At 68.0% G+C, this 56,575-nt stretch carries 55 protein-coding genes (2 of these 55 cut by a window edge); 15 read left to right on the forward strand and 40 right to left on the reverse strand.

Features of this window, described 5'->3' with window-relative positions:
* The 3 genes from EV375_RS17245 to EV375_RS17255 all read right to left on the reverse strand — a co-directional run.
* Positions 1-531, reverse strand: partial view of a GntR family transcriptional regulator gene (locus tag EV375_RS17245; protein WP_130300215.1) — the 5' portion only. It extends 198 nt beyond the left edge of the window; the window shows 531 of its 729 coding nt (coding positions 1-531); its start codon is at positions 529-531; the stop codon falls past the left edge of the window.
* A gap of 117 nt (positions 532-648) precedes the next feature.
* Entirely contained in the window at positions 649-1,101 is a 453-nt protein-coding gene (locus tag EV375_RS17250; protein ID WP_130300216.1) for an ATP-binding protein, read from the reverse strand.
* A gap of 293 nt (positions 1,102-1,394) precedes the next feature.
* On the reverse strand, positions 1,395-2,135 hold the full coding sequence (locus EV375_RS17255) for a GntR family transcriptional regulator (protein ID WP_130300217.1): 741 nt from the start codon (positions 2,133-2,135) through the stop codon (positions 1,395-1,397).
* A gap of 80 nt (positions 2,136-2,215) precedes the next feature.
* Between EV375_RS17255 and EV375_RS17260 the strand changes: the two genes are divergently transcribed.
* Positions 2,216-3,346, forward strand: a complete 1,131-nt coding sequence (locus tag EV375_RS17260) for a DUF1152 domain-containing protein (RefSeq protein WP_130300218.1) — start codon at positions 2,216-2,218, stop codon at positions 3,344-3,346.
* A gap of 15 nt (positions 3,347-3,361) precedes the next feature.
* Here EV375_RS17260 and EV375_RS17265 read toward each other — a convergent pair whose 3' ends face one another.
* Entirely contained in the window at positions 3,362-5,188 is a 1,827-nt protein-coding gene (locus tag EV375_RS17265) for an IS481 family transposase (protein ID WP_486588746.1), read from the reverse strand.
* Positions 5,189-5,663: 475 nt separating this feature from the next.
* Here EV375_RS17265 and EV375_RS17270 point away from each other — a divergent pair, with 475 nt between their 5' ends.
* A complete protein-coding gene (locus EV375_RS17270) occupies positions 5,664-7,043 on the forward strand; it encodes a hypothetical protein (protein WP_130300219.1) in 1,380 nt (459 codons plus the stop codon).
* A gap of 370 nt (positions 7,044-7,413) precedes the next feature.
* Here the strand turns inward: EV375_RS17270 and EV375_RS17275 are convergent, their stop codons facing one another.
* From EV375_RS17275 to EV375_RS17315, 9 genes are all read right to left on the reverse strand, one after another.
* Positions 7,414-8,556 carry a hypothetical protein gene (locus EV375_RS17275; RefSeq protein WP_130300220.1) on the reverse strand — a complete coding sequence of 381 codons (1,143 nt, stop codon included), beginning with the start codon at positions 8,554-8,556 and terminating at the stop codon, positions 7,414-7,416.
* Positions 8,553-9,059: a DUF4365 domain-containing protein gene (locus tag EV375_RS17280; protein WP_486588533.1), complete on the reverse strand. Its 507-nt coding sequence runs from the start codon at positions 9,057-9,059 to the stop codon at positions 8,553-8,555. The genes EV375_RS17275 and EV375_RS17280 overlap by 4 nt, the downstream gene beginning before the upstream one ends.
* Before the next feature lie 835 nt (positions 9,060-9,894).
* On the reverse strand, positions 9,895-11,097 hold the full coding sequence (locus EV375_RS17285; RefSeq protein ID WP_130300222.1) for a helix-turn-helix domain-containing protein: 1,203 nt from the start codon (positions 11,095-11,097) through the stop codon (positions 9,895-9,897).
* A 367-nt stretch (positions 11,098-11,464) separates the two neighbouring features.
* On the reverse strand, positions 11,465-11,590 hold the full coding sequence (locus tag EV375_RS29725) for a hypothetical protein (protein WP_486588534.1): 126 nt from the start codon (positions 11,588-11,590) through the stop codon (positions 11,465-11,467).
* 591 nt (positions 11,591-12,181) lie between these two features.
* On the reverse strand, positions 12,182-12,307 hold the full coding sequence (locus EV375_RS17290) for a hypothetical protein (protein ID WP_486588535.1): 126 nt from the start codon (positions 12,305-12,307) through the stop codon (positions 12,182-12,184).
* 240 nt (positions 12,308-12,547) lie between these two features.
* The gene (locus EV375_RS17295) at positions 12,548-12,949 is read right to left on the reverse strand and encodes a DNA-binding protein (RefSeq protein ID WP_130300223.1); all 402 of its coding nucleotides are present in this window, start codon (positions 12,947-12,949) and stop codon (positions 12,548-12,550) included.
* Complete coding sequence (locus EV375_RS17300) at positions 12,946-13,194, reverse strand: type II toxin-antitoxin system CcdA family antitoxin (protein ID WP_130300224.1); 249 nt, start codon at positions 13,192-13,194, stop codon at positions 12,946-12,948. The genes EV375_RS17295 and EV375_RS17300 overlap by 4 nt, the downstream gene beginning before the upstream one ends.
* Before the next feature lie 126 nt (positions 13,195-13,320).
* Positions 13,321-13,632, reverse strand: coding sequence for a hypothetical protein (locus EV375_RS17305; protein ID WP_130300225.1), 312 nt, complete (start codon positions 13,630-13,632; stop codon positions 13,321-13,323).
* Positions 13,633-13,970: 338 nt separating this feature from the next.
* Positions 13,971-16,553: a LuxR C-terminal-related transcriptional regulator gene (locus tag EV375_RS17315; RefSeq protein ID WP_165434758.1), complete on the reverse strand. Its 2,583-nt coding sequence runs from the start codon at positions 16,551-16,553 to the stop codon at positions 13,971-13,973.
* Positions 16,554-17,493: 940 nt separating this feature from the next.
* Between EV375_RS17315 and EV375_RS17320 the strand changes: the two genes are divergently transcribed.
* Positions 17,494-18,465 (forward strand): helix-turn-helix domain-containing protein, encoded by a 972-nt coding sequence (locus tag EV375_RS17320; RefSeq protein ID WP_130300228.1) that lies wholly within the window; start codon positions 17,494-17,496, stop codon positions 18,463-18,465.
* A 7-nt stretch (positions 18,466-18,472) separates the two neighbouring features.
* Here the strand turns inward: EV375_RS17320 and EV375_RS17325 are convergent, their stop codons facing one another.
* From EV375_RS17325 to EV375_RS17355, 8 genes are all read right to left on the reverse strand, one after another.
* Positions 18,473-19,951 carry a phytoene desaturase family protein gene (locus EV375_RS17325; RefSeq protein WP_130300229.1) on the reverse strand — a complete coding sequence of 493 codons (1,479 nt, stop codon included), beginning with the start codon at positions 19,949-19,951 and terminating at the stop codon, positions 18,473-18,475.
* Complete coding sequence (locus EV375_RS17330) at positions 19,948-21,954, reverse strand: ABC transporter ATP-binding protein (RefSeq protein WP_486588536.1); 2,007 nt, start codon at positions 21,952-21,954, stop codon at positions 19,948-19,950. The genes EV375_RS17325 and EV375_RS17330 overlap by 4 nt, the downstream gene beginning before the upstream one ends.
* Positions 21,955-22,039: 85 nt before the next feature.
* On the reverse strand, positions 22,040-22,810 hold the full coding sequence (locus EV375_RS29175) for a class I SAM-dependent methyltransferase (RefSeq protein ID WP_165434759.1): 771 nt from the start codon (positions 22,808-22,810) through the stop codon (positions 22,040-22,042).
* Complete coding sequence (locus EV375_RS29180; protein WP_165434760.1) at positions 22,807-23,427, reverse strand: hypothetical protein; 621 nt, start codon at positions 23,425-23,427, stop codon at positions 22,807-22,809. Before EV375_RS29180 ends, EV375_RS29175 begins: the two co-directional genes overlap by 4 nt.
* A complete protein-coding gene (locus EV375_RS17340) occupies positions 23,427-24,485 on the reverse strand; it encodes an alpha/beta fold hydrolase (protein ID WP_130300231.1) in 1,059 nt (352 codons plus the stop codon). Before EV375_RS17340 ends, EV375_RS29180 begins: the two co-directional genes overlap by 1 nt.
* Complete coding sequence (locus EV375_RS17345; protein ID WP_130300232.1) at positions 24,482-25,354, reverse strand: hypothetical protein; 873 nt, start codon at positions 25,352-25,354, stop codon at positions 24,482-24,484. Before EV375_RS17345 ends, EV375_RS17340 begins: the two co-directional genes overlap by 4 nt.
* Positions 25,355-25,457: 103 nt before the next feature.
* The gene (locus tag EV375_RS17350) at positions 25,458-25,670 is read right to left on the reverse strand and encodes a hypothetical protein (RefSeq protein WP_130300233.1); all 213 of its coding nucleotides are present in this window, start codon (positions 25,668-25,670) and stop codon (positions 25,458-25,460) included.
* A gap of 53 nt (positions 25,671-25,723) precedes the next feature.
* Complete coding sequence (locus tag EV375_RS17355; protein WP_130300234.1) at positions 25,724-25,915, reverse strand: hypothetical protein; 192 nt, start codon at positions 25,913-25,915, stop codon at positions 25,724-25,726.
* Positions 25,916-26,178: 263 nt separating this feature from the next.
* Here EV375_RS17355 and EV375_RS17360 point away from each other — a divergent pair, with 263 nt between their 5' ends.
* Both EV375_RS17360 and EV375_RS17365 read left to right on the forward strand, forming a co-directional pair.
* Complete coding sequence (locus EV375_RS17360; protein WP_165434761.1) at positions 26,179-26,835, forward strand: GOLPH3/VPS74 family protein; 657 nt, start codon at positions 26,179-26,181, stop codon at positions 26,833-26,835.
* A gap of 322 nt (positions 26,836-27,157) precedes the next feature.
* Entirely contained in the window at positions 27,158-28,057 is a 900-nt protein-coding gene (locus EV375_RS17365) for a phosphorothioated DNA-binding restriction endonuclease (RefSeq protein WP_130300236.1), read from the forward strand.
* Between the two features lie 160 nt (positions 28,058-28,217).
* Here EV375_RS17365 and EV375_RS17370 read toward each other — a convergent pair whose 3' ends face one another.
* From EV375_RS17370 to EV375_RS17385, 4 genes are read right to left on the reverse strand one after another with little or no spacing between them, the layout of a single operon-like run.
* Positions 28,218-29,978, reverse strand: a complete 1,761-nt coding sequence (locus tag EV375_RS17370; RefSeq protein WP_486588537.1) for a glycoside hydrolase family 13 protein — start codon at positions 29,976-29,978, stop codon at positions 28,218-28,220.
* A 58-nt stretch (positions 29,979-30,036) separates the two neighbouring features.
* A complete protein-coding gene (locus EV375_RS17375) occupies positions 30,037-30,930 on the reverse strand; it encodes a carbohydrate ABC transporter permease (protein WP_130300237.1) in 894 nt (297 codons plus the stop codon).
* Positions 30,927-31,922, reverse strand: coding sequence for a carbohydrate ABC transporter permease (locus tag EV375_RS17380; RefSeq protein WP_486588538.1), 996 nt, complete (start codon positions 31,920-31,922; stop codon positions 30,927-30,929). The genes EV375_RS17375 and EV375_RS17380 overlap by 4 nt, the downstream gene beginning before the upstream one ends.
* Before the next feature lie 4 nt (positions 31,923-31,926).
* The gene (locus EV375_RS17385) at positions 31,927-33,222 is read right to left on the reverse strand and encodes an extracellular solute-binding protein (protein WP_130300238.1); all 1,296 of its coding nucleotides are present in this window, start codon (positions 33,220-33,222) and stop codon (positions 31,927-31,929) included.
* A gap of 143 nt (positions 33,223-33,365) precedes the next feature.
* On the opposite strand from EV375_RS17385, the gene EV375_RS17390 reads away from it, so the two are divergent.
* Positions 33,366-34,592 (forward strand): ROK family transcriptional regulator, encoded by a 1,227-nt coding sequence (locus EV375_RS17390; protein ID WP_165434762.1) that lies wholly within the window; start codon positions 33,366-33,368, stop codon positions 34,590-34,592.
* A 304-nt stretch (positions 34,593-34,896) separates the two neighbouring features.
* Here EV375_RS17390 and EV375_RS17395 read toward each other — a convergent pair whose 3' ends face one another.
* The 3 genes from EV375_RS17395 to EV375_RS29730 form a co-directional block, all read right to left on the reverse strand.
* Positions 34,897-35,691 (reverse strand): methyltransferase, encoded by a 795-nt coding sequence (locus tag EV375_RS17395; protein WP_130300240.1) that lies wholly within the window; start codon positions 35,689-35,691, stop codon positions 34,897-34,899.
* A gap of 357 nt (positions 35,692-36,048) precedes the next feature.
* Positions 36,049-36,654, reverse strand: coding sequence for a GOLPH3/VPS74 family protein (locus EV375_RS17400; RefSeq protein ID WP_130300241.1), 606 nt, complete (start codon positions 36,652-36,654; stop codon positions 36,049-36,051).
* A 370-nt stretch (positions 36,655-37,024) separates the two neighbouring features.
* Positions 37,025-38,314: a protein kinase domain-containing protein gene (locus EV375_RS29730; protein ID WP_486588539.1), complete on the reverse strand. Its 1,290-nt coding sequence runs from the start codon at positions 38,312-38,314 to the stop codon at positions 37,025-37,027.
* Positions 38,315-38,629: 315 nt separating this feature from the next.
* Between EV375_RS29730 and EV375_RS17410 the strand changes: the two genes are divergently transcribed.
* Complete coding sequence (locus tag EV375_RS17410) at positions 38,630-38,959, forward strand: hypothetical protein (protein WP_207228147.1); 330 nt, start codon at positions 38,630-38,632, stop codon at positions 38,957-38,959.
* Between the two features lie 217 nt (positions 38,960-39,176).
* On the opposite strand, the gene EV375_RS17415 is transcribed toward EV375_RS17410, so the two are convergent.
* Together EV375_RS17415 and EV375_RS17420 are read right to left on the reverse strand one after the other, a co-directional pair.
* Positions 39,177-40,361: a 4-hydroxybenzoate 3-monooxygenase gene (locus tag EV375_RS17415; RefSeq protein WP_130300242.1), complete on the reverse strand. Its 1,185-nt coding sequence runs from the start codon at positions 40,359-40,361 to the stop codon at positions 39,177-39,179.
* Positions 40,358-41,668, reverse strand: a complete 1,311-nt coding sequence (locus EV375_RS17420; protein ID WP_130300243.1) for an MFS transporter — start codon at positions 41,666-41,668, stop codon at positions 40,358-40,360. Before EV375_RS17420 ends, EV375_RS17415 begins: the two co-directional genes overlap by 4 nt.
* Before the next feature lie 84 nt (positions 41,669-41,752).
* Here EV375_RS17420 and EV375_RS17425 point away from each other — a divergent pair, with 84 nt between their 5' ends.
* Complete coding sequence (locus tag EV375_RS17425) at positions 41,753-42,562, forward strand: IclR family transcriptional regulator (RefSeq protein WP_130300244.1); 810 nt, start codon at positions 41,753-41,755, stop codon at positions 42,560-42,562.
* Positions 42,563-42,607: 45 nt separating this feature from the next.
* Here EV375_RS17425 and EV375_RS17430 read toward each other — a convergent pair whose 3' ends face one another.
* Complete coding sequence (locus tag EV375_RS17430; protein ID WP_130300245.1) at positions 42,608-43,147, reverse strand: hypothetical protein; 540 nt, start codon at positions 43,145-43,147, stop codon at positions 42,608-42,610.
* Between the two features lie 391 nt (positions 43,148-43,538).
* Between EV375_RS17430 and EV375_RS17435 the strand changes: the two genes are divergently transcribed.
* From EV375_RS17435 to EV375_RS17450, 4 genes are all read left to right on the forward strand, one after another.
* Positions 43,539-43,838, forward strand: a complete 300-nt coding sequence (locus EV375_RS17435) for a hypothetical protein (protein ID WP_130300246.1) — start codon at positions 43,539-43,541, stop codon at positions 43,836-43,838.
* 432 nt (positions 43,839-44,270) lie between these two features.
* The gene (locus tag EV375_RS17440; protein ID WP_130300247.1) at positions 44,271-44,567 is read left to right on the forward strand and encodes a hypothetical protein; all 297 of its coding nucleotides are present in this window, start codon (positions 44,271-44,273) and stop codon (positions 44,565-44,567) included.
* Between the two features lie 230 nt (positions 44,568-44,797).
* Positions 44,798-45,106, forward strand: a complete 309-nt coding sequence (locus EV375_RS17445; RefSeq protein WP_130300248.1) for a hypothetical protein — start codon at positions 44,798-44,800, stop codon at positions 45,104-45,106.
* Between the two features lie 236 nt (positions 45,107-45,342).
* Positions 45,343-45,639, forward strand: coding sequence for a hypothetical protein (locus EV375_RS17450; RefSeq protein ID WP_207228149.1), 297 nt, complete (start codon positions 45,343-45,345; stop codon positions 45,637-45,639).
* A gap of 262 nt (positions 45,640-45,901) precedes the next feature.
* Here EV375_RS17450 and fdhA read toward each other — a convergent pair whose 3' ends face one another.
* The 6 genes from fdhA to EV375_RS17475 form a co-directional block, all read right to left on the reverse strand.
* On the reverse strand, positions 45,902-47,131 hold the full coding sequence (gene fdhA / locus EV375_RS17455; protein WP_130300249.1) for a formaldehyde dehydrogenase, glutathione-independent: 1,230 nt from the start codon (positions 47,129-47,131) through the stop codon (positions 45,902-45,904).
* Positions 47,132-47,292: 161 nt separating this feature from the next.
* On the reverse strand, positions 47,293-48,078 hold the full coding sequence (locus EV375_RS17460; RefSeq protein ID WP_130300250.1) for a DNA-formamidopyrimidine glycosylase family protein: 786 nt from the start codon (positions 48,076-48,078) through the stop codon (positions 47,293-47,295).
* A 242-nt stretch (positions 48,079-48,320) separates the two neighbouring features.
* Positions 48,321-48,734 (reverse strand): hypothetical protein, encoded by a 414-nt coding sequence (locus tag EV375_RS29735; protein WP_486588540.1) that lies wholly within the window; start codon positions 48,732-48,734, stop codon positions 48,321-48,323.
* A complete protein-coding gene (locus EV375_RS17465; RefSeq protein WP_486588541.1) occupies positions 48,674-49,708 on the reverse strand; it encodes an FAD-binding oxidoreductase in 1,035 nt (344 codons plus the stop codon). The genes EV375_RS29735 and EV375_RS17465 overlap by 61 nt, the downstream gene beginning before the upstream one ends.
* A 315-nt stretch (positions 49,709-50,023) precedes the next feature.
* The gene (locus EV375_RS17470; RefSeq protein ID WP_130300251.1) at positions 50,024-50,260 is read right to left on the reverse strand and encodes a hypothetical protein; all 237 of its coding nucleotides are present in this window, start codon (positions 50,258-50,260) and stop codon (positions 50,024-50,026) included.
* Positions 50,257-50,502, reverse strand: a complete 246-nt coding sequence (locus tag EV375_RS17475; protein ID WP_486588542.1) for a hypothetical protein — start codon at positions 50,500-50,502, stop codon at positions 50,257-50,259. Before EV375_RS17475 ends, EV375_RS17470 begins: the two co-directional genes overlap by 4 nt.
* Before the next feature lie 131 nt (positions 50,503-50,633).
* Here EV375_RS17475 and EV375_RS17480 point away from each other — a divergent pair, with 131 nt between their 5' ends.
* Together EV375_RS17480 and EV375_RS17485 are read left to right on the forward strand one after the other, a co-directional pair.
* Entirely contained in the window at positions 50,634-51,467 is an 834-nt protein-coding gene (locus tag EV375_RS17480) for a Scr1 family TA system antitoxin-like transcriptional regulator (RefSeq protein ID WP_130300252.1), read from the forward strand.
* Complete coding sequence (locus tag EV375_RS17485; RefSeq protein ID WP_130300253.1) at positions 51,464-51,679, forward strand: DUF397 domain-containing protein; 216 nt, start codon at positions 51,464-51,466, stop codon at positions 51,677-51,679. Before EV375_RS17480 ends, EV375_RS17485 begins: the two co-directional genes overlap by 4 nt.
* Here EV375_RS17485 and EV375_RS17490 read toward each other — a convergent pair.
* The 3 genes from EV375_RS17490 to glgC all read right to left on the reverse strand — a co-directional run bounded on the left by EV375_RS17490 (position 51,651) and on the right by glgC (position 55,404).
* A complete protein-coding gene (locus tag EV375_RS17490; RefSeq protein ID WP_130300254.1) occupies positions 51,651-53,294 on the reverse strand; it encodes a sodium:solute symporter family transporter in 1,644 nt (547 codons plus the stop codon). The two genes, EV375_RS17485 and EV375_RS17490, sit on opposite strands and share 29 nt — an antisense overlap.
* Positions 53,291-53,737 (reverse strand): DUF485 domain-containing protein, encoded by a 447-nt coding sequence (locus tag EV375_RS17495; protein WP_130300255.1) that lies wholly within the window; start codon positions 53,735-53,737, stop codon positions 53,291-53,293. Before EV375_RS17495 ends, EV375_RS17490 begins: the two co-directional genes overlap by 4 nt.
* Positions 53,738-54,183: 446 nt before the next feature.
* Positions 54,184-55,404, reverse strand: coding sequence for a glucose-1-phosphate adenylyltransferase (glgC, locus tag EV375_RS17500; RefSeq protein ID WP_130300256.1), 1,221 nt, complete (start codon positions 55,402-55,404; stop codon positions 54,184-54,186).
* A gap of 490 nt (positions 55,405-55,894) precedes the next feature.
* Here glgC and EV375_RS17505 point away from each other — a divergent pair, with 490 nt between their 5' ends.
* Positions 55,895-56,575, forward strand: the 5' portion of a protein-coding gene (locus EV375_RS17505; RefSeq protein ID WP_130300257.1) for a response regulator transcription factor. The gene runs 171 nt beyond the window's last position; only the first 681 of its 852 coding nucleotides appear in the window; its start codon is at positions 55,895-55,897; its stop codon lies off the right edge, out of view.

A 56,575-nucleotide genomic window follows, 5' to 3' on the forward strand; every position in this document is an offset into this window, starting at 1 on the left:
GTGAACCTTCTTCCGAGCTTCGAGATGCTGCCGCAATCCTTCCTGCAACGGCTCGGAACTGGTCAGCTCAGTGCCCTCGACGAGAGGAACAGGAAAGTACGAGGACGCCAACTCAACAGGCTCACCGGCTTCCTCCACGAGCATCCGACGAGCGAGAACCTTGGTCCGTTTCGGCACCCCAAGGGCCGACGCGACTCGCGGCGGGACGGGAACCCGGGTGACCTCCACAAGACGCCCGGACGTCTGCGACTCAGCACGCTCCAGCGTCTGCCGGCCCCGCTGATCCTTCTCCTGCACTACCTCCGGACGACCCCGGACGATGGTGCCGTAACCCTGCCGGGACTCCAGCCAGCCATCCCGCTTGAGAAGTTCCAGGGCGCGCACCACCGTGGGCCGTGACATGCCGAAGGCCTGAACGAGCTGATTCTCACTGGGCACGAGCGTCCCGGACGGGTACGTACCGTCTTCGATGCGGCTCTGAAGCGTCTGCGCCAGCCGCACGTACTTCGGTGCAGCCACTTCGTACGCCATAGCCGCCGCCCTGTCGGAGTTAAAGAAGCCAAGTCAACTGGTCAACCAGACTAGCTTGCTTTCTGCCGTGCAAGAAAGCTTTGCTTGCACGGCAGAAAGCAGACACCCACCCGGCCTTCACGACTTCCAGGCATGGTCAACCAAGAAGGACACGACCACTCCCCCATACCGACCGACGCCGACCGTCCACGAATCCGACAGTTCATCGACCAGCGCGAGCCCGCGCCCATGGGCTTCGTCGGCGGCAGCATGACGCATGCGCACACGCGAGGGGAGGCCAGGGTTATGCACGTCGACCTGAAGGGCGTCTCCCCTCCGCCACCACTCGACCCGCACTCGCCAAGGCTCTTCCGCCTCCCCGTACAGGACCGCGTTCGTCACGAGCTCAGAGATCATTAAGACGCAGTCGTCGAGTGAGCAATCAAGCTCGCATGGCTCCGTGAACTTGCGGAACCAGCGTCGCGCCCGCGGAACGGACTCGGGCACCGGATACAAGGTCATCGATCCGACGGGCGTCCGATCCTGGCCCGAGTCCTGGCAGGCATGCATTCCATTGCTGGCATCGCTCATTCCCGTCCCTACTCCCTACCGGTGCCGTCGCAGTCCAGACAGCGCCGCTTGGACGTAGCGCGAGCGCGGCCGGCAGCAGTTGAGAGCGCCAGAGACGAGCGGGAGCCCACGTGCTTCCACCCACGCCCGCGACACCTGCGGCATGGCACCGCAGTGTTGGGCTTCTCTAACGAGTCCCGCCGTCGGCTCACGCCCGTGCCCCCTTCAACTCCGAAGTGGCATTAGCCACTTCAGTGGATAGTGGCATTAGCCACTTCGAAGCGCAAGCGGCCAGGCGAGATCGACTCGTCTCTCTACCGGATCGGGTAGCCCTGCTCGAAGGCCCAACGACCGGGCGGATACGTGGCTTCGGCGAACTCCAGAGGTCGGTCCTGGAGGTCATAGACCACGTGATGGACGATCAGAACGGCGGAGCCCGCCTCCAAGTCGAGGTCAGCCAACTCGTCTTCCGTACCCAGACGAGCGCACATCCGGTCCTCGGCATAACTGCCCTGTCGTCCCGTCATGTTCTCGACGTACATGAGCGTGCCCTCACGGATACGGTCAGCGTCCCGGAGCTTCGGGGCCCGCTCACCGACGTCTGACGCGAACCACGACGTGGACAACGTGATCGGCCCGGACTCGTTGTTGGTTACCCGTCGGCGATGCACTGCTCGGCTGCCGACCCGGATGTTCAGCGCATCGGCGACGTGTGCAGGAGCTTCGAGCCATCCCGCCGAGGTGATCACGGCATACTCACCAGGCGTGTAGATCTTCCCCGTCTGACGGGCCCGGCCGTACAACTCCCGAGCCCGCCGGTTCACTTCGAGCCCGCGCACGTAAGTCCCGGAGCCTTGGCGCTTCTCAACGAGCCCTTGCTGCTTCAGCGCTTCCAAGGACCTGGCGGCCGTCGGACGGGATACGCCCCAGTCGACCGACAACTGCCGTTCGGAGGGCACCTCGTCTCCAGGGCGCAGATCTCCACGCAAGATCTGATCGCGGATGTGGTGCGCGATCTGCAAGTACTTGGGCTGGGCCTCTTCGATCTGCGGCACCGGGTCCCCTCCCCAAAGTGGCTATTACATCTGGCCACTATAGGAGGAGTGGCTAACAACAGAACCCGTACGCTGACGCAGTGACCCGCTTGATCGTTGCCGCAGGAGGAGGGGGCGACGCAGTCGCCGCCGCGATGCTCGACGCCGCCGTGCACGGACATGAGAGCCGAGCGGTGATCCTCACCTACGCCTGGGACCGGCTACTGATCGACCCCGTGCCGGGCCCGAGAGGACCGGCCAACTTCAATGGCCTGGGCTCTCTTACGCCCAATGTGTACGCGGTGCCGGCCGAAGCCGAACCGGTAGCGCCCGCAGGTTCCACACTCCCCCGACTGGCAGCCGAACTGCCTCACACCTTCGCCCTGATCGACCCGCACCAGGGTGTCCGCGGCATCACCCGCCAACTCGAAGAACTCATCGAGCACCTGAATCCGGAGTCGATCGATCTGCTCGACGTCGGTGGCGACATCCTCGCCCAGGGCGACGAACCCACGCTTCGCAGCCCGCTCGCCGACGCCCTCACGCTGGCCGCATGCTGCCAACTCAACGCCCCTGTACGGCTCCTTATCGCCGGCCCCGGGCTCGACGGCGAACTCCCCGCCGACGACCTCCGCCCACTCCTCGGCCAGCTCGTCGTCACCCTCACCGCAGATCACGTCGAACCCATCAGCTCCGTACTCGAATGGCACCCCTCAGAGGCCACAGCGATACTCGCTGCCACAGCACGAGGCATCCGCGGCCAGTGCGAGATCCGAGACGCAGGACTCCCCGTTCCCCTCACCGACGAGAGCCCCACCGTCCACGAGGCCGACCTGGACGGCGCGTTGAGCCGCAACCGGCTCGCCCGAGCAGTGCTGTCCACCGCCACCCTCGACGAGGCCGAACAGCACAGCCGTGAGATCTGCGGATACTCCGAGATCGACTACGAACGCAACAAGGCCGCTTGGCTCGGCAGCCAACCGGAACAGCAACTCGACCCCGCCACAGTGATTCACCAGCTCGACGAGTTCGAAGCCCAAGCCCGCCAACGCGGCGCCACCCACACCACGTTCCGCCGAATCACAGAAGCCCTCGCCTACAGCGGCGACCAACGCCCCGAGCTACGGAAACTGCTGCTCAACAGCCGCCCGGAGCAGTACGCGCCCCCACTTTGGCGCATCCGCGCGGCGTGTCTAGTCCCAGGTGATGCGCGACGTTCTGATCCCGGGTGATGCTTGACGGTGGGCCTAGACAACATCACTGCCTTGGTAGGGCTTGTCCGCTTTGATGTGGCGGACGGGGAGGTCGGTGGTGCGCCGGATCACGCGGGCCTGGCCGTCCAGCTCAACAGTGATCGTGGACTCCGACACATGGACGGTCACGGTCTGCCCTGCATACGTCCGTCCCAGGGAGACCACCTGACGGCAGACCATGATCGTGCCCTGGCTGCTGATCCGCCGCTGTACACGCACCGGCTCCACTCGCGGCCGGGGCGGCGGACCGGCCGGACGAAGCCCCCGCAGCCGCTGGACCTCCCCGGGACTGAGCGGGTTGGGCCGCACCCGCAGCAGCTCCCGCGAGGACGGATCGAAGAACGACAACGTCTCCCCCTCGATCCGCACGCTCAGCTGCCGACCACCCAGAATCTCCGCCGCCAGCACCTGATGCCCGCCCAGGCTCACCACTCCGCTGTTGTTGACCAACCGGTCCACCTCGAAAGCCACCGCATCCTCAGCCGGAAGCGGTGCCGGCCCCGCAGCACGCCCGCCCCGGGCCGCCAGCTGTCCCAGATCGGCCACCGACAAGTGCGAACGCACCGTCTTGATCCGCGCCCCGGCGATCAGTAGATGGATCACCTGGGTGTCGGCCCAGAACGTCACCGTCAGCCCCGACCGGGCCGGCCCCAGCCAGAACTGCTTGCCCGCCACCTGCAGATTCCCGCTCGCAGGCACCACCCGCTCGAACTCCACGGGACCACCGTGCTCCCACGGCGCCGTCTCCGGGGGATCGGCCGGCGCCGACACCACCACCTCCACCGGATCCGGGATCACAGGAGCAGACTGCTGCTGCGGCGCCAGTGCAAGCGCGCCCGGCACCCGCACTCCCAGGACACCCCGCTCCTGCTCGGGAACCGAAGCGAACCGGTCTGCCGGAGACTGCATCTCCAACGCCTGATGCGGCCGGAGAGTGTTGTACTCCTCCACCCACGCATCCAGCGCCATCTGAGCTGACTCGATGCTCTCGAACACGCCACAGTCATCGAGGAGTTCACGCCGCAGCGTCTGATGGAACCGCTCCACCTTGCCCGTTGTGGTCGGGGACGCCGGCTGCGTGAGCCGGTGCGCAATCCCGTTCTCCCGGCAGATCCGGTCGAAGAGCACCTCACCGCCCTGCCCGAATCGGTCGGTGAACTGCTTGCCGTTGTCCGTCAGCACCTCCTCGGGCACTCCGAACCTCTGCAATGCCCGAGCGAAGGCCGCGCAGACCGCCCGTCCTGTCGCCCGCCCGACCACGCACGCGATCACGCAGTACCGGGAGTGATCATCTACACCGGTCACGACCTTCGCCTCGGACAACTCGCCCGTGAGCGGGTCGACCAGCATCACCCCGCCGACGATGTCCATCTGCCACAACTGCATCGGACGATCCCGCTGCCAGCGCTTGTAATCCGACCGCTTCCGTCGCCGAGCCCCCGGCTCCACCAGCCCATGCCGCAGCAAGATCCGATACACCGTCATCCGCGACGGCGCCGGGCTCACCGCTTCGGCCCGCTCCAGCACATGAGCGATCCGCACCGGGCCCCACCGAGGATGCTTGCGCCGCAGCTCACACACCGCCGCCTCCACCTCCGCGGAAGCCTGATGCGGACACGAAACCGGCTTGCGCGAGCGGTCCACCAAACCCGCCAACCCCGCGGCCGCATAACGCGACTTCCAGCCGCTGACCGTCTGCCGCGACACCCCCAGCCCAGCGGCAACCTCCGTCACCGTCGCGCCCGCCAGCACGGCCAGGACAGCCCGGTATCTCTGCTCGACGACCGACAACTCCACCAGCGCCAATCCCAGCCTCCCCACACGCGCCGCAACGACGCGCACAGAAAGACCGATCACGGCCACTGTCAACCATCAGCTGGGACCGAAGCGTCAAGCATCTACCGGGACAGGACACGCATCCGCGCGGCGACTGAGTAACAACCTTCCTTACGCCTTCAAGGGCTCGCTCCGCTCGCCGCGCGGCCCGGCTTGCCGCCGGGCCGACGCTCATGTCTCCGCCCCGCTCCGGCCCGGCCGCCGGCCCGCGCGCGGTGACGAGCCACAAGAAGAGGGCACCATCGTGGCTGGGACGGCCGCCTCCACGGCTTTACGGAGCCAGTTTGGAGCGAGCCTCTACGATCATGGCCCAGATCGGGCTACTGCGGGCAGGCGAGGAGCCAGCCCGATTCGCGGAAGCGTAAGGGCCATGATCTCTCACTCCAAACCAGCTCCACCCCAAAGCCGTTCCACCGACCGCGACTCGCAGATACCCTGTATCACAACCGGAGGGGAAAGCATGGGCGCACAAGAACACGAAGATGACTGGGTAGAAGCCGACGCCGCCGTCGAAGACGAGGAACGCGAAGGTGAGTCGCCCACTCCCACCCAAAGCGCTGAAGAACGGCGACTGATCAGAAAGCTAGCTGAGTACGATATTGGCCTTCAGGCCACAGGGAATTCCACCCTGGAATTTACTGCAAATCCAAAGTGGAATAGCAGTTCCTCGAAAATGGTAGTGCATCTACCCAGGAAGAATACTATAGACCTTCTCGCTCAATTTGACAAAGACATCGTCTTGTCGACCAAGTGGGCCGCAATAGCAATCCCCGAGGATGGGTATTTTGAGGTACTTGTTAGTCCGACACATGGTTCGCTCATGCCCCGCTTTTTATACAATCGCCTGAGCAGACTTATGCAGGATGACATTGATTCTCCGTGCGTCATCCACGATACTCAAGACTATCCCTCACTTTCCTTCTACTCAGGGAAAGATGCACCCGAGGCGTCAAGATTGCATTTGCGTGGTGACGACGTTTGCCTGGAGGTATCTGGCCCATCGCCGGCATGCCATGTTCTGGCGAACGTAGGCTTCCGGGCAGTGCCGAGAAATCCGATCTCAGTTCGCGTTTTCCATAATCAAGCAATGTCGCTAAGAAGCTTGGAATCCACTACTGAGCCGATCATCAACTCTCTACTGTATGAGATGGATGTACGGAACAATCTCAACATGCGACCCGTTCCGTGGCCCAGCCAGGCCGAGCGGCGTAGGCCGGCCGACCGCAGACGGCCAGAACGCATTGTACGGTTCCCAGAGATCAAGGTGGAACCGGAGGTCTCCGTGCTATTCAGATTTGCGGGAAGCGCGACGGGTAACCCACCGTTGGCATTTCTATCTTATTACCAGGTGCTCGAAAACTATTTCCCAATCGCGGGCAGGAAGAGTGCACTCCGCAAGCTTGAGCTAGAACTCGCGGACCCTAAATTTAGCCGCCGTTCAGACAAATGGCTCATTCGCCTCTTGACGATTGGTGAAAATGCAGCAGCGGCTTCAGAGTCAACTGTACTGAAAATGCTCTTGGACGAATTCGTTCGCGAGGATCAATTGGTCCAATTCTTCACAGAGGGGAATTGGGGAAAGTACTTTACCAAGAGTGGCCCGATTCAAGGAATCAAGGAGAATATAAATGTGGAGAATCGACAGATTCCATTGGCGCATCAGGTAGCAGAGCGCATTTATAGAATCAGAAACAGGATTGTTCATGCCAAGGATGATCCTAAATACCAGGAAATCCCTGTACTACTCCCCCAAAGCGCAGAGGCCGAAGCGCTATGGCCGGATATCGACCTGGTGCGTTTGCTGGCGTGTGAGGTGATCCTCAGCTCCCAGGTTCGCTAGGGAGCTGCGGCACAGCACTGAAGTACAGCAACCTCCGATGCATAAATCTCGCTCCGTCGGCCTGCCCGTTGCGACCAACGGGCACAACAGTCGCTGAGGTCATCTCGGCCGGCTGGCTGTCTGGAGTAATCGGCGTCCGGGAATTAGCGCGATGAAGGTCTGACTGCGTCACAACATCTGCGTACGGAACCGGGCGCCCACGGACTCTCAGGAACGCTTCGCCCAGGCCAGTGACCGCACGACATCACCTTGCAACCACGCATATCGGCGCTACAAAGTCGGACCGTAGCCTTGTCCCTGCCGCCCAGTCAGGACTGTGTCTGCCCTTCCAACATGCGCCGATCGATATACCTGACCAAACGCTCAGACTCTAAGGCTCTTCTGGCGAGACTAGAGAGACATCGGGGCCAAATTCACTCGGCTGCATAGTGGCTGTGCGACCAGGTGCGTTATTTAGAACCCCACGAACAACGACCGGAATACCGCTATCGTGGCAACGAACGGCCAAATGATAGCTCTCGATTCCGAGATCCATCCAGACAACTTTGCGACGCCCATCTACGAGGGCCTCCAAACCTACGCGCCCCGTATTCTCATCAGGGCGTCGCTTAAGTTCCGTGATTACTCCATAGATTACATGCTCTCTGATCCTCGGCGTACTCGCCAAATAGTCAGATACCATTGCTACAAGCGGTTCTGCCTCTTTCTCGAAACGCACTTTGGGCACAGAACCTGCAGGCGGTGAAGTGACGTTCGACCAGTTGAAGGAAATATCAAACTCGGCTACAGACTCCGACTTTATGACGCTGCCGACTGCTCTGCATAGCTCTCTAGAGACCCCTTCTCCTACGGCGTCCCCCATATCGCTGGGCGTAGGTGCGCGATCCGATGAGACCAGGTGTTGTAGCGTGTCGAGAGCATGCGACATTGTCGCAGCTACCCGCCTGTCGAATAGAGTCTCTTCGACCTCAATGTCGATGTGTTCCTGCTGCGCTTCATAAACGAGTTCAGGCGCTCGGGCCTGACTAAGAATGGGAATGATGTAGGAGCCTCTCTTAGTCTGCCCCAAACGAACACTCTTTGCGTGTTCTCGGGCGCGGAGAGGCATGTTGCGAAAATACCCTTGTCGACGGATCGTGGCAGCAGCGGATGCAACTAGGATCCTTTGAGTAGACGTGAATAGCTCGTAACCGGCCTGGAGTGGAATCGAGTCATCGATCAAGGAAGGATGCACTGCGCGCAAGTTGGTGACATCTAGGTAGATAGAAGCGATGTCACTTTCAATTGCTTTTTGATCTCTGTGTTCCACGCGGACAAGATCAGAAAGAAGGATCCTAAGACGCTTTGCGAAGTCACTTGCATCCTCACGCATTGGGATCAGTATTTCATCTTCACCCGTTGCGCCGTTCTTCCAAAGCTGAGCCAGTGGGCCACTAGAAATAGCAATCCATCCCCGTGAGTGCAGGTAACTTCGGAGCTTATCGGGGCCGATTCGCGAATCGATCACAGTCATGCGCGCCGCCCCCTCTCCAGACCATAGAGCGCCATCTCACGCGAATACTTGAACATGTCTTCAAGCGCGCCTCTGTCGAGCACTTGCTGTCGAGGCAACCGAATCGCCGTTGTCGCGTTTCCCCTCGGCGGGGGCTCGTCCTGCAGTCTCGCCCAGTACGCCTGACACGCCACACTCGAGCGCTCAGGCTCGTGTACCACCCACTGGTCTATATCAGAGTCAACGACCATGAGGGCCATGTAGCCCGGCGCTGATCGCAGCGGGTCGCGTAGCTTCTCATAGGTCGCTACATCGAGATCGAAGACAAGGTCGTCCTGGACGTGCCTGGGGCTGCTGGTGCACTTGAGCTGAAGGTCGACCATCAAGCCACCCGAACGAAGCGTGGCATCGACACCGTCGATGTCGACCGCCCAATCGCCGATCGTGTACCCGGCCTGGGTCGCCAACCAGGTGAGATGGGCATAACTCGCCCGTTCCTTCTGCCAGCTGGCAGCATCACCCACTCGCGCCCCTCCCGCATGCTGGAGCACAAGGATAGCGAGCAAGTCACCGTGGTGGACCCACACTTGGGACAGCGGACGTGCCAGGTCCAGCATCGACCTCACCGCCTCGTTGCGTCAGGTCCCGCGCGTTATGGGGAGAGCCCCGCCTACCAGAAGCCGCGTCGAACGTTAGATCTATACCCCTGCTTCTACCAGGGGCCACTGACATATCTGGCGTTCCAGCGACTGGTGTTCATGGGACTCCACTCAAATCGTCGCTGCTGGGCGGCTCGGAAGCCCCCCGATGCAGTCAGCGTCACCCGATTGGTTCTCGAGGCCCCTCACGCAACCAAGTGCGCGTTGTGGGGAACCGCGAGGACGGCACCGTCACCGAGCAACGCTTGGACGTGGGCTGAGCCGCTCATGCCGGCTAAGTGACCACCCCCCACTAAGACCTGACGAGGTCTACGCGAAGGGTGAGCGCACCGTTCACGACGGCCGGCGCTCCTCATGAACTGCATTCGGGACGAGGCCGCTGCAGTCTCAACCGCGCCATCCCCTACGAACCGGGGACGCCATGCACCTAGTAGCCAAGCCGGGCAGCCAGGGTGGTTTCACGGGGGACGGTGTGGCGCAGCGTGTCTATTCAGCGCACGAGTACCGCACCAGATGCGCACCAGATGGGGCGGTAAACCACGGTCACCGCGGGTCACCGGCGGGGTCGGTGCTCAACCGGTGGGCAGACCGTCCGTGCAGGCCAGAGGACCAACTGCCCCAATCTGCTCGGTGATTCCCAAGCTCAGAGCGCGGGCCCCCTGAAGACGGCGAGTGAATCTCAGTCGGGTGGCGACTGGCTCTACTCAAGGACAGGGATGCTGCCAGGCGGGTTGGAGCGTGAGGCGGGGATGATGCGGTCTCCTTGGCGCCAGTGCGGGTATGGGTCGTGACCCATGACGTGTGCCGCGCGCAATTGAGGGCGACGCTCAGCGTCGATGCTGGGCCACCCGTAGTAGTGCGAGTGGGGCCGGATGACTCGGTCCTGGTGGTAGAGCGCTCGGTAGTACTTCAGCGTGTCGATACAAAAGAGCGTCCCTTGCGTCGAGAGCTGCACAGCGAACTCGGGACGGGCGGAACTCGGGTTGCGGTCTATGAGGTACTGGTCGAAGACTCTTTCCAGGGCCATGAGCGTCTCGTTGCTTGGAGACAGGTCCAGGCCCCCCGGGCCGGCTGTGTAGAGCTTGGTCAGCAGGACCCAGCACCGCTGCGACAGCGGATGTACCAGGTACTGCTCAAGGACATCCGGGATGTCGTCCTCGGTTGTTCGGATCTCCTCATCGAGGAGGGCGATGTCGTCCTTGTAGGTCCGCAGGAACCGACGTGGAACGGAATGGGCGTAGTCGAGTCGCGCCTGAACCTGGGCACGTCGGGACAGCAACTTCCGCACTTCCCCGATCTGTAGGTTCACCAGCTTGCTGACTGCGGCTGGTCGCGCCTCGTACAGGGAAGCAAGGTGACGCGCCTCAGCCGAAGTGTCCTGCAGGCGTAGGAACTCTCCCGGTCGCCGGGTCTGAGCGAGGAGCGGAACCAGCATCGACGCGGCCTGCATCCGGCGTTCCTGTACTGCCGGGATCTGCGACAGCGCAGCTCTCACCCTTGTGTAGTCCACCCCAAGTGACCTGATCAGTTCCCAGATCACGCCTGGTCGGCGCCTGGGCATCAAGCCTTCCGTCTCGATGCGCCTGTAGGTGTTCACGGCCAGATCCAGCCGGTTCGCCATCTCTGCTGCGGTGAAACCTGCTGCTACGCGCAGGTCGGACAATTGGGGCAAGGAACGTTGCAGCACAGAGGGATGCCGCTCGACTGCAAACGCCAGCTCTTGCAGACGCTGGGGCGAAGGGCTGCTGCGGCCATGTTCATAGCTAAGGATGAGGGCCTTCGAGGTGCCGACGATGCGGGCGAGACAGTCGGCGGTGAGGGCATGCTGGTGGTAGGGACATGAAGCCTGCCTACGGGCGTCCCTCAGCGCAGCACCGTCAAAACCGGTGACTCCTCGACCCATTAGCTCGTCCTCAAGAGACTCGAAGGTACTGTTTGCCTGCAACTCGGCCTGGGCGAACGGGTGATGTTACTCGGCCGTGCAGGAACTCGCCTGCGGCAAGACCTTACCTACTGGACCAACGGAGGTATCATTCAGTATCAGAACTTGGTTGCAGTTCCGCTGATACTGAGCATGCTGAGGGCATCACGTCAGTACAGAAGCCAAGTCGCTGCAGCTGAGCGGCTGTTGATGTCAGCGTGAGTACAGCCAAAAAAGGGATGCCGTGCGCCCCCTCCGTGGCCAAACGAAGATCGGAGCACACGACACCCCCGCTTACCGGCCGAAGGTGGCCTCGACTGTTGGCTCAGTCGGGGCCGTTTTCGTGCCGCTAGTCGACTGGAAGCTTGCTGAGCAGCCACCTGATGACTGCAGTCAACACCACTCCGGCGATCCAGCGCCGCGCCTTCTTGCCGGCTTCCTTTGCGTCCTTGCGGGACGCGTCGGAGTCCGACACAGCCGCCCTCCTTTCCCGGGCTCGGTCGACCCGTACGGCACCGACCGACCCCTTGCGGGGAGGAGTTGGAGAACATGTTAGCGGTTGCCCAGAGTAGGACCTATTCGCACTGACGCAGGGTCAGGTCTACGCGCAGAGAAGTCCCATTTTTCACGAACTTCCGGCCTCACACGCGACTTGACAACCCATCATCACCACCCACTCCGGCTCGCGGCGGCACGGAGCACACGTGGCATTTCAGGTTCAGACGGCTGCAACACCACCTGGGGTGCAGCCACCCCGGCGAAGCCGACCAATGATGCCGACAGGAACCGCAGGCGACTCCCTGCGGGCATCTCCGTCTCAGTTTCCGTCTCATTCACCACCGTCCAGAGCGGTTCACGGGTGTTCGGAGAGCCCGTCAGGTAGAGCTCAAGCACGACCTCAGACACGGGTGAACTCACGCGTACGCAGGGCTGACAAGCACCAACAGACTTGGAAAGCGTGTTGGGGGCAACCCCTCACGAGTTCGAATCTCGTATCCTCCGCCCAGCCTCACCGGGCTGTCACGAAGGCCCCGACCGCACGCCGGTCGGGGCCTTCGTCGTTCTCTCAGCGCTCGTTGTCCTGGTTTTTGTCCACAAGACCGTTGTCCTGCGGCCCCCAGATCGCTTCCGCGAGCTTCCGCGCCACGTCCTTGAGCATGGCGTCCGGCACAGGCGGGTACCGCGCGCGCATCAGACTGCGGGGGCCTTACCGGCCGCCGGACCTGCAATGAGTTGACCGTCCTCAACGGCGTAGACGAAGAGGCAGTCGCCGCCCTGATCTGCCGGCAGGCGGTTCACCATGAGGAGCTTTGACACCGAAAGCAGTGTGCCCCCACAGCCGTTGATGCCCAAGTCGTCACGGGTTGGCCTGCAGCGACTCCGGTCTCGGCGGATCCACGCGGATCATCCATGTCCGAGGAGGATGTCGCGGTCATAGCCCGATCGTCCGGACCTTGCTGCCGCACAGCCGGGTCATGTCATCGACATCCGACGTGAGGACGGCGACTGGGCCAGGCTGACGCAAGGCCGCTTCCGCGACGGTGGCGTCGATCGCGTACTTGTGTCCGTGCAGACCGGCGCCCTTGAGCAGTTGGGCCGCCGCCTTCGCCGCTGCCTCCGTGATCGGCTCCACCTTGACCCGGGAGAGCGTCCATTGCAGTCGGGGCAGGTCCACCCTGGCGTGGCTCACCTCCACGATGGGGTTGGCGCTGACGACGAGGTCCGCTCCCATGTCGTGGAACACCTGGAACATCGCCAGAACCTTCCGGTCCTGCGCCACCCAGGCGGACAGTCCCTCGCTGTCCAGGACGACGGTCTCGATGTGCCCGCTCACGCGGCGCTCGCGCCGCCGGCGGCCGACGTCGTACCGAGGATCCGCGCCCGCGCCTCGGCCAGCTCTTCCTCACTGAAGGCCCCGTGCTCGTCCGTGTGGCTGCGCAGGTCGGCCCCCAGGAGCTGGTGCCGGATCTGCCTGGCGACCGCTTCGGCCACGTAGCCGGAGATGTTGTCCGTGATCTTCTTCAGCTCCGCCACCTGCTCGGTGGGGAGTGTCACCGTGATGCGTGTGGTGTCAGGCATAGGCGCAAGCATACTACGGTATGCATGCTCAGTGCTCCCTGTTCCCCGCGGTCGGTCCGGTCGGCGGCAGTCGGGGCGACTGTCCGCTCGAGCAGACTCAGCTGGGCAGTGGTGTGTGACGCCGGTTCAGCGGGCCCAGTAGCGGTATGCCTCGATCCATTGCCAACCCTCGGGGGCGGGTTCCGGCAGCGGCAGGTCCAGGATTCCGATGTCCTGTCGGACCGGCCCCCGGGCGCAGCGCGCGACCACGCGTCCGTCCTCGGTCAGATCGACACCGACCACGCTCACGTCGACGCCGAGAACAGTCGTGGTGAACGGCACGGCAAGGCTCTCCTCGATCATCGTGAAGAAGCCGGTGAGCTGCTCATCCTCGCCGTAGACGTCGACGGTGGCCTCTTCGATCAACGCCTCCAGGGCGGCTGGGGTCCAGGTGCTCATGGCCTCACCGTATGCGCCGCATCGTACGGTTGAGGACCGGTCTGTTCAGCAGCGGCGTATCCGTCGTGGCGCCGTCGCCGTCGGTCAGGCCAAGGCTCGCGGTTGCCGGCGTGTGACGTTGCCTGGTGGGGTTCGGTAGTGAGCGGCCCAGGGGAGGGCCCGGCAAGCGACAGGGCGGAAGTGAGTCGCAAGAGTGGCCGTACGAGAGCCGAGTACGGGCGTGAGGAGCGCACCGCCGCTGGCCCGGCAGGAAACATCCGCCTTCGTGAGGGAGTTGTTCGGCGCCGGATGGGCGGCCATTCCGTTCCGTGCCGGGAAGATCTCCGACTGTGCGGTGGCTATTCCTTGCGAGTGTGCTCGGTGCCGGCGACCCAGGTGGCCACGTTTGCTCGGGTCTGCAGGTTCAGTCTGATCTTCAAGGCTTCCAGATGGCTCGCGGCGGTACGTGGGGAGATGTGCAGGCGTGCGGCGATCTGCTGGTTCGTCAGGCCCTGTGCGACGAGTTCGGCCACCTGCCACTGACGGGGGGTGAGAACCGAATCGGGGTGGTCGCAGCGGCCGGGCGGCCAGGCGTTGTGCAGGGCGTAGCGGATGGCCTCGTCATGGCTGAGCTCCGCCCCGTCCGCCAGCGCGGCGTCGGCACGGGCCGGGGGCAGGTCCTGGCGGGCTCGCTCCGTGGCCGTCTGCACCATGTCCTTCCACCATGCGTCAGCGACCAGATGTGATTTTTCCCGGATCGTTTTCGCGGCGGAGAGCAGGCGCAGTCCGCGTTCGGGCTGGCCGTCGATCATGGCGACGAGCGCCAGGCCTTCGACGTTGTACAGCTTGCCCTCGGCGTCAACGGACCGCATGGTGAGCGCCATCGTGAAGTACTGGGCGGCCTCTTCGAACCGCTGCCGGGTGATGGAGACGCCGGCCGCGGTGTGCAGGGTGGCGCCGAGTGCCTCGGGTGCGTTGTCGCCGTCAAGGAGCGACAGCGCCTCTTCGATGTGCCCGGTCGCCTCGTCGGCCCGGCCGATCATCAGCAGCTTCCAGGCGTGGCGGTTCAGGACCATCGCGAGGAGTGTGGGCTGCTCCAGCGTGCGCAGCAGCTCCTCCTGCCGCTGATATATGTCGAGCGCCACATCGTGCTCGCCCAGGCAGCTGCGTACTCTGCTGAGCGCACCGAGCGCGCGGACGACGAGGGTGGGATGCTCTCGGGTCCGGGCGATGCTGAGAGCTTCCTCCGCGGGGGCGACGGCGTCCGCGAGGTGCCCTCGTCGGCAGAGTGCGTCCGACAGCACGGTGGACAGGCAGGCGCGTCCTACCGAGGGGGACGGGTGGACTGCGAGCAGCCTCTCCGCGAGCCTCTCGGCCTGGCGGGGAACGCCGCGCCGGTTCCAGCAGGACGTGAGCGCGGCGCCGAGGAGAGGTGTTCGCGGATCGCCGAGACGTTCAGCGGTGGTGACGGCGTAGTGCAGGTTGTGGCGTTCCCGGTCGAGTTGTCCGGCGAGGTCGACGGCGGGATTGCCGGTCCACAGCAACAGCCTCTCCGAGAAGTCCGTCATCCAGCTCAGCAGCCGCTCGTGCACTTCTTCGGACTCGGCTGCCGCGTCGAGGCGTTCACCGCCGAAGACCCGCAGTGACTCCAGCATGCGGAATCGACCCGTGGCTGCCTGGTCACTCACCAGCAGGGACTTGTCGGCCAGGGCGGTCAGCAGTGACCACACACGGTGTCCGGACAGTCCGAGACCGGCGCACAGCGCCGTCGCCAACGGCTCCTCGAAGCCGCCCGGGAGCACTGACAGCCGGCGGAACACCTGCTGCTGCTCCGCGTCGAGCAGGTCGTAGCTCCAGCTGATGGCCGATCGCAGGCTCTGGTGGCGGTGCGGCGCGGTGCGCAGACCGCCCACCAGCAGGTCGAGCCGCCGGTCGGCGTCCTCCAGCAGACGGGTGGGAGAGAGGAAGGCGGTCTGCCGCGCGGCCAGTTCGATGGCGAGTGGGAGGCCGTCGAGACGCATGCACACCTCCGCGACGGTTTCGGCCATCGCGTCCGTGAGGGTGAAGGATGGTTGCACCGAGCGCGCCCGGTGCACGAACAGTTGGACGGCGGCGCCGGAGCGTGCCGCGGTGCCCCCGCCGGATCCGGGTACGGGCAGGGGTGTGACCGGGAAGACGGTCTCACCGGCTATCTGCAGAGCCTCACGGCTGGTCGCCAGCACGCTGAGCCGGGGACATCGCTCCAGTAATGGTTCGACGAGTTCCGCGCAGCTCTCGATCACATGCTCGCAGTTGTCCAGCACGATGAGGACGGACCTGGAGCCGCAGCCGTCCGCGACGGCATCCTCGACGGAACCGGTCGGAACGGATCCGCCAAGGATGGCCGATGCGACCGTGGGCGCGATCAGCGAACCATCCGACAGGGGCGCGAGGTTCACCCACCGCACACCACCACCGTAAGAAGCGCGGATCTTCGCGAGGCATTCCAGCGCCAGCCGCGTCTTGCCCACGCCACCCGGACCGGTCAGGGTGATCAGGCGGCTCTTGGCCAGTAGCGGACGCAGGTCCGCGAGTTCGCGTTCCCGCCCGACGAGCTGGTCCAGTACGGCCGGGGGATCGCCGTCCTGCTGGCGTGACGGCGCTCCTGGGAAGGTGGCCGGGGCGCCGTCGAACGTGGGCTGTCCGGCTGCGTCCGCCAGTCGTTCCCCGGTCTCCGTGTTCGTCTCCGTGGGCGCCGGGCCGCCGCGGTGCTCTCCGATCGCGAAGACGCCGCGTCCGGAGTGGAACTGCCGGTGCAGCGTCATCGCCGGCATGTTGAGTGTGACGGCGAGCTGACGCCAGCTCGCTCCCCGCTGCCGGGCACGTGCCACAGCGGCTCGCAGGGCCCAGCCACTGGTCCTCTGCAGTTCGGCCAGTACCGAGGCCTGATCCTTCCCGCTCACGCCATTCGGAGACGTCCGCGCCATCACTTCCAGGCGCACCAGGTTGCTCACAAGAGCGTGGAGGGAAGCAGAAGCATCCTGCTCATGGCTCACCGTCGCATCATGCATGTGGCCGCGAAGTGCGCGGAGTTCATGGTGCTTGTATGACAAGAAGCGGGAAGGGATGTGTGTGAGACATCGAGTGGTGTTTGAACCAGATCGGTACGCCGCCGGACGTCCTCCGGTCACCGCCGGCCGCCCCCTGTCGCCCCCGGCGTCCGGCAGCGGCTGGTCGGCTCGTGCGGGTGCGGATTGTCTCCCCCGCATCGCTGCACGATCTGCCGATGCACACTCGGTCAGCCGCCGGTGAGGATCGAAAGACAGGTGACTGGGGCAGGCAGATCACTTCGGCGCGGAGGCCACACACTTCGGGCCGAAGAAAATGACTGTAGAACCCAGAGATGACTGCGATGAGCCACACCATTCAGATCCACGGCGTAGTGGACACACAAGCGCGGCAAGCGGGTCGAACGCGGTCGGCGTCAACGGCCTGGGGGCAGACCTCCAGCTACCGAAGACAGCCCGCCTGAAACGCTGCCACGGATTCTGTGAATTTCCGATATCGACCGGGCCGGTCGCGTCGGGCAGTACCCGACGCACGGGCGCGCGGGCGCACGAGCAGTGCGAGCAGTGCGAGCAGTGCGAGCAGTGCGCCTTCCACCAGGACCGCCGGGGTCACTCACCACCTGCCATAAGAGTTCACGCACAGCCGACACCGGTGAGAGGTGTGGCCCGGCCACGTGAACTTGCCCCTGAATGAGGAGCTCTGAGTCCTCCCATGCGTGATGTGCTTCTCAGTGTCCCTGCTCCCACACCGCCGCGTCGTCCATCGCGCATCGGAGCAGGTCGTTCCGCCCAGCCGGCCCAAGAACAACGTGGGCGCGGGTTGGATACCAATGCGATGGCAGTGCTCGGTGTGAGCGCGGCCGAAGAGAAGGTCTACCGGTACTTCCTCCGCAACCCGAACATCGCCGTTGAGGAGGTCCACGCGGAGCTGAACCTCGACAGGGAGTCGGTACCGGACTGCGTTGACAGGTTGCTGGACCTGGGCATGCTGCGCATCATCGGCGGGCGCCGCATGATCCCTACCGATCCGGACACCGCCGTCGCGCGGCTCGCGGACCAGCGACTGGGAGCGCTGCACAGCGAACTCCAGCAGGTCACAGGGTGTCGGCAGATCGCCGATTCGCTGCGTACCGAGCAGAGTTCACGGGCTGCCGCCTCGTGTGACGTCGAGCAGCTCACGGATCTCGCGGAGATGCGCAACCGGATAGACGACCTCTCCTTCTTCGCGCGGGAGGAAGTGCTCTCCATCGAGCCTTACGAGGAATTGCAGCCGGAAAGCATCGAGTTCGCCCGCCGCCTGGACCTGCGCTGTCTGCGCAGGGGAATCCGGCTGCACAGCATCGTGCTGCGCGCCGCGCTCGATCATCCCCCCACAGCCGCCTATCTGCGCGAACTGGCGGGCCAAGGAGCACAGATCCGGGTGGTCGAGGAGACCACGGAACGCATCCTGGCCTACGACCGGAGCGTCGCCGTTGTGCCCGTGGATCCCGCGGAAACGTCACGCGGTGCGTTGATAGCCCACGAGAGCGGGTTGGTCTCCAGCATCGTCGCCCTCTTCTGGCGGATCTGGGAACAGGCCGAGGAACTCCCGGCGAGCGACGAGGCAGCCGACGAGGCGCTGAGCTCCGCGACCAGGCGGGAGGTGCTCCAGGCCATGTGTTCGGGCGAGAAGGACGAAGCCGCAGCACGGAGCATCGGCGTATCGGTGCGTACGTTCCGGCGCAAACTCGCAGTTGTCATGAAGCACTTGGGGGCTGACAGCAGGGCACAGGCGGCACTGCTGGCCCGCGAGCGGGGCTGGATCTGAACCCGGGTCAGCCCATGCCCTCCGCCACAGTCGGCTCGGGTGCGAGTGAGGGGGTGGTGGTCATGCCGAAGCGTGTGCGCAGTGCGGATTGTGCGGCCAGGTAGCCGGACATGCCGTGGACGCTGGGTCCTGGCGGGGTTGCGGCGGAGCACAGGAAGAGGCCCGGCAGTGGGGTGCGGTAAGGGTCGATGCCGGCGGTGGGGCGGGCGAGGGACTGGGTCAGGGTCATGGCGCCGCAGCCGATGTCGCCGCCGACGTAGTTGGGGTTGTAGGTCTCGTAGCCGGCGCCGGTGATGGAGCGGTGGGCGAGGATGGTGTCGGTGAAGCCGGGGGCGTAGTGCTCGATGCGGGAGCGCACGAGTTCTGCGGGATCTCTGGTGTCGCCGTTGGGGACGTGGGCGTAGGCCCACACCGGGCGTTTGCCGGGGCGTGCGCGGCCGGGGTCGGTGACGGCCGGGTCGACCAGCAGCACGAAGGGTTCCTCGGTGGGTATGCCGCGGGCGGTCAGGGTCTCCTGGTGGGTCATCCGGGTGTGGGTGCCGCCCAGGTGCACGGTTCCGGCTCTGCCGACGGCGGGGCTGGCCCAGGGGATGGGTTCGGTGACCAGGAAGTCGACCTTGGCGGCGGCCGGGCCGTAGCGGTATCGCTCGAGGCGGCGGATGTAGCGCGCCGGCAGTCGGTCCTCGGCGAGGGCCAGTAGTCCTTTGACGCTGGTGTCCAGCAGGATCGTGTGGGCGCCGGTGAGTTGGTCCAGGCTGGTGATGGGGCAGGCGGTGTGGAAGGTGCCGCCGTGTGCGGTGATGTCGGCGGCCATGGCCCGGGCGATGCGGGCGCTGCCGCCGCGTGGCAGTGGCCAGCCGGTGCCGTGGGCTAGGTGGCCCAGCAGCATCGCGACGGCTGCGGAGGCGAGGCTTGGGAGTCTGCCCATGGCGTGTGCGGCGACGCCGGTGAGCAGGGCGGCTGCTTCTTCGGTGGCGAAGCGGCCGGCGCCGAGACGGCTGGCGTGCACCGGTATCCGGGTGGCCAGTGCCAGTGCGGCGGCCGGGTCGTGGGGCAGGGTGCGCTGGCCGGAGAGGATCAGGTCCACCACGCCCTGGCTGTGGTCCAGCAGCGGCTGCATCAGTGTCCGCCAGCGTTCGCCGTCCGGGCCGAGTCCCGTACAGGCGGCGGTCAGGTCGCGGTGGGCGAGTCCGGCCCGGCCGCCTTCCAGCGGGTGTGCGTAGGAGATCTCCGGGTGCAGGAGTTCCACGCCGCGGGTGGCGAGGTCGAACTCGCGGAAGAAGCGGGAGGCGGCGGCCATGGGGTGGACGGCGGCGCAGATGTCGTGGTCCACGTCCTGCTCGAAGAGCGGCTGGGTGCGCAGTCCGCCGCCGATGGTGTCGGCCGCCTCGTACAGCTCCACCTTCAGACCCGCCCGGGCGAGAGTCACCCCCGCCGCCAACCCGTTGGGCCCGGTCCCCACAACCGCCACGTCGGCGCAGGTCATACGGTGCCGCCCACCGGTTCCGGGAACTGCTGGCCGGCCTGGACGTCCGAGGTGCCCTCGGCGCTCTGCGGCTGGAACGCGTCCGCATCCGGCCCGAGTTGCTGCGGCGGGTGCTCGAACGCCTCGTAGGCCGGGTGCTGCTGCTCCAGTCGCGGAATGACCGGCTCGCCCACGAGCCCCGACTCGGCGTGGAGCTGGGAGCCGGCGAGTCGGCGGTAGAGGTCGTCCCGCTCCATCAGGTCGTCGTGGACTCCGGTGGCACGGACCCTGCCGTTCTCCAGCACGATGATCTGGTCCGCGTCGATCACCGTGGAGATGCGGTGCGCGATGGCGATGACCGCACAGTGCCGGGAGATCCGCTGGAGCACATGCCGGAAGTCCCGCTCCGAGTCGGAGTCCAGATGGGAGGTGGCCTCGTCCAAGAGCATGATCGCGGGCTTCTGCAGCAGCGTGCGGGCGATGCACAGCCGCTGCCGCTGACCGCCGGAGAGCCCGCTGCCCTGATCGCCCAGATCGGTGTCGAGTCCGTTCGGCAGACCTTGGACGACATCAGAGAGACCGGCCATCTCCACGGCCTCGCGGATGTCGTCCTCCGCGGCCTCCGGGTTGGCGTAGGTGAGGTTGTCCCGGATGGTGCCGCGCATCGTCGCGCTGTCCTGCTGCACGTATCCCACCAGTCCGCGCACGGTGTCCAGGGGCAGTGCTTCGATGTTCTGGCCGCCGAGGAGGATCCTGCCGCCGTCCAGCCGGTAGAAGCGCTCGATGAGCTGGAACAGGGTCGTCTTGCCCGCTCCGGACGGGCCGACGATCGCGGTCAGCCCGCGCGTCGGTACGTGGAAGGACACGCCCGCCAGCGCGTTCGCCTCCGCACCCTGCCCGGCGTACCCGAACCGGACGTTGTGGAACTCGATCGCGCCCCGGTCCTGGATCAGCGACCCGACGAGGGCGGGCTGCTGGGCCCGTTCCTCCTGCCCCTCCTGGGGCAGTACGGCCAGCACGTCCACCCGCTGTATCGCGGCGCGCCCCTGTACGAACTGGCCGATCGCCATGAAGAACAGCACCAGCGGCGACACAAGGTGGAAGAGGTACATCACAAAGGCGGTCAGGTCGGCGATCGACATCGCTCCGCCGGCCACGCGGGTCATCCCGACGCCGACCACGACGGCCAGCGCCGCCTGGGTACCGACGTTCATGGACGGCATCAGCAGCGCGTTGAACGCGTTGACCCGGATTCCCGACGTACGTGCAAAGTGGGCCTGTTGGCCGATCCGCAGCAACTCCCGGTCCTCCGCACGGGAGGCCTTGACCGTGGGCAGCGCCGAGAGCACCCGCTGCACATCGGTGCCGAACGCACCGGTGTCCTCGCGGTTCTGCACGGCTACCTGCCGGAGTTTGCGGGCGAGGCCGATGGACACCAGGCTGGCAACTCCCAGACAGGCCACCGTGATCAGCATGAGCCAGATGTCGATGGCGAACATCAGGACGACACCGCCGATGATCGTCGCCCCGTTGATGACGAGCTGCGCCAGGCTCTGCGAAAGCGCGATCTTCACCAGGGAGGTGTCGGTCACCGTCCGGGTGAGGATGTCGCCCTGTGGCTGCTTGTCGACCGACGGCAGTTTGGCCCGCAGCAGCCGTTCGATCAGGATCCGGCGGACGTCGAAGACGATGTTCTCCCCGGTTCGTCCGATGGTGTAGGCCTGAAGTGAGGAGAAGGCCGCGTCCGCGCAGAAGAGTACGACGAGCAGAGCGATCGGCCCGGCGAGAGACTGGTCCAGCTCGGCAGCCTGGATCAGCTTGCCGATGGCGTAGGGCTGGGCGAGCGAGGCGACCACACCGAGCAGTCCCAGCAGCATGCCCGTGATCAGCAGCGCCCGGTGCTGGAGAGAGACGGTCCAGACCGATTCCGGCTTGCCGAAGGTCGCCTCCCAGGTGGGGCGTTCGGTCTTGCGGCTGTGCCGTCCGCGGCCCCGCCGACGATCGGTGTACCGCGTGGCTGTCATTGCGGGCTCCTCCCGGAGTTGGTGGGTCGTACCTCGGTGGCTGCGGGGTTCCGCGCCGGGCTCGCCGGCCCGTCCCACCGTCCCGTCAGGGCACTTCGTAGACGGCTATGTACGTCGCGTTGTGCTCGTCGTATGCCGTGCCCTGCCAGTCCGACCAGCGGTGAACCAGTTCCAGCCCGCACGCGGTGGCGCAGCGGTCGACCTCTTCCGGCGGGATGAGCCGGTTGACGTCGGAGGCGATGCGGAAGCTGTTGTCCTCGAACCAGACGTGGGACGACTGCCACAGACCCGTGTCCTTCTCGACCGACCAGGAGGTGAGCAGCCCGGTGTTGGGGTCGGGGTAGGGAGCGAAGGAGATGAAGTGCCCGCTGTCCTGGCTCATGGCGAGGATCCCCGGGGTGTTGAAGTTCTCGATCACCAGGCGGCCGCCCGGTGCGACGTGGCGTGCCGCCCTGGCGACCGCCTGCCGCTGCTGCTCGGGGTCGAGCACCAGCGAGAGGGTCCCGCACACCAGGTAGACGAGGGGATAGCTGAACTCGTCCTCGTACGTGCGCAGGTCACCGTGGACGGCCTGGACCGGAGCGCCGGCGCGTTCCACGTCGCGGCGCAGTTCCTCGAGCATCTCCGGGGAGGAGTCGACGCCGATGACAGCGCCGATGCGTTCGGCGAGCGGTATGGCGATCCGCCCGGTGCCCACGCCCAGTTCCAGTGCGGGACCGCCACCGGCCATGGCCGCCAGAGCCTCGGCTATCCCCTCCGCACCGGCGTTCTTGGGAAAGAGCTTGTCGTAGAAGTCGGCGAACCTGCGGCCGTAGCCGGGGTCGTCGATCTGCGGCGTGGCCTCGGTCTCCGTCATGCCGCGTGCTCCAATTGGTCCGCGCGACCAGTGTGATCGGCGTCGTCGGTGTGGTCCGTGGGGTCTGGCTCCGGCAGCCGGATGAAGGGAGAGATGAAGGAGTACTGCGGGTCCTCGGAGTCGTCGTGTCCGCTGTAGAGCACCACCAGGAACTGGAAGCCGGTGAGCGAGGCCCGTCGCGGGTCGGACTCGTCGAGGTGCCGGATGACGAAGTCGCGAAGCAGCCGGTACGCCGCGCTGTCGGCGACCTTCACATCCTTGCGGCCGACCAACCTGCCCAGTTCGCCGCACACGTCGAAGACGGCCTTCTCCTGACGGCGTCCGGGGAACCAGACGGCGTGGGCCCATTTCCGTTTGTTGATCTGTGATGCCGACTGCCAGGCGGACTGCTCGCCGTCGGTGTCCAGCGTCCGGTACAGCAGGTGGAAGTCGTGCTGCGCCGGGGTCGGGGCGAAGAACCGCCAGTTGGGTATGAGCAGCCCGACCTTGTCGGCTGTCCGAAGCCGATCGAAGGTGGTGTTCGGGTGTTGGCTCAGTATCGTGATCGTCAGCCAGCTCGCGAAGCCGAGCTCCACCGCCCGCGTCATCACTTCGCTCTTGGTCCTGGGCAGCAACATCAGCGCACCTCCGGCGCATCGGGTGTTGGGCGGAGCCCGCTCGTGCAGAGCCCGCTGGTGCGGAGTCCGCTGGTGAACTCCCGGATCAGCTCTGCTACCTGGGCCGCGGGCTGTTCGTTCATCACGAGCTCGTCGTGCCTGGCGTCCTCGATCAGGCACAGGTCGCCATCGGGCGAGGTGTCGACGAGCTCCCGGTGCAGCTCGGCGTGGATCGGGTCCCTTGCGTGCGTGGTGGCCGCGGCCACCAGCCGGAGCGGTACACCGACCTTCGGCAGCACGCCGTCGTGGTTGAGGAACTCGGTGTGGGTCGCGCGCCATTCACGAACGGTGGCCTTCCACAGCTTCCAGTCGCGGAACTGGTCCAGGACCAGCGGCCGCACGCCCTCAGGCAGCCACCGCAGCCAGGGAGGCGAGGCGAGCAGGCTGCCCAGACCGAGCCGGGCGGACTCCGGCATGAGCGCCAGAGCGGAGGTCAACACGTTGGCGCCGTCGGCCTGTATGCGCGACCGCAGCAGCTCAGCGGGGTGGCTGGGGTCCAGCAGCACGACGCCGATCACCAGATCGCGCAGCGGCTCGACCGCCCGCAGCGCGAGATGGCCGCCGAGCGAGTGTCCGACGAGTACCACCGGCCTGGAGGGGCAGACCTCACGGACCAGGTCGCGCAGGTCGGCGACGGCCGCGGCAAGGGAGAAGGGCTCCCGCAGCCGGTACTCGCTTCGTCCGTACCCGGCCCGGTTGTACGCCAGAACCGGGTGGTCGCGGCCGAGCATGCGGCACAGCCAGATCCAGTGCTCCACGGTGGAGCACAGGCCGGTCTCGCAGACCAGAACCGGCGACGACGAATCCGGTCCTTCGGCCTCGGTGAGCCGATAGGCGAGCACGTTGCCCGTGGACGTCCCGAAGAACGACTCGTCGCCCTGACCGCGCAGCACCCTGCGGTGGCGAAGCTGCTGGACGGTCAGCCCGGTCGCGACGACGGCGCTCAGCAGGCCGCCGGCGATGCGAGGGAGCGCGTCATTCCGTACGGGGTGCATCGTGATCCTCGTGGTTGCGGTCATCGGCTGCCTCCGCCGGGCTTCGTGGACTCGCGGCTCCGGGTGACGTAGAGGATCGCGGGGTAGGTCGCAAGGAAGGCCCACACGAAACGGCTCAGACCCATCACCCGGGCGTTGACCACGTGGAACGAGCCGAGTCCGGCGAGCATCGCCGGGGCGAGCCGTCCCTTGGCGAGGAACACCGCGGGGGAGGCGCACTCCATGGCGAGTACCGCGTGCGCCAGCTTCCGGGATGCCTTGGGATAGCGCTTCATCAGGTCGTAGACCTTGGCGTCACCGTAGGTCTCGGTGCGCATGATGCCCGGCAGGGCCTCGCCGGAGCGCCACAGGGGGCTGACGAGCTTCACATAGCCCGATGTGGCGTACGAGAGCGTGGCCTGGAGCGCCACGTACCACAGGCAGCTGTCGACGAGTGCCGGCTGCCGCTGGCCGAATCGGGCGACCACGGCCGCGGACTGCACGATGAAGGAGAGCTGGTCCGATCCGTCGGTTCCGTAGTGGTGCCTCGGGTAGGTGGCGACCGAGGTGAGGGCGAGGAATCCGTTCGCGGCAGCGCGGTGGTGCCGGCTGGTGCCCGGTACGAGCAGCGAGGCGGCGGCGAGTGCGCGGGCCCCGTGTATCCACCGGGTGACGCCCGGCCTGGCGAGGAAGTCGAGCGCCTCGCGCACCTTCGGCGGTGCCCATGTGTAATTGTCCCGGGCCAGATCCCAGTTGTTCAAACCGCCTTTCTGGCGGTCGCGTTCGGCTGCCAGTATTTCCAGGCTGCTCATGAGATATGCGGTCGCGCTGAGCTGTTCCGCGGTGGTCAGTGCGCGCTCCCGGCCTATGACCGGGGAGGAGAGTAATCTCCGTGCCGCAGAGGAGATGTTCATTTTCGCTTTTCCCTTTCCCTTCCCCGGCCACAGGAGTTATGTGCCGCCTCTCACCGACGCGGGTGGCAGGTGGTTATCGAGAGGCGGCATCGCGCGGCGTGGGTCAGCCGCCCGCGGCCTGCCCGGCGGCATTTCCGACCGCGATGCCCCCGGCTGCCGCACCGGCGATGGCGGCTGCGCCGGCCAGTCCGGCGCCGACCGCGGCAGGGGTGGCGAGGACCGGAGACATCCGTCCGTTGCACTCGTTCTCACCGGCGTGGATCGAGACGCCGTTGAGTTCCTGGCTTGCGTTGACCTTGGTGGATATTGCAGTCACGTTTGCTCCTTGAGAGACGGTTTGACTCTGCTTGGGGCGCTGATGCGGGGCTGTCAGCCAGCCTGGGCCTGGGTGACCCCGAGCCCGACGCCTGCTCCGAACGCACCCGCGGTGACCAGGGCTCCACCGACAGCGGCAGCCGGGGTGGACAGGACGGGCTCGGCCGGCGACAGGCCCTCCACGTTCGCGGCGTCCATCAGTACGCCCTCCAGCAGGTGACTGTTGTTGACCTTCTCGAGCAACATGAGTGTGTCTCCTTCTTTCTCGTGCATTCGTGGTTTCTCGTTCGGCACCGGACTCGGGAGCCGAGCGCACGGAAATCGCGACCTGGGAATCCCCTCATCAGAAAGGTGATTGGATTCCTCGGCTGCTCGCTTCCGGCATCACATACGATGGCATGCGTCAATCTCCGAACGAAGGGGTTTTGGTGTCATCTTGCTGCCTCTCATGCGGCAGCATCAGGCCTCCATTGGGCCGCCGGTCGTGTGGGAGTGTTGTGGGTATGCAAATGACACTCGATGAGCAGGTGGTTCTGCTCTCCATTGACGCTCGGGGGCGCTTTCCGGAGCCGTGGCGGACGGATTGCGCCGCCGCCGGAGCTGTCCTCCTTGAACTGGCCCTGGCAGGGCGGCTCGACGTGGACCACCACAAGGTCGTCGTAGCCGACCGAACACCTGTGGGTTCTGCCGTACTGGACGACGCGCTTGCGGTGCTTTCCGCACGAGAGAAGCCGGCCACCGCGCAGAGTTGGGTGCGTGAGCTCCGTAAGAACGCTCGCGGCAAGGCACTGGACCGGCTTCGTGAGAGGGGGACAGTGCGCGAGGAGGTGAGCAGGACGCTGGGGCTGTTCACCACACGTCGCTATCCCACGCTCGACAGCTCCGTGGGGGTCGCGCTCCGCGATCGGTTGGCCGGTGTGGTGCTACGGGGCGAGACACCGGATGAACGCACTGTCGGCTTGGCGGTTCTACTGAGTGCTGCCGGTTTGTACGAGTGCGCCTTCCCCGGGATCCCGGCCCGGGACGTCGAACGGCGCACGGCGAAACTGGCGCAGGAAAACTGGGTCGCTCCCGCGGTACGCAAGGCCCTGGAGGCGATGCAGTACGAAATCGTCGCCATCGTGGGCGCCGCGACCGTGGGCGCCACCGTCGCCGGCACCAGCTAGTACTCCAGCGGTAGTTCGCTGTCGTCCGCCGGACGGGAGCGGTCCGGGTCGAACTCGGTACGGCCGATGCCCCCAGCGAAAAGACAGCTACTCAGCGGCGCTCGGCTGCGAACCGCCCGTTTTCGCACAGCCCTCCAGCCCCAGCGGCCGACCGGAGGCTCTGGAAACCATGGACGGAAGTAGCCCGTGTGCGCGCCCCGGGCCGGCCGGGACGCGGCGCTCGCAGAGCGGTACCGCATCACCCTCGCTCGCGGCCGCCTGAGCTTTCTGCCGCCGTCCGCCGCCTCACATGGAGCTGAGCGCGGAATTATGATCACCGGTCATGGACTGGCTGGAGCGCACCGCGAAGCTGAGGCAGTGGTCGGGGAACGGTACGCGCGCGCCCCACAAGCCCCTGCTGCTGCTGTACGCGCTCGGCCGGTTCCAGGACGATGCGCAGGGCGAACTGCGGTACAGCGCAGTGGAGTCGGATCTGCAGCGGCTGCTGACCGAGTACGGCCCGGCCCACAGGACGACGCCCGCCTATCCGTTCCATCATCTCGTCAGCGACGGGGTGTGGGAGGTGCGTACCGACCGTGGGCCCGGCAGTCCCGGGAGCGGCGTCCGGGAGTTGCGGGCCACGGGTGCGACGGGGCGGCTCGCCCCGGAGTTGAGGGCCGCGCTGCGGCGCGAGCCGTCGCTTCTCCACCGGATGGCGCGGATGTTGCTCGATCGGCACTTCCCGCCGTCTCTGCATGCCGAGTTGTGCGAGGCCGTCGCTCTGGAGCTGGAGCCGGAGCCGTCCGAGCTCCGGCCGCTGGTGCCCGGGCGGCGGCAACGGGACCGGCGGATGCGGGAGTTGGTGCTGACCGCGTACGAGTACCGCTGCGCCTTCTGCGGCTATGACGGGCGGATCGGGGCGGTGCCGGTCGGGCTGGAGGCCGCGCATGTCCGCTGGTGGGCGTTCGACGGGCCGGACGACGTCGAGAACGGTCTGTGCCTGTGCACGCTGCACCACAAGCTGTTCGACAAGGGCGTCCTCGGTATCGGAGAGGGCCACCGCATACTCGTCTCCCAGCACTTCGCGGGGCACAGCGCGGCGGCCCGCGAGCATGTGGTCGCGCTCGCGTACCGCCCGGTCATCGGCCCGCAGCCGGGCACCCGCCCGGTCGCTGCCTCCCACCGGACCTGGCACACTCGGCAGGTCTTCCAGGGCGCCCCGCGTCCCGGCGCCGCGGGCTGACCGGGGAACCCTTCGTGTTCGGCGTTTCCTCGTTCCCCCTCGCGCGCTCGGCGCGGTGGCCGGGTGGGGCAGCGAAGAGACTTCCGCCCCGCCCTCACACCGGTCCCCGGACTGGAAGGAACCCGCAGTCACACCCGCCGGCTCACCTCTGAAGGGTTGATCACCCGACGACGCTCCGGCGGTAGACGGTCGCCTCCCACGGGGCGAGTTCGCCGACGCGCTCCGAGGGCGTGCCGACGTTTGTGAGAAGGACTTCGGCGCCCGCCGGGTCCGCCCGGTCGGCGCCGTCGTCCAGTTCCGTGACGACGGGAGCGCCGGTGAAGTTGGCGAGCACGAGCAACTCGGTATGACCGAGCCGCCGCGTGAACGCGTACACCCGGTCGTCGTCCGGGAGCAGCATCGTGAAGTCCCCGTACGCGACGGCCGGTTCGGTGCGGCGCAGCGCGATGAGCCGCTGGTAGTGGTGGAAGACGGAGTCGGGGTCGTCGAGTTGGGCCGCCGCGTTGATCTCGGTGTGGTTCGGGTTGACGGCGATCCAGGGAGTCCCGGTCGTGAATCCCGCGTTCGGCGAGGTGTCCCACTGCATGGGCGTACGGCTGTTGTCACGGGCCATCGGCCGCATCGCGGCCACCACGTCGGCCGACTCGGCACCGGCGGCGACCGCCTCGGCGTGGTGATTCAGGGACTCGATGTCTCGGAAGTCGTCGATGGTGCGGAGCGGCGCGTTGGTCATGCCGAGCTCCTCGCCCTGGTAGATGTACGGCGTGCCGCGGTGCAGGTGGAGCACGGTGGCCAGCATCGTCGCCGACCGGACCCGGTGTTCGCCGTCGTCGCCGAACCGGGACACGATCCGCGGCTGGTCGTGGTTGTTCCAGTAGAGGCTGTTCCAGCCGGTTCCGGCGAGGCCCCGTTGCCAGCGCCCCATCGATTCCTTGAGGTCGCGGAGTCGAAGCCGGCGGTGGTCCCATTTGCTGGTCCCGTGGTCGAGTCCGACGTGCTCGAACTGGAACACCATGTCGAGCTCGCGGCGCTCCGGGTCCGTGAACAGCCCGGCCTCCTCCACGCTGACGCCGGGCATCTCGCCCACGTTGAGTAGCCGGCGGTCGCGGCCCGCGAACACTTCGCGGTGCATCTCCTGAAGGTATTCGTGGATGCGCGGCCCGGACAGGTAGAAGGGTCCGCCGTCGCCGTAGGTGCCGTCCTCGCCGACGGCCCCGTCCGGCAGCGCGGGGTCCTTCGAGATCATGTTGATGACGTCCATCCGGAAGCCGTCGACGCCGCGGTCGAGCCACCAGCGCATCATCGCGTGTATGGCGGCGCGCACTTCGGGGTTCTCCCAGTTGAGGTCGGGCTGTGTGCGCGAGAAGAGATGCAGGTAGTACTCGCCGGTCGCCTCGTCGAACTGCCATACGGAGCCGGAGAAGAACGACCGCCAGTTGTTCGGCTCGGCGCCGGGAGCGCCCGGCACCGTGCCCTCGCGGGCCGGCCGCCACCAGTACCAGTCGCGCTTGGGGGAGTCGGACGAGGACCGGGATTCGGCGAACCACGGGTGCTGGTCCGAGGTGTGGTTGACCACGAGGTCCATCACGAGCTTCATGCCGCGCTCGTGCACGGCCGCCAGCAGTTCGTCGAAGTCGGCGAGGGTGCCGAAGCTCGGGTCGATGTCGCAGTAGTCGCTGATGTCGTACCCGTTGTCGTCCTGCGGCGAGGGATAGACCGGGGACAGCCACAGCACGTCGACACCCAGGCGGGCGAGGTGGTCCAGCCGGGCGGTGATGCCGGGGATGTCCCCGATGCCGTCGCCGTCGCTGTCGGCGAAGCTGCGCGGATAGACCTGGTAGACGACGGCGGTCTTCCACCACTCACGCTCGGCGGTGGCGTCGTCCCGGTCGTCGGCGGACGCGATGAGGCTCGAAGTCACAGGTGATCTTTCAGTCGTACGTACGGTTCGGCCGTGTGCCGGTGTCTGTCCTTTCGGGTCAGTCCTTCACGGCCCCCGAAGCGATGCCGGCGATGAACTGCCGCTGCCCGATGACATAGACGGCCAGGACGGGCAGGATCGCGATCACGGACGCCGCGAAGACCAGGCCCCACTGGGTGGCATGCTGCCCCTGGAAGGCGGCGATCGCGATGGGCAGCGTGCGCTTGTCCGGGTCGTCGATGACGGTCAGCGCCCAGACGAACTCGTCCCAGGCGCCGAGGAAGGCGAAGATCGCCGCCGTGGCCAGGGCGGGGCGCACCATCGGCAGGTAGAGGCTGACGAACTTGCGTACGGGCCCGGCGCCGTCGACCGTCATCGCGTCGTCCAATGCCTGCGGGACCCGTTCGAAGAACGCGCGGAGCAGGAACGTGATGAAGGCGACGGCGCTGCCGGAGTAGAACAGGACCAGCCCGTTCAGCGAGTTCAGCAGGCCGAGGCTCGACGCGAGGACGAACTGCGGGACGATCGTGACGATGCCCGGGATCATCAGCCCCCCGAGCAGCGCCGCGAACAGGGTGCGCTTGCCGGGGAAGTCGAACCGGGCGAAGGCGTACGCCATCGTCGACGCGAGCAGCAGCACCGCGAACGTGGTGGACGCGGCGACGTACATCGAGTTGAGGAAGTAGCGCCCGAAGTTGTTGCTGCTCAGTGCCGTCGAGTAGTTCGCGGTGGTCGGGTCCTCGGGGATCAGCCGCGGCGGGACCTCGAGCAGGTACGCGTGCGGCTTGAACGACGTGCCGGCCATGTAGAGGAACGGGGCGATCAGCACGAGGGCGCCGGCCGAGAGCACCGCGAGGCGCAGCACTTTCGAGAACCGTTCCCGCGAGTGCGCCCGGTGACGCACGGAGCGCGGAGCACGGGATGAGCGCGGTGCGCGCAGTGGGACTGTCATCGGGGGGCTCCGGTGCCGTCGTCGCGGAACAGGTGGAACTGGACGAAGGAGACGACCGCGATCGCGACGGCGAGCAGGAACGACAGCGCCGAGGCGTAACCGAAGTCGAGGAATTCGAAGGCCTGCTTGTACATGTACGTGAGCGGCACCTCGGTGCTCCCCGCCGGTCCGCCGTCCGTCATCAGCAGGATCGAGATGAAGACGTTGAAGCCGCCGATGATCAGCATCACGATCACGAACAGCAGCGTTCTGCGTATCGCCGGCAGCGACACGTTCAGGAACCGCTGCCAGGCGTTGGCACCGTCGATGGCGGCGGCGTCCTTGAGTTCCGAGCTGACGCCGGTGAGGGCGGCGAGGAAGATGACCATCGCCCAGCCGACCCCCTTCCAGACCCCGAGCACGCACACCGCGAGCAGGCCCGTCCAACGCTCCTGCAACCAGGGGACGTTGTGGTCGACCAGGCCCAGCACGTCGTGAAGCAGCCAGTTCACGGCTCCGCCGTCGGTGGTGAACAGGTACTTGAAGAGCAGGGCCACGACCACCCAGCTCGTGACCACCGGGATGTAGAACAGCACCCGGAACAGGCCGCGGGCGGGCAGCCGGGCGTCGAGCAGGACCGCCAGGAACATCCCGATCACGATCTGGCCGGGCACGGTGACCACCAGGTACACGCCGACGTTGGCGAGGCTCAGCCAGAACTGGCCGTCCTGCAGGCCCCGTACGTAGTTGTCGAAGCCGACGAACTGACTGACCTGCGTGGGCACGACGGCCCAGTCGTAGAAGCTGATCTGCAGTGCACGGCCGAGCGGGTAGGCCACGATCAGGCAGAAGAGCGCGAAGCCGGGCAGCAGGAAGGCGTACGGCGTGAGATCGGTCCGCCTGCGCGCCGTCCCGTTCGGCGGTCTGCCGCGGGGGACGGCGCGGCGCATCAGGCCGGCCTTGCGCGGCGTGTTCCCGGTCGGGCCCGCGGTCGGTGCTGTCGGTACCGCCACCGGTTCAGTCCCGGGCCAGCAGCGGATCGATCTTCTCGACGGCCTCGTCGAGCGCCTTCTTCACGGGCACGTCGCCGCGTACGGCCAACTGGACCTGCTTGCGCAGGATGTCGTCGATCTTCGTCCAGGACGGCGTCGCAGGGCGGGGCCGCGCGGTCTCCAGCTGCTTCATGTACGGCCTGTAGTAGGGCTTGAGCTCGGCCATGTCGTCGCTCAGGGACTTGAGAACCGAGAGCTGTCCCGTCTCGGCCATCATCATCTGCGCCTTCGGGGAGACCAGGAACCGCGTGAACTCCGCGGCGAGCTTCTTGTTCTTCGACGACGACGTGACGACGACGTTCTCGCCGCCGACCACGCTGATGCTGCCTGCGTCGCTGCTGGGCATGGGTGCGGCCTTCATCTCGAAGTCCGGGTACTGCTTCTCCATGGGCGGGTACGTCCACGGGCCGTCGGGGGTGGTCGCGTACTTGCCCTTGGCCAGACCCTCGGGGGCCGGGAGCGCGCCGCCCTTGCCCAGCACGAGCTTCGGCAGGGCCTTTTCCTTGTACAGGTCGACCAGGAGCTGCACGGCCTCGACCGACTTCTTTCCGTTGAGGTGGCCGTCGGTCTTCGTCTTGGCCTTGTTCATCATCTCGCCGCCGTTGGACCAGATGTACGGCAGTACGTTCCATCCTGCGGCGTCGGCCTCCGCGAGCGCGAAGGTCTTGCGGGCGGCGAGCTTGGGTGCGGCGGCACGCAAGTCGTCGAAGGTCCTGGGCGGGCTCTTGACGCCGGCCTTCTCGAGCGCCTGCTCGTTGTAGAGCATCACCTTGGTGTTGGTGTCCAGCGGCAGTCCGTAGTGCTTGCCCTTGTAGGCGTTGGTCTCCAGCGCCGCCTCGTAGACCTGGCCGCTCAGCTTCCCGAAGTCCGGGAGCGCGTCACTGAGCGGAACCAGCACACCCAGCTTGGCCAGTTCGGGCACCCAGACGACGTCGGAGCGCACGACGTCCGGCAGGGACTGGCCGGCGGCGGAGGTGACAAGCTTCTGGTGCAGCTTGTCGTACTGGATGGTGACCGGCTTGACCTTTGTGCCCGGGTGCTCCTTCTCGAAGGCAGGTATGACCTTCTTCTCCAGCTGTTTCACCTCGCTGCCGTCGGCGCCGTACGCGTGCCAGAAGGTGATCTCTCCGGAGACCTTCTCTCCCGGGGGCAGCTTCTCCGCAGCGTCCTTCGACTCCCCGCCGCCCGCACCGCCGGTGCCGCACCCGGCCGCGCCGAGCATCAGGGCAGTGACCACCGTCAGTGCACGCGTTCGTTTCATGGGCCGTCCTCCTTGAACTCAGCTGCCCTGCGACCTGAGAGCCCGTGCTGCACGGGTCCGACTTGCAGATTGATGAGCGACGTTTATTAAATGGGTTTCTGGAGCATGCTTGCGGAACCGCACGGAGTCAAGAGGGGGGACACGTGAACAATCGCGAACCGACTGCGACTTCACCCCTGCTGCGCCGGCTCAACGCCGGTGCCGTTCTGGACGCGCTGCGAGCCACAGGCCCCGCCACGGGCACCGAACTCATGGAGGTCACAGGCCTGTCGCGTCCGACGGTGCACACGGTCTGCGACCACCTGATCAGCAGGGGATGGGTCCACGAGATCGAGCAGCGCCCGCCCCAGCGCGGTTCGGGCCCTGGCCGCCGCGCGCGCCAGTACGAGTTCAATGCCGCCGCGGGGTATGTGCTCGGCATCGACCTCGGGCAGAACAAGGTCACCTCCGTCGTCGCCGACCTGCGCGGTGACTCACTCGCGGAGCACACCCGCAGCTTCCGCGGCGGCGGCATCGGGGCACGGGCCCGGCTCAACCAGATGCACCGCGCGGTCGAAACCACCCTCGACGAGGCCGGGTTGGACAAGTCCGCGGTGCTCGCCATCGCCCTGGCCGTTCCGGGCCCCGTGGACGACGGCGGCCACGTCGTCGCCGAAGAGGACTACCTGCCCGGGCTCGCCAAGATCGACCTGAGGAAGGTGGCCGGCGAGGGGTTCGACGCGCCGGTCCTGGTCGAGAACGACGCGAACCTCGCGGTGCTCGCCGAGCGCTGGCGGGGCTGCGCGCAAAACGCCGACAACGTCGTGGAGTTGCTGGCCGGCGAGCGGCTCGGGTCCGGTCTGTACTTCGGCGGCCGGCTGATCCAGGGCAGCCGCGGCGCCGCCGGAGAGCTGAAGTTCCTCAGCATGGTGGACGGGGTCGGGAACACGGACGGCATCGCCCTGCTCGCCCGCACACTCGCCGCGGAAGCGGTCGCCGAGTCGACCGCTTCCCCGTCACTGGCCGACGCCGTCGGCGGCGACCCCCGGCGGATGACCGCCAAGCTCGTCTTCACGGCGGCACGGGACGGCGACCCGTCGGCCCTCGCCGTCGTGGACGAAGTCACGGCTCGGATCGGCCGCGTCATCGCCCTGCTCCACACCCTGCTGAACCCCGAACTCGTCGTCATCGGCGGCGCGGTCGCACAGGCCGGCGACGTGCTCCTCGAACCGCTGCGGCGCGCCGTCGGCGAACTGGTCCCGGACCCGCCGGAACTCAAGAACTCGGCGCTCGGCGACCACGTCGTCGTGACCGGCGCCGTGTGCAGGGCGCTGGACCACGCAGCACTCGAACTCTTCCAGGACATCCACGGGGCCCGCGGCAGCAGTTGATCCACGCCTGCGGCCACGCCCGGTCACCGGTCCGCACCCTGGCCGGGCCGGCGCGGGCAGCGGGCGCTCGGCCGGCGCGGGCGGCGGGCGAGGGGGCCGGACGAGCCCGACGAGGGCGGGGACGGGAGCGGGACGGAAACCCCGGGAACGGGAACGGGAACGGGCCGGGTCGGTCCCGGCCACGGGAACGGTCCGCTCACGGAAGCAGGCGGTACCGGTCGGGCCCGGACCTCGTGCGGGACCGGACCTCGTGCGGCGCCGGACCTCGTGCGGGACCGGACCTCGTGCGGCGCCGGAACGGAGTTCAGCCCAGCGCCTTGCGTCCCACGAGATGGAAGACGCGGCTGAGTCGGCGGTAGGGGTCTCGCCGTGCGGCCTCGAGTTCGGCGGCCGCCGTCGCCGCCACCTGCTTCGAATCCTCCGGGTCCAGCTCGGCTCCGCCGAACTCGAGCCAGTCGACGAACAGCCACACGCCGTACCAGCGCAGTGGCTCCACGCCGCCGCTCCGCAGAAGCTCCTCGAGTTCCTCCACGGTGTCGGCCCGCGCCTGCACCCCCAGCACGCCGACCTCGGTCCTGGCGTCGAACGACGCCAGTGCGTCGTCCCACCTCCGTTCGAGGGCCGGACGCACAGCCATCGCCGCCGCGTTGGCCGTCATGATCGAGACGACGCCACCGGGAGCGGCGCACCGGCACAGCCGGCCGACCAACGGTTCCGGCCGCTCCTGGTAGCCGAGGACGCCGTGGCACAGCACGGCGTCGAAGCGCCGGCCCTCCACCGCCTCCTCGGCGTGCTCGCCGTCGGCCTGCAGGAGCGTCACCCGGCGCCGGGCCTCCTCGGGCAGCCGCCGGAGCCGGTGTCGGGCCTTCTCCAGCATCGCGGGAGAGGGGTCGAGCAACGTCACGTCGTAACCGGCCCGGGCGAGGGGGAACGACTGATGGCCCGCACCACCGCCGACGTCGAGCACGTGGGCCGGAGTGGGGGGCAGATGCTCCAGCAGCTGCTGGTGCATCACGTAGGTGCGCACGCGGCCCTTCACCGACGCGTATGCCTCATCGGCGAATTGGTCGGCCAGGTCGGCCCAGGTGTCGTCACTCACCGCGCGATCCTCCGTCTCTCTCCGTCTCATGGGAGCAGCCTTCACGGTCGTTCGGCGGGAGGGAAGCACCCGACGGACCGGGCTCAGGTGTCTTCGGCCGGGGACCGGAATACGCCTGCTCTGCCCGCACTTAGGGGCCGGACTGGCCAGTCAGCCTTGTCAGTCACCCGCCGCACCAGCCGTCAGCAATCCGGGAGTTGCCGCGCGCCACTCGTCAGTCGGCGAGCCGGCCGTTTCGTCAGAACTCCGTCGTAGTCCGTCAGACGTCCGTCGTAGTCCGTCAGTTGTGTGTCAGTTGTCCGTCAGTTGGCGGCCGCCCGACCGTCGCCCACCCGACCGTTGCCCGTCAGCTCCTCGTCAGTCCCCGCGCCAGACGTTGTCGAACGCGTCCCGTTGGGTGGTTCGCCGCTGCCGCTCCGCTGCCAGTTCCACGGTCGCGTGATCGACCGCGGCGAGCACGGTGTCCACTGCGTCGTCGCCAGTGCTCGGCCCGTCCGGGGTTCCCTCGCCGCGGATTCCGACGGCCGTCCCGAGAGCCGCGAGGACAGGCTCGTCCGAGGCCCAGCGTTCCGCCGCCAGGCGGCGGTCGATCGAGTCGGCCAGCTCCGGCCGGCCTCTGCGGAACGGCAGCAGGCCACGACGTCCGCGTGTGAGTTGCCCGTCCGTCTCCAGGGCGGTCGCGTAGTCCGTCGACAGGCCGCGTCCTCTGCGCCACAGCCAGTCGTCGACCGACTCGTACGGCGCCTCCCGTACCAGTGACGCCGCGGCCTGCTCAAGAAGCGGGTCATCCATGCCCGTCCGAAGCCCGGGCACGATCAGGTCGCCTTCCAGCGTGACGGCCTCGGCGACCAGGAGGTCGACCAACTCGGCCCCCGCCAGTGCCAGCGACAGCTCGCCCTGCTCCGCAGGCCGGCTTGGCGCCACATCGATGGCGGTGATCATCAAGTCCCGTGGTGTGGTCATCGCGGACTCCACATCGCTGCGCCCGCCGGCAGGCCGCCGGCCGGCAAAGTCCCCGTGTCCACCGTAGGGAGCGACGAGGGCCGCTGCACCTCCGCGCTGCCACGGGGCTGCCGACCCCGGCAGAACCACTGTTCCTCCTGTTCAGAGGCCGCGCCCTCTTCGACGAAGGCGCCAGGGGGCGGCCGGGGACGAACAGATCACCGACGCCCTCGCCACCGTCCTCGTCACGGCCCGCGACAGAGGGTCGCGGCGCAGGCGCCCAGTGTCAGCCGCCGGGGACCGAGCGGCTCACAGCGGAAGCCAGCAACACGGCAGTCGCCGACCGAACCGGATCACCGCTCACCGGCTCACGGCTCACCGGCTCACGGGCTCACCGCTCGTCGCTCACCGATTCTGCGGGCTTCTTCTCCGCGTCCTTCTTGCCGGACCCGTCACGCCGCTTGCGCTCTTCTGCCGCCTTGCGGTCCGCGCCCGGCCCCGTCTCGCCGGCCTCCCGCGTCCGCCTGAGCTCCTTGTCCGGTTCCTTCGGTCCGTCCTTGGCGTGCGGCCCTCCGCGTCCCGGATTCCCGTGGGCGGGCGGCTTTTCGGCGGACCCGGTCGCCGGCGCCCGGGACCGGCCGGGCTCGGAGGTCGAGGGAGTTGTCGAGGCCGGCGGATCGGCCTCGTGATCGCGACCGGAGCTGAGCAGGTAGCCGGCCCCTCCGGCGAGGACGAAGACGCTCACCAGCAGGACGGAAGCGAGGGCACCCATGCGACGGGGCCGCCCTGTCCCCCGCCCGACGGCCAGGGCGCGCGGCAGTTGCCGGGTCGTGTTCCCCTCCGCCGCCGCGGCAGGACGGCCGGTGGCTGCGGCGTTCCCGGCGAGGAACCGAGCCGCCTCCTCCGCCGTGGGACGCGCAGCCGGTTGTTTGGCGAGCATCCGCAGGACGAAGTCCGCGAGCGCAGCGGGAATGTCCGGCCGCAGTCCGGCCGGAGGCGGGGGCTCCCGGTCGACGTGCTGATACACCACCGCAGCCGGCTCCCCGGTGAACGGGGGCCGCCCGCACAGCATTTCGTACAGCACGCATCCCAACGCGTAGACGTCGCTGGCGGGTTCGGCGTCCCCGGCCGTGGCGCGCTCCGGTGCGAGATAGGCGGTTGTGCCCAACATGGCGCCCGTGGCGGTCATGGAGGAGGCCGCGTCCATGACGGCGCGCGCGATACCGAAGTCCGCCACCTTCACCCGCCCGTCGGGAGCCAGCAGCAAGTTGCCGGGCTTGACGTCCCGGTGGATCACCCCGCGGGCGTGAGCGGCGGCCAGGCCGGCGGCTGCCTGTCCGGCAAGACGGCACGCCTCGTCGGGCTCGAGGGCGTCACGCGTGGCGAGTTCGTCGCGGAGACTGCGCCCCCGTACGAGTTCCATCACCAGGTAACCGCGGGCACCGTCCTCGTCGAATTCCTCGTCGAAGTCGTACACCGCGACCACGTTGGGGTGGTTGAGCCGGGCAGCTGTCTGCGCCTCCTGCCGGAACCGCTCCGCCGCGTGATCGATCGCCACCTGTTCAAGGAGGAGCTTGACGGCGACTTCGCGTCCGAGCGTGGTGTCCTCAGCACGCCACACCTCCCCCATGGCGCCGCGGCCGAGTTCTTCCACCAGCCGATAGCGCCCCGCCACCAGCACGACCTCACCTCCTTCAGCACGGACGGCAGCACATGCCCGCGGACGAAGACGATCCGGCCGCCCTCCTCTCTGCGCCACCCCGCGCAGAATCCGTCACTCCGCTTCTGTGAATCAGTTGTGGAAATCTCGAAACTGCGCGTGATGAAACGCGTGGATCATCCCGTAACGCATTCAACGCTTTCCCCGCAGAGTGCCGTGCGGACAGGGCGCAACACCCGTTCCGTCACGGAGGGACGGCGACCCTCATGCAGGAGAATGCCGAATTCCCTCGCCCGGCCTGCCCGTCAGGAATTGCCCCCGAAGATCGGACCGTCAATGAGTCACATTCACCAGTCGCCGGCCACAGGGAACACGGACGCCCATGGAGAGTCGGCATCGAGGCGGACAGCCCTGATCGTCCACACGATCGCCGATGTGGCCGCCGCCTTCCTCGGCCTGTTCATCCTGCTCCACCTTCTCCAGGCCAATCAGGCGAATATCTTCGTCCAGTTCGTCGAGGGCATGGCCAACCTGCTCGCCGGCTGGTCGCAGGACATCTTCACCATGGAGAACGAACACGTACGATTCGCGCTCAACTACGGCCTGCCCGCTGTTGTTTACCTCTTCATCGGCCACGGAATCGCCGCGAAGATCCGCCGGGGGTAAGCGGGGTCGCCTCCGGATTACGCCCGGACAGGAGGTGGTGAACATTATGGAAAGACACCCGCATCGCATGTTCACCTCCCCCTCGTTCTCACCCCCTCGATCTCACCCCCTCGATGCTGCCCACTGCCGGCTCACGGTGATGCCGGCAGGGGCAGCATCGCGATTTCGCGCCGCCAGGACTCCCCAGCTTTCACAAGCCGGTCGGGGGAGCCGGTTCTCAGTAGCCGATGGGAAGCCCGGCGTAGTTCTCCGCCAGGCCCCCCGCGGCACTTCCGGAGCTCACGACCCACTCCAGCTGCGAGCGTTGCAGCTGAGCGTCGAAGGGGTCGCCGGTGACGTGCAGCATGCTGGTCATCCACCACGAGAAGTGAGTGCACCGCCAGACCCGCCGCAGCGCCGTGTCCGAGTACTCGTCGGCCGGACGCGGGTCTCCGTCGCGCAGCAGAGCCGCCAGCGCGCGGGAGAGCAGCGCCACGTCGGCCACGGCGAGGTTCAGCCCCTTGGCGCCGGTCGGCGGAACGATGTGCGCGGCGTCGCCCGCCAGGAACAGCCGTCCGTACTGCATCGGCGTCGAGACGAAGCTGCGCATCGGCAGGACCGACTTGTCGGTGATCGGCCCCGGTTGCAGCTGCCAGCCGTCCTGCCCGTGGCCGAGCCGCCGGGCCAGCGCGTCCCAGATCCGGTCGTCGGACCATTCGGCCACGTCCTCGGACGGGTCGACCTGGAGGTAGAGCCGGCTGACCGAGTGCGAGCGCATGGAGTGCATCGCGAATCCCTCGGGATGCCATGCGTAGATGAGCTCGTCCGTCGACGGAGCCACGTCGGCCAGGACACCGAGCCACGCGTACGGATAGTCCCGTCCGAAGGAGCGGCGCGCCTCGTCGGGGATGCTCCGGCGGGAGGGGCCGTGGAAGCCGTCGCAGCCGGCGACGACGTCGCAGTCGATGCGGCGCGGACGGCCCTCCGCGTCGACGAAGGTCACCGACGGCCTCTCACCGTCGAGGTCGTGCAGAGCGACGTCGCCGACCTCGTAGTAGGACTGCTGACCTGCGGCGGCGCGCGCCTCCATCAGGTCGCGGGTGACCTCCGTCTGCCCGTACACCCACACCGACCGGTCCACGAGGGACTGGAAGTCGATGTGGTGGCGCTCGTGCGGGAACTGGAGGTGGATCCCCCGGTGTTCCATGCCCTCGCGCCTGAGCCGGTCGCCCACGCCTGCCTGGCTGAGCAGTTCGACGGTCGAGTGCTCCAGCATCCCGGCACGGATGCGGCCGCTCACGTACTCGGGGCTGCGGTTCTCCAGCAGGACCGACTCGACGCCCTCCAGGTCCAGCAGATGGGACAGCAGCAGTCCCGCCGGGCCCGCCCCGACGATCACCACCTGGGTCCGTGCCGGCGTCACGCGTCTCCCTCCCGCAGGCTCGCCGGCACGAACAGCAGAGCGAGGACGGCGAGCACCGCGGCGACGGAGAAGGCGTAGAAGCCCCAGGGGTAGGCGACTCCCGCGCTGACCATCAGCCCGCCGAGGAAGGGGCCGACGATCGCGCCGAGCCGCCCCACTCCGGCGGCGAGGCCCAGCGCGGTGCCTCGCACCTCCGCGGCGAACAGGTGGCCGACGAACGCGTACACGAGCACCTGGGCGCTGAAGACGAACACACCGGCCAGGAAGACCGCGACGTAGACCAGCGCCGTCGACTCCAGCTTGACCGACAGCAACGCCAGGAAGACCGCCGAGACACCGAACCAGAGCAGCACGGTCCGCTTGTTGCCGCGTGCGTCCGAGACCCGTCCGGCGAGCAACAGGCCCGCGACCGCGCCGAGGTTGAGCGCGAGCAGCAGCCCCAGCGAGTCACCGAGCGAGTAGCCGGCCGCGCCCATGATCTGCGGAAGCCAGGTGTTCAGCCCGTACACGAGGAGCAGTCCCATGAACGAGGCGATCCAGATTCCGAGGCTGACGCGCAGCAGCCTGCCGCGCACGAGCGAGGAGGGACGCACCGGCTCGCCGTCCGCGGAGGCGGACTCGCCGGCCGGGTCGGTCCCGCCTGCCTTGCTGATCTTGCCGGCCTGGCCGCGGGCGTCGAGGAACGCCTGCGACTCCGGCAGCTTGACCCACATCACGGGCAGCGTCAGCAGTCCGGCCACCCCGCCGAATACGAACATCGCCTCCCACCCGAACTCCGGGATGACGACGAGCGCCAGCACCGCCGTGAGCACCGCGCCCGCGTGGTAGCCGGTCATCATCTGCGTGACGGCGGAGCCGCGGCGCCCGGGTCGCGCGTATTCGGTCATGTACGCCAGCGCCGTCGGCAGGCAGGCGCCCAGACCGAGCCCGCTGAGGAAGCGCAGTGCTACGAACGTGGCGATGTTCGGCGACCACGCGATCGCGAGGGTCAGTACGGAGAAGACCGCTATGCAGGTCATCAGACTTGCGCGGCGCCCGAACCGGTCGGTGAGCGGGCCGATCACGACCGCGCCGATGCCGACACCGACCAGCCCGAGGGTGGCCGCGGTGGTGAGCGAACCGGGGTCGAAGCCGAGTGCCTGTGTCTTGGTGAGCGTGGGGATGACCGCTCCGAGCACGACGAGGTCGAACCCGTCGAGTGCCACAGCGAGCCAGCAGAGCAGAACCGGCCAGAATCCGCCCCTGGCGGGACGCTGCGCGTTCGCACCGGCGGCGGACGCCGGGAACTTCGGGGACGTTGACGACATGGTGTTTCTCCTTGTCGGGGTGACCGACATGGTGATGCGTGGCACACTCCAGGCACAGCGCTGCCTTTCACTGAGCGGAAACACATGGCCGGAAACAACAGCCAGCCGGGCCGCACCGTGGCTTCGCGCATGCTGGCGATCCTGGACGCGTTCGACTTCGAACACCCGCGGCTGACCCTCACCGACCTCGCCCGGCGTGCGGATCTGAGCCTGGCGACCGCCCACCGGCTCGTCGGCGAACTGACCCTCTGGCGCGGCCTCGAGCGGGAGGACGACGGCAGCTACCGCGTCGGCCTGCGCCTGCTGGAGCTGGGGCTGCTGAGCGGACTGCACACGCGGCTGCGCGACGTCGCCATGCCGTTCATGCAGGAGCTCTACGAGGCCACGCGCGAGAACGTCCATCTGGCCGTCCGCGACGGGGACAAGGCCCTGTACGTGGAGAAGCTCACGGGTCACCAGTCGGTGCCGATCATCTCCCGCACCGGCGGACGTCTCCCCCTGCACACGACCGGCGTCGGCAAGGCCCTGCTGGCCTGGGCTTCGCCCGCCGACATCGACGACCACCTCGCCCGCCCGCTGACCCGCCCCACGAGGTACTCGATCCGCGAGCCGGGCCGACTGCGGCGCGACCTCCAGCGCACGCGCCGGCGCGGATTCTCCACGACGCGCGAGGAGATGACGCTGGGGAGCTGTTCGGTCGCGAGCCCTGTCCTCGTCGACGGCCAACCGGTCGCCGCCGTCGGTGTCGTGGTCCGCTCCAGCCACCTGGACCTCGACCGCCTGGCCCCGCCCGTCCTCACCGCCGCGCGCGGCATCGGCACCCGCCTCGCCGAAGCGGGCGACGACCCCTATCCGGGCTACGTCCACGACGTGGCGCCCCGGTCACTGCGCTGAGCGCCCGCGGGGAACCGGGCGGGCGGCCGAGGCCGCCTCCACGCTCTACGAAGGGCCCACCCGGCGGGTGCAGTTGAACGGCTCGTCGATCCAGTAGGTGTCGTGCTGCTCGTCGTGGACGAGCGGATACCCGGTGTCCGGGTCACACAGCTCGTCGATCTGCCTCTCGTCCGCCGAACTGACCGTGAACCAGTACTTGTTGGTGTCGTACGCGACCCGCCGGCACTTGTAGAAGAAGCCCTTCACGCCCGGACCGAACACGTCGCCGCGGAAGTCGGCGGCCAGCTTCTTGTTGAGGTTGACGTTCTCGCAGTCGGCCCTCATGCCCTCGACGTTGACGGTATCTGCGGCCCGGGTCGTATATCCCTTGGCCGTGTGAGTGCCCCAGGCCGTCCAGGCGTGGGCGGGCAAAGCGATCTGCTCGGCGACCTCGGCCAGGAACGGGTCGTCCGGGGCCGCGACCTCGGTCCGTGGAGCGCCGTCGGCCTCCGCGCCGCTGCCGGCGGCGGCGACACCGATGCCCAGTGCCGCCAGCAGAAGAGGTGCGGTGCGGATGCGTCTGCGGGCACTGGACCAGAGGGGCACGTCGATCTCCATTCCGGGTCGGGCCCGGCGACCCGGCTGCCTCCGGCGACCTGAGCGGACGTTAACCGCCGATGTCGGCCGCCCGAAGGAACGGCAAGACCGGCCGATGCCCGTTCACACAGTTGGCCAATGCCGAGCCCCAGGACACGGATACGGCCCCCGTTCATGCGCCGTCCCCAAGTTCCACGGACCGCAGCGCCGTTCGGTCGCCGCGCAGCCCTGCCCAAAGGTGGCCCACCGGGCAGACCAATCCCATTTCTTACGCCCATTCAGAACAATCGGGCGTGTTTCCAGTGCAGATTCCCATCACCCCCATATGGTTCGTCACCGTATAGATGCGATCAACTACAGATCGCGCTCGAGCCACCACCGAAAAGGAAAAGACATGCGCATGCTTCGCGAAGCTGCTGTCGTGGCCGCCACGCTCGGCAGCGTCGGCATGGTCGGTGCCGGCGTCGCCTCCGCCGGCGGCTGGGAGCCCCCGCAGACCCCGACCATCAACTGCGCCCAGACGAACGGCGACACCATCGAGACCGGGGACATCAGCCTCCCCGCCCTCACCACCATCACCCCCGGCGCCGGCAGCGCCGACGCCCGCAACCAGCAGAACAACTGCGGCGTCGGCATCATCGGCAACGACCAGACCTCCGGCGACGCCATCGGCGGAGCAACAGGCCTCATCGGCGCCTGAGACCGACCTCATCGGTACACATTCAGGGACCGAGCCCGCGGGCTCGGTCCCTGAACCATGTCCCACCGGTCACCACACAGGACCGGTGACCCGAACCGACGGGCCGTCATCTTCTTCGCGGCCCTGCCAGAGGATCGTCGCGCCTCCGGCGCCCGACACGACTGCTGCGCTTGTCGGCGTCTTCGATGCCCTCGATGAACAGACGTCGTCGCACCAGCGTCAACTTCGCCGTGCTCAGAGGCAGCACCTGCTACGAACCACGCACCGCCACCGCTTGGCGACAGACACAGAGGCGCCGCGGAGCATCAAACAGGAATAAAACGGCGTGTTGCAGACGAAATCAGCCATAACAGCAATATCGTCTGTCACTGCTACAGGCGATCACCTAATGGATCGCGCTCGAGCCTCCACCGAAAAGGAAAAGACATGCGCATGCTTCGCGAAGCTGCCGTCGTGGCCGCCGTGGTCGGCGGCGTCGGCATGGTCGGTTCCGGCGTCGCCTCCGCCGGCGGGTGGGAGCCCCCGCAGCTCCCGAACGTCACCTGCACCCAGGCGAACGGCGACACCGTGACGAACGGGGACGTCGACCTCCCCGCCCTCCTCACGCTCACCGGCGGCGCCGGCGACGCCGACGCCCGCAACCAGCAGAACAACTGCGGCATCGGCATCATCGGCAACGACCAGACCTCTGGTACCGCCACCGGCGGCGACGCCTCCGGCCTCGCCTGAGCCAGCCGATCTCATCGGCACACATTCAGGGACCGAGCCCTCGGGTTCGGTCCCTGAACCATGTCCCGTTCGCGGCGGACACCAAGGACTGACGACTCCCGCAGCGGATCAGAACAAAACGGCGTGTTGGGGATGAAAAGCTCGATTTCAGGCCATAACGTTTGTCACTGCCTACATGCGATCGGTTACTGATCGTGTCAAGCCCTCATGGAAGTGGAGATCAAATGCGCATGCTTCGCGAAGCTGCTGTCGTGGCCGCCGTGCTTGGTGGCGTCGGCATGGTCGGCGCCGGCACCGCGTCGGCCGGCGGCTGGGAGCCCCCGCCGTCCCCGCAGCTGCCGAACGTCACCTGCACCCAGGCGAACGGCGACACCGTGACGAACGGGGACGTCGACCTCCCCGCCCTCCTCACGCTCACCGGCGGCGCCGGCAGCGCCGACGCCCGCAACCAGCAGAACAACTGCGGCGTCGGCATCATCGGCAACGACCAGAGCTCCGGTGACGCCACCGGCGGCGACGCCTCCGGTCTCCTCGGCTGAGGTCGAACTCATCGGCACACGTTCAGGGACCGAGCCCTCGGGTTCGGTCCCTGAACCATGTCCCATCCGGTCACAACGCAAGCCCGAGGAACCCGGCTTGGGTGCCGGCCCGGCCGACGGCGAGTGCAAAACGGCGTGTTGCGGGGCGCAATACACCATTTGAGGAATATGGTTTTTCACTGCCTATCAGCGATCAATTGCCGATCGCGTCAAGCCCTCATGGAAGTGGAGAGGAAATGCCCAAGCTTCGCGAAGCTGCTCTTGTGGCGACCGTGGTCGGTAGCGTCAGCATGCTCGGTGCCGGCGTCGCAGCCGCCGGGGGAGAGGAGTCCCCGAGGAACGTGACGATCACCTGCAACCAGGCGAACGGCGACAACACGTCGACGGACCTCGGCGGCCTCGTCACCCTCAACGGCCCCCTCGTCTCGCTGGCCGACTCCCGCAACATGCAGAACATCTGCGGCATCGCCAACAACGACAACGACCAGACCTCCGGTGACGCCAACGGCGCGCCTTCCGGCCTCGTCGAATAGGCGCCAAGCGGCGGCCTCCTCGGGCAGCTCGGGAACCGGTACACATCCGGTTCCCGAGCTGCCCGTCCGCATGTCGGGCGGCGGTGGCATGCTCGCGCGTGGGCGGCAGAGGCGTGCGCGCGGTGAACACGGCCGCTCCGGCAACGGGGTTGAGGCCGCTTCGCGAACAGCGTCGACGAACTTCCGGACGGGTCCTGACCAATGACAGCCCGTCAGTCGGACCCGGACGGGCCTGGCCGTCAGAGTGGAGCGGACCGGTCCGTCACGCGGCCTTCTGGTAGCGGTTCAGCGCGCCGTGCGGGTTGAGGACGTACTTGCGGCTGGCGCCCTTGTCGAACTCCTCGTAGCCGCGCGGGGCGTCCTCCAGGGGGATGACCTGGGCGTTGACCGCCTTCGCGATCTGTACGCGGTCGTGGAGGATCGCCATGGCCAGCTGGCGGTGGTACTTCATCACCGGGGTCTGGCCCGTGGTGAAAGTGTGCGCCTTCGCCCAGCCCAGGCCGAGGCGGACCTTGAGCGAACCGGACTGGGCGTCGGCGTCTACGCCGCCGGGGTCCTCGGTGACGTACAGGCCGGGGATGCCCAGGGACGCGCCCGCTCTCGTCACATCCATCAGGGTGTTGAGGACGGTGGCCGGGGCCTCGCCCGCGCCCTTGCCGTGGCCCTTCGCCTCGAAGCCGACGGCGTCGACCGCGGCGTCCACCTCCGGTTCGCCGAGGATGTTCTCGATCTGGTCCGCGGGGGAGCCGCGGGTCAGGTCGATGGTCTCGCAGCCGAAGCTGCGGGCCTGGGCGAGGCGCTCCTGGTTGAGGTCGCCGACGATCACGACCGCAGCGCCCAGCAGTTGAGCCGACGCCGCCGCGGCGAGGCCGACGGGACCGGCGCCCGCGACGTAGACGGTGCTGCCCGGGCCGACGCCGGCGCTGACGCAACCGTGGTAGCCGGTGGGGAAGATGTCCGAGAGCATCGTCAGGTCGAGGAGCTTGTCGAGGGCCTGGTCGCGGTCGCGGAACCGCAGCAGGTTGAAGTCCGCGTACGGGACCATCACGTAGTCGGCCTGGCCGCCCACCCAGCCGCCCATGTCGACGTAGCCGTAGGCGGAGCCGGGACGGGCCGGGTTGACGTTGAGGCAGATGTGGGTCTTGCGTTCCTTGCAGTTGCGGCAGCGTCCGCAGGCGATGTTGAAGGGGACGGAGACGATGTCGCCCACGTCGATGAACTCGACGTCCGGTCCCTTCTCGATCACCTCGCCGGTGATCTCGTGGCCGAGGACGAGGTCCGAGGGTGCCGTGGTGCGTCCGCGCACCATGTGCTGGTCACTGCCGCAGATGTTGCTCGCGAGCACCTTGACGATCACGCCGTGCCGGACCTGGCGGCCGACGTTGCGGGGGTCCACTCCGGGACCGTCGTGCAGTTCCAGGTCAGGAAAATCGATCGTCTGGACTTCAACGACGCCGGGTTCTATGTAGGCGACGGCCCTGTTTTCACTCATGAACTGTCCCTCCGACCACACGTACGGACGCTTTAATCCCCTTTGAGGCAGTTTGAGACACTTCAAGGCCAAGGGCCACCCGGGGGAATCAAGAGCTTCGCCACCTGCGCGGATGCGCGGTTCCGTGATCGTGTCCGCGGACGGCGGCCCGGCCGGTCCGTTCAGGCAGGCTCCGGCTGGCAGCGCGGGCACCAGACGGTGCTGCGGCCCGCGGTGCGGCCCCGGTTCAGCTCCGTACCGCAGCGCGGGCACGTGCCGTGCGGGTCGTCGCGGTGGCCGGTGAGCCAGGACGCCCGGGGCGGCACGCACTCCGCACGCACCGAGGAGCGCAGCACGGTGCGCATGTCGTCGTGGAGGCAGCGGCGTTCGCCGTCGGTGAGGTCGCCGGCGCGGCGGGCCGGGTGGAGGCGGGCGCGCCAGAGAATCTCGTCGGCGAGCAGGTTGCCGATCCCGGCGATCACCGACTGGTCGGTGAGGGCGGACTTGAGGCTGCCGCGGCGGCGCCGGATCAGGGAGTCGAAGTCCTCGCGGCCGACGGCGGCGGCGTCGGGGCCCTGGGCGTCGAGCGTGCGGGCGAGTGCCGCATCGTCCGCGAGCCAGAGGCCCTTGAGTTTGCGCTGGTCGCGGTAGCGGAGCTGACGGTCGCCGCCGACGGTGAACGCGACGCGGTCGTGGGGGTGCCGTTCGTCTCCGGGGCGACAGCACAGCAGTTGACCGGTCATGCCGAAGTGCAGCATCACCGTGGGTCCGCCGGTGGGTGCGAGGAGCCACTTGCCGTGGCGCTCGGCGCCGGTGAACCGGCGGCCTTCCAGTTCACGGCGGAGGCGCGGCCCGCTCACGTCGTGCAGTACGCCGGTGTCGTACACGTCGACCCGCTGGATGCGCCGGTCGCGGGCGCAGGAGTCGAGAACCTTCCGGAAGCCTTCGACGTCGGGCAGTTCAGGCATGCCGTCCACCACCGATCCCGGGCCGCGGGAGGAGCCGCTCGTGGGAGCCGCTCGTGGTCACGAGCGTAACCGCGGGTCGTGGTGGCGGCACGGGGACGCAGGGAGCGCGGTGCTCCGGCCCTCCCCCGATCCGCCGGCCCGGAACACCGCTCCCCGCAGGGGAGGTTGCCGTGTGCGGGCCGGCCGTGCACCTCTTTCGGCACCAGCCGAATGCCGCCCGGCGCGGGAAGCAGGCCGACGGCTCAGGGGACGAGGTAACCCTCGAACAGTCCGGTGGGGTCCCAGCGCTCCCTCAGCAGCCGCAGTTGCTCCCAGTCGGCGGGAGCGAAGGAGCGGCGGGCGCGCGACGCACCGGCTCCCAGGTCCGCCTCCCCGATGTAGTGGCTGCCGATGCCCTGCGGGTCCAGGGCGTCCATGCCCTGCCGCAGCCAACGCGTGTTGGCCTCGTCATCCGCCGGGTCGTCCCAGACGGCGAAAGCGGTGAGGTATGAGCTCCCCAGATCGGAGAAGGCCATGTGCCGCAGCCCGTCCGGGTCCGGGGCGACGGGCTCGACGGGGACGAGCACGTAGGAGTCCGGGGACGGCGCCCGGTCGATCAGGCTTGCGCAGCGGGCCAGTTGGGTCTCGTACGGTTCGGGCGACCACAGCGTGTCCACCGCGTACCGCTGCTCGGGGGCCAGGTCGCGGCGCGGCCTCCGTACAGGTCCCTGAAAGCCGTCGGATGCGGGGGCTCCGCGTCGACGGCGCGGGAGGAGAAGGGGCAGTTGGCGAGTGGCGCGAGGGCGTCCGCGGCCTCCTGCCGGGACGGGGCGAAGGCGCTCGCCCCGATGCGCAGCCGGGGCCCCGGGCCGGACACTCCCCGCGCGGCGGCGGTCAGTACGAGGCTGACCTCGATGTTCGGCGGCCTCTCCAGCGCCGTGTGCAGCGCCCAGTTCCCCACGGGATCGGCCTCGGACAGCGGGAAGGTGAAGGAGACGGACATGATCGAACCCGGGTGCGGGAGCAGCCGCAGCTTGAAGCGGGTGGCGACGGCGAAGAATCCGGGTCCGGCTCCGCGTGCCGCCCAGAACAGGTCCGGGTTCTCGTTCTCGCTGCACCGGACCGTCCGGCCGTCGGCCGTGACGGCTTCGATCTCCTCGACGTAGCTGCAGGCCGGCCCCAACTCGCGTGAGTTCCAGCCGAGTCCGCCGCCGAGCAGATAACCGCCCAGGGCCACGGCCGGACTGTGCCCGAGGGGGAACGCGAGCCTGTGCCGGGCGAGTTCGGCGCCCAGTGTCCGGCCCGTGACGGCCGGGCCCACCACGGCTGTCGAGGAGTCCGGGTCGACGTCGCAGTACTGGAGCCTGGAGAGGTCGAGCAGCAGTGCACCTTCACGGAGCTGCGAACCGGACCAGTGGTGCCCGCCGGAACGCATCGACACCCGCAGCCCCTGTTCGCGTGCGTGAGCGAGGACTTGGGGGATCTCCTCCTCGGAGGCCACCCTCACGATCAGCTCGGGGAACCGCTCCGGCTTGAGGCCGTTCCAGACGGCCTCCGCCCGCTTGCGTTCGTAGTCCGGGTCGCCGCGCCTGGAGACCTCCTCTTCGACCCCTTCGATGACGATGGGACTGCGGTTGCCGGATCCACTCATGTGGCACTCTCCACCGTCGGAACGCGGCTTGCGGGGGAACCTGTTTCGAGTAGCGTAGGCAGATGTGATTTTCGGTGCAACTCGGTCATAACTGTATGGAATGGGCAGGTCACGCGTGGCCGCCGGACCCCCCGGGTTCCCTGCTCACGCGTACGACGCCTGCCTCGACCAGCCCGGCCGGCGCCCCCGTTGGGGTTCCGGTCTGCCGTCCGGACACCGGTCCGGACCCGGCGGCGGACCGTCCGCGGCCCTTCCGTGACACCGCGGAACGGTTCGCCGCCGCCATGCCCGCCCCGGTCGGGCCGTTCGGGACGCTCACGAACGGCCCGATCGGCTGGCCGCGTTCACCGCGGCGAGCGTCGCGTGCAGACGCTCGGCAGGCGTGGCCCCGCGCACGCGGGCGGGGTCCGCGACCCATTCGCGGCCACCGCGCAAGGGCCGCAGCCGCAGCGCCCCGCCCGGCCTCCGGCCCGCGACCTCCCCGACCCGGCCCCGCTGCTCGTCGACGACGACGCTGCCCGGGACCGGCGGCGTGGCAGCCTCACGGCTCAACCGTCCTGCACCCTGCGAAGGGCCTCGGTGAGCGCATCGGCCGTCTCCAAGTTGCAGCGCCCCAGCTCGATGAGGGGACGAGGGTCCATCGGCCGGCTGCACGAGAGCAGATCGACACCGAGGGACGGGAGGGTGATACCGAGGCCGGTGAGGGCTTCCTGGAGCCGCACCACCGCCTCCGTCGACCTCGTGATGGCCTCGACGGCACGGTCGTCGAAGAAATCCGGATACACGGAGTGCACTGCAATCACCTTTCTCTGGTTGCCCGTTGTCACATTTCGCCCTCATAGCGTCACTGGCCACGGCTACGCTGAGTAGGGGATCCGACCCAGCAAGCGATCTGCACGACAGCCGTACGACAGGGGAACCGGCCGTGACCCAGCCCAAGGAACTCGACCCCTACACCTCGCCACGCGCCTTCTACGGCGCGGAACTTCGCCGTCTGCGCGAGCAAGCCGGGATGTCGCAGGAGCAGTTGGGCGAGCGCGTCTTCTGCTCCGGCACGTATGTGGGGCAGTTCGAATCAGCAGTGCGCCGCCCGCAGACGGACGTCTCCAAGCTCTTCGACGACGTCCTGGAAAGCGGCGAGCACATCCAGCGCCTGTGCAGGCTCGCCCGACGGTCCAAACACCCCGACTACTTCGCGGACGCGGCGGAGTTGGAGAAGCTCGCCACCACCATCAGCGAGTACGCACCGATGCTCGTGCCCGGGCTGCTTCAGACGGAGGCGTACGCGCGGGCGTTGACGCGGGCGGCGCAGACTTTCGCCGCCGACGACGAGATCGAAGGGCATGTGACCGCTCGGATGGAACGGGCGCGCCTCCTCGACCACCCAACAGCGCCCGAGTTGTGGGTCGTCCTCCACGAAGCAGCTCTTCGAGTCCCTGTCGGTGGTGCAGCAGTGATGGCCCAGCAGCTGGAGCGGCTTGCCGGTATGGGTCGGGGCCACCACCGCGTCGTGGTTCAGGTGATGCCGTTCGCGGCCGGTGCACCTGCCTTCCTCAACGGGACGGTCATCAACATGACCTTTGCGGACTCGCCCGCCGTGACGTACACGGAGAGCGCGTACGCGGGTCAACTCATCGACGAGCCAGCGCTGGTGAGGCAATACAGCAAGGCATACGATCTGGTCAGGGCCGCCGCGTTGTCACCGGAGGCGTCCCTGGCACACATCCAGTCGGTCGCGGAGGACTACGCGAAACCATGAGCAGCTCACCTGAACTGGGCACGGCCGCCTGGCGCAAGTCGTCCTACAGCAACGGCGACGGCGGGGCCTGCCTCGAAGTCGCCGACGGATTCGGCGGTGTGATGCCCGTCCGCGACAGCAAGGTCCCGGACGGGCCCGCGCTCGTGTTCCCCACGGGGAGCTGGGCCACCTTTGTGGCCGCCCTCAAGGGCGACGCGCTCCGGCGCCGCTGAGCAAGTCCAAGTCCTCGGAGGCGACGGCCTGTTGGGCGTCCTGCGCAGCGGGCTCGGGCCGTGGTTGACGGGTGAGGCGCGTGCCCGCCCAGGCGAGCAGGAACGCGAGCGGGACGCTCACCAGTCCCGGCGAGTAGAGCGGGAAGACGGCCCAGTCCTCGTCCGGGAAGACGGAGTCCGGGCTGCCGGAGACCGCCGGTGAGACCGCGAGCAGCGTCAGGGTGACGAGCGTGCCCCCGTACACGCACCAGCGCAGCCCCCGCAGGGTGAAGTCCCGCCAGAGCAGGGCGCATCCGAGGGCGGGGAGTACGACGGTGGCGGCCTCGGTGTAGGTGAGGACGAGCCAGAACTGCGCGTCGGCGGCGCGTCCGAAGACCGCAAGCGCGATGCAGGCGGCGCCGACGGCGACGAGCGCGGTCCGCGCGCGCAGGGGGCGGTGCGGGGCGACCCGGCCCGCCGGGGCGTGCCGTTGGCGCCCCATGTCGTGGACGATCGCGGCGGAGCCCGCCAGCAGCAGCACCGAAGCGGACGCGAGCACGGTCAGGAACGCCGCGCAGGCGATGAACGTGAGCAACGTGACCGGGCCGTCGGGGCTGTCGGGGTCGCTCCCGTCGAGTGCCGCGGCGAGCAGCAGCAGGTTGTTGCCGCCGCGCGGGCCCGCGTCGTCGAGTCGATCCGCTCCGGCGAGCGCCTGCAGCCCGTAGCCGATGACCGCGACCGCGACGCAGATCAGGCAGATCGCGGCGACGGCCCAACTGCTCGCGCGGCGGGCGCTTTCGGCCGTACGGCTCGTGGAGAGGCGCATCACCAGGTGCGGCAGGAACGCCGTGCCGAGGAGCACGGTGACGGCGAGGCTGAGGGTGTCGAGACGTCCGGCGATGTCGGTGCCGAAAAGCTGCCCGGGGGCAAGGTAGGCCTCTCCGGCTCCGCTGCGCTGCGCGGCCTGCGAGAGCACCTGGCCGTAGTCCCAGTCGTAGCGGGCCAGCAGCAACGCGGCCAGCAGCGGCGCGATGAGCAGGAAACCGGTGGCCTTGACGATCTGGAGCAGCGTGGAGCCCCGTACGCCCCCGATGGCGGCGCAGGAGAGGATGAGAACTCCGACCAGCGCGATCCCGGCCATCTCGCCGTGCTCGCCCGGCAGTCCCATCAGCGCGGCGGTGATCCGGCCGACGGGGACGAGCTGCGCGACGAGCAGCGGGACGGAGACGACGAGCGTCGCGACGCCGGCGGCGCGGCGGGCGGGACCTGCGGGCAGCCGGCGGGAGAGCACGTCTCCGAGTGACCAGCCGGGCCCGGCGGGCAGGCGTTCGGCGAGCCATATCTTCATCAGGACGGGCGAGAGGGCCGTGGCGGCGACGACGAGGATGCCGTCGTGGCTGCCGACGGCGACGATGCCGCAGAGGTAGAGGACGCCGGCCGCGGAGACGAAGTCACCCGTGAAGGCCATCCCCTGGCGCAGGGGGCGTGGGCCGCCCCGGGGGCCCTGGGGCGCGAAGAAGTCGTCCATGCCCTCGTGCAGGTCGGGGCTGGTCAGCATGGAGATGAAGAGGCAGCCCGCGAGGAAGACGAGGAAGAGGGAGATCGCCAGGGCACGGTCGTCGGCGAGTGAGCTCACGTGGTCGCCCTCGCCGCGCCGCGCGCGCTGTGCGTCCGGCCGCCGCCGAAGGCGCGGGAGGAGTCGAAGGCGTTGAAGGCGCCGGTCTGCTCCCGGGGCTCCGGGGCCTCGGCGCGGCCCGTCCACAGACCTTGGAACTCGGCTGCCTGTCCGGAGGGTTGGCGCCTCGCGACGCGCTGCGCGAGCGGTTCGACGTGCCGCCGGGCATGGCTGTCGTGGAGGAGCACCGCGACGGCGATGACCAGCACCTGTGCGGCGGCCGCCAGTTCGCCCACCCCGAAGCCGCCGAGGACGTGCAGGGACATCAGGCCGGGCAGCAGGCAGGAGGCGAGGGCGTGGAGCACGAAGACACCGAGGACGAGGCCGAGGCCCCGGCGCAGTTGGGTGCGGCGGGCGGCGGTCAGGGCCTGGCTGGAGGAGCCCGTGCGGTAGGCCGGCCGCATGGAATCCCGTCGGAGAAAGCCCGAACTCCCCTGGATCACACGGTCGTTGGGGCGACTCTGCGGCGCCCGGCGGTGGGGGTGTGAAGACATGCCGGGGCGACGGGCGAAGGTCAAAAGGTTCTCCAGCTGGTCATGGGGGGAGGGCAGCCTGAGACACCGGGACACGGGAGGCTGCAAGAGGCCGGTACTACCGGCAGTTACAGGAGTTTAGAGCCACGGATGGTGATCACGAAAGGGCTCTCGGTGAGGTGCTACGTGAAGGTAACGTGCGCGAGTGCTCACCCGGCGGGCACTCCCCTGACCAGCAACTCAGCGACACGACAAGGGACTTGACGCCGGTCCTGCCGGGCAGGCCGCCCGCCCCGGCCAGTCTCCGCCGGGGCCCGGTGTCGCCCCTGCCCGCACGAGGCCGCACAGGGCCCCGGCGGCCCCGGGGAAGCCGTCACTCACAGCCGCACATGCTGCCCCTTGCCCAGCGCCACGATGCCTTCGGCCGACACCGTGCAGTACTCGGCGTCGTGCTCGCTGTTGACGCCGACGGTCGCACCCTCGGGCACCACCACGTTCTTGTCGAGGATCGACTGCCGGACCACCGCGCCGCGGCCCACCCGTACGCCCGGAAGCAGCACGGCGCCCTGCACGACAGCGCCCTCCTCGACGACGACACCGGGCGCCAGGACCGAGCCGGTGACCTGACCGGCGATTATCGAACCCGTGCTGACCATCGACTCGCTGGCGATGCCGCCCGCCACGAACTTCGCGGGCGGCAGCTGCGCCTGGTTGGTGAAGATCGGCCAGGCACGGTTGTAGAGGTTGAACAGCGGCTCGGGCGAGATGAGGTCCATGTGGGCGTCGTAGTACGCGTCGAGGGTCCCGACGTCGCGCCAGTAGGCGTGGTCGCGTTCCCTTTCGCCGGGGACCTCGTTCTCGTCGAAGTCGTAGACCTGGGCCTGTCCGCGCTCGGTGAGCAGCGGCAGGATGCTGCCGCCCATGTCGTGGACGGAGTCATCGTCGTCCGCGTCGCGGCGCAGCGCGTCGAGGAGGACGTCGGTGGAGAAGACGTAGTTGCCCATCGAGGCGAACACGTGGTCCGGGTCGCCGGCCAGCACGGGCGGGTCCTCGGGCTTCTCCAGGAACTCCCTGACGCGGTCGCTCCCCTGCTCCGTGTTGATCACACCGAACGAACTCGCCTGGTCGCGCGGCACCTTGATGCCCGCGACCGTCACGCCCGCGCCGCCCGTGATGTGCTTGCGGAGCATCTGGCGCGGGTCCATGCGGTAGACGTGGTCGGCGCCGAAGACGACGACGTAGTCCGGCTGTTCGTCGTGGATGAGGTTGAGCGACTGGTAGATCGCGTCCGCGCTGCCGAGGAACCAGCGCGGCCCGAGCCGCTGCTGCGCGGGTACGGGCGTCACGTAGTCGCCCTGGAGGCTCGTGAGCCGCCATGTCGTCGAGATGTGCCGGTCGAGCGAGTGCGACTTGTACTGGGTGAGGACGGCGATGCGCGTGATCCCGCCGTTGACGAGGTTCGACAGTACGAAGTCGATCAACCGGTAGACGCCGCCGAAGGGCACCGCCGGCTTGGCGCGGTCAGCCGTGAGCGGCATCAGCCTCTTGCCCTCGCCGCCCGCCAGCACGATGCCCAGTACGCGCGGTCCTGCTGCCATCCCGAAACCTCCGCCGCCTGATCCTCCGGCCGTGCCCGCGCGCGGCCGCCGGTCACACCTCACCCGCCCCGGAGCCGGTGCCCGACTCGCTCACCGCACGCCGCGCGCTGCCTGCTCCGCGCTCCGCGCTCCGTCCGGTGGGCTTCCGGGGTCGGCCGGCCGGTCCGTGTCCCGTAAACCCCTTGTACGCACGATTGGGGAGCGGCAAACGTCGATCGGAGGGAAGGGCGTGACGAAGGGGGCTCGCGGGCCGGAAGGTGCGCACGCCAGACTGCGCTGAGAAGCGGCGCACGGCAGGCGGGCGGGCGGGAGGCGGAGGGGAAGCGATGAGGGGGGAGCGATGAGCGGGAACGCGGCCCCGGGCTCCGGTGCGGGACGAGTCGGTGCGGGACCAGCCGGGGCGGGACGACCCGGGGCGGGACGACCCGGGGCGGGACGACCCGGTGGAGCCCGGGCCTCCGGCGCGTCAGGGGTGCCCGGAGCGTCAGGGGTGCCCGGAGCGGACGGGCGGGCACGCGGGGCCGCCGGTCCGGTGGGCGGCGAGCGCGGACGGGTCCTGGTCGTCGACGACGACGCGGCGATCCGGCGATCCCTGAGCCGCGGCCTGCGGCTGAACGGCTTCGCCGTCGAACTGGCCGAGGGCGGGCGCACCGCCCTCGCGCTCATGCGGGCGCGGCCGGCCGACGTCGTCGTGCTCGACATCTCGATGCCCGATGTGAACGGAATCCAGGTGTGCCAGGCACTGCGTGACGGCGGCGACGACGTACCCGTGCTGATGCTCTCCGCGCTCGACGAGACCGCCGACCGCATCGCGGGCCTCCAGGCCGGTGGTGACGACTACCTGGTCAAACCGTTCGCGCTCCAGGAGCTGGTGCTGCGGCTGGACGCGCTGCTGCGCAGACGGGCGCCCGCCACGGGCCCGGCGGGGCACGCGGACGGCGGCGGGAGCGCGGGGGCCGGACCCGGGATTGGTCACGGAACCGGACCCCGAGCCGGAACCGGAACCGGAACCGGGCCGGATGCCGGTCCCGGCGCCGCCGAGGCCGTGCGCGTCGGCAGCCTCGTACTGAACCCGGCGACCCGCGAGGCTCACCGCGACGGCGAGCAACTGCCGTTGACCCGACGGGAGTTCGAACTTCTCCTCGTACTCGCCCGCAACGCCGGCATCGTC

It is taken from the genome of Streptomyces sp. CNZ301 (assembly GCF_004217425.1).

Bases quoted from the DNA above. Each gene is read 5' to 3' on its own strand.
- EV375_RS17250 (WP_130300216.1), bottom strand. From the start codon at position 1,101: ATGAGCGATGCCAGCAATGGAATGCATGCCTGCCAGGACTCGGGCCAG.
- EV375_RS17270 (WP_130300219.1), top strand. From the start codon at position 5,664: ATGGGCGCACAAGAACACGAAGATGACTGGGTAGAAGCCGACGCCGCC.
- EV375_RS17275 (WP_130300220.1), bottom strand. From the start codon at position 8,556: ATGACTGTGATCGATTCGCGAATCGGCCCCGATAAGCTCCGAAGTTAC.
- EV375_RS17285 (WP_130300222.1), bottom strand. From the start codon at position 11,097: ATGGGTCGAGGAGTCACCGGTTTTGACGGTGCTGCGCTGAGGGACGCC.
- EV375_RS17290 (WP_486588535.1), bottom strand. From the start codon at position 12,307: ATGCGCGCGCGGTACCCGCCTGTGCCGGACGCCATGCTCAAGGACGTG.
- EV375_RS17300 (WP_130300224.1), bottom strand. From the start codon at position 13,194: ATGCCTGACACCACACGCATCACGGTGACACTCCCCACCGAGCAGGTG.
- EV375_RS17305 (WP_130300225.1), bottom strand. From the start codon at position 13,632: ATGAGCACCTGGACCCCAGCCGCCCTGGAGGCGTTGATCGAAGAGGCC.
- EV375_RS17320 (WP_130300228.1), top strand. From the start codon at position 17,494: ATGGCAGTGCTCGGTGTGAGCGCGGCCGAAGAGAAGGTCTACCGGTAC.
- EV375_RS17325 (WP_130300229.1), bottom strand. From the start codon at position 19,951: ATGACCTGCGCCGACGTGGCGGTTGTGGGGACCGGGCCCAACGGGTTG.
- EV375_RS17330 (WP_486588536.1), bottom strand. From the start codon at position 21,954: ATGACAGCCACGCGGTACACCGATCGTCGGCGGGGCCGCGGACGGCAC.
- EV375_RS29175 (WP_165434759.1), bottom strand. From the start codon at position 22,810: ATGACGGAGACCGAGGCCACGCCGCAGATCGACGACCCCGGCTACGGC.
- EV375_RS29180 (WP_165434760.1), bottom strand. From the start codon at position 23,427: ATGTTGCTGCCCAGGACCAAGAGCGAAGTGATGACGCGGGCGGTGGAG.
- EV375_RS17340 (WP_130300231.1), bottom strand. From the start codon at position 24,485: ATGACCGCAACCACGAGGATCACGATGCACCCCGTACGGAATGACGCG.
- EV375_RS17345 (WP_130300232.1), bottom strand. From the start codon at position 25,354: ATGAACATCTCCTCTGCGGCACGGAGATTACTCTCCTCCCCGGTCATA.
- EV375_RS17355 (WP_130300234.1), bottom strand. From the start codon at position 25,915: ATGTTGCTCGAGAAGGTCAACAACAGTCACCTGCTGGAGGGCGTACTG.
- EV375_RS17360 (WP_165434761.1), top strand. From the start codon at position 26,179: ATGACACTCGATGAGCAGGTGGTTCTGCTCTCCATTGACGCTCGGGGG.
- EV375_RS17365 (WP_130300236.1), top strand. From the start codon at position 27,158: ATGGACTGGCTGGAGCGCACCGCGAAGCTGAGGCAGTGGTCGGGGAAC.
- EV375_RS17375 (WP_130300237.1), bottom strand. From the start codon at position 30,930: ATGACAGTCCCACTGCGCGCACCGCGCTCATCCCGTGCTCCGCGCTCC.
- EV375_RS17385 (WP_130300238.1), bottom strand. From the start codon at position 33,222: ATGAAACGAACGCGTGCACTGACGGTGGTCACTGCCCTGATGCTCGGC.
- EV375_RS17400 (WP_130300241.1), bottom strand. From the start codon at position 36,654: ATGACCACACCACGGGACTTGATGATCACCGCCATCGATGTGGCGCCA.
- EV375_RS17410 (WP_207228147.1), top strand. From the start codon at position 38,630: ATGAGTCACATTCACCAGTCGCCGGCCACAGGGAACACGGACGCCCAT.
- EV375_RS17420 (WP_130300243.1), bottom strand. From the start codon at position 41,668: ATGTCGTCAACGTCCCCGAAGTTCCCGGCGTCCGCCGCCGGTGCGAAC.
- EV375_RS17425 (WP_130300244.1), top strand. From the start codon at position 41,753: ATGGCCGGAAACAACAGCCAGCCGGGCCGCACCGTGGCTTCGCGCATG.
- EV375_RS17435 (WP_130300246.1), top strand. From the start codon at position 43,539: ATGCTTCGCGAAGCTGCTGTCGTGGCCGCCACGCTCGGCAGCGTCGGC.
- EV375_RS17440 (WP_130300247.1), top strand. From the start codon at position 44,271: ATGCTTCGCGAAGCTGCCGTCGTGGCCGCCGTGGTCGGCGGCGTCGGC.
- EV375_RS17445 (WP_130300248.1), top strand. From the start codon at position 44,798: ATGCTTCGCGAAGCTGCTGTCGTGGCCGCCGTGCTTGGTGGCGTCGGC.
- EV375_RS17450 (WP_207228149.1), top strand. From the start codon at position 45,343: ATGCCCAAGCTTCGCGAAGCTGCTCTTGTGGCGACCGTGGTCGGTAGC.
- fdhA (WP_130300249.1), bottom strand. From the start codon at position 47,131: ATGAGTGAAAACAGGGCCGTCGCCTACATAGAACCCGGCGTCGTTGAA.
- EV375_RS17460 (WP_130300250.1), bottom strand. From the start codon at position 48,078: ATGCCTGAACTGCCCGACGTCGAAGGCTTCCGGAAGGTTCTCGACTCC.
- EV375_RS17465 (WP_486588541.1), bottom strand. From the start codon at position 49,708: ATGAGTGGATCCGGCAACCGCAGTCCCATCGTCATCGAAGGGGTCGAA.
- EV375_RS17485 (WP_130300253.1), top strand. From the start codon at position 51,464: ATGAGCAGCTCACCTGAACTGGGCACGGCCGCCTGGCGCAAGTCGTCC.
- EV375_RS17495 (WP_130300255.1), bottom strand. From the start codon at position 53,737: ATGCGGCCGGCCTACCGCACGGGCTCCTCCAGCCAGGCCCTGACCGCC.
- glgC (WP_130300256.1), bottom strand. From the start codon at position 55,404: ATGGCAGCAGGACCGCGCGTACTGGGCATCGTGCTGGCGGGCGGCGAG.